The sequence below is a fragment of the Tardiphaga sp. GW821-FHT12E02 genome (assembly GCF_058807155.1).
Genome location: NZ_JBXAQK010000001.1, coordinates 4,279,948 through 4,335,575 on the forward strand (window position 1 = coordinate 4,279,948; position 55,628 = coordinate 4,335,575).

Below are 55,628 nucleotides of genomic sequence, written 5' to 3' on the forward strand. Positions count from 1 at the left end.
CAATCTCCAACAAGAGATAAGCTCGCTCCAGCGACTCCCGCACACCTCGGAGGAGATCTTGGAATGCTCTGGCTAGTATCCAGCTTTCGTGACGAAGGCGCCGCTCTGTTGCGTCAATGCTGATGCCAGCAATGTTGTGCCTGATCGACGTGGAGGTGGTTATCGGTGACGGTGGCTTCGACAGATCCGCTGAGGCTAACGCACCGAAATACAGATCGACTACTTCCTGACACTGAATTGCCGCAGCATGCGCAGGCACAGCAACGGACTCTCTACGGAGTTCAAGCGCCACGCGCGGAGTTTCTTCGGTTGTCGTCATAGATAGCGACTTCTCTCGCAGATTCACGTGAATCCGGCCCACTACTTGAAAGAGTGTACTGCTAACATTCGTCGCGGGGCTGTGTATTCAGCCTGACTATCAGTTTCCGAAGGCCCTGATTCTGAAAGTCGAATCAGATCAACAACTTAGGAAAAATGTTGCGCCCTATACGCGCCCTAGAAGTCATCCACAGGGACTGAACGTTAACTTGACCGGCAAGGTGCCGACGTCTAAGCGTTTGAATTATCGGAGATTTATGGGGCGCTGCGGCTGGAGCGGGTAGAGGGAATCGAACCCTCGTATTCAGCTTGGAAGGCTGCTGCTCTACCATTGAGCTATACCCGCATGCCGCGTCAGGTAACACACAGCGCCGGGGGCCTCAACCTCTCAGGGGAAGACAATCCCCAGACGTCGATCGCTGTCATTGCCCGGCTTGACCGGGCAATCCATTAAAAGCTGGCATCGTGCATGACACCGCTTCGCCAGTGTCTGCTGGATCCCCGCTCCGCGCACGCTTTCGGCGTGCCAGGCGGGGATGACAGAAAGCACGCCTAGCGAAAATGTTCCTATTTTGTTCTTGACGAAATCCACCTGAGGATTATTGTCCCTGTCGTCCGGCCCCGATGAGAGGGGCGAGCGCGATCGTCACGGTCGCGGGGCTGGATGCGGTGGGCGCCAAGGTTGGGGCGTCACGCGGTGCCTGGACGACGTTCGCCTGCGGGCGGGACGGAGCCTTGCCAGACCTGCCACTGGCCCGGCGACGGCTCACCTTCGGATGGACCGAGGCTGGGTCACGCGTGACGGACGACCCTCTCGGCGGCGTCTGGCGGATCGCTCTGTCATCCGCCACGCGGAGGCACAGCACCCCGAACACCGCGTGCGGAACGCTGAGCGGCGCTCGGCTTCCGGAAAGTCCTGATGCTTCCCCTTGCGGAGTACCGCATCGGCATCAGGCACCAACGGGCGCCTTGAGCGCCCGGCGTTCCGCACGCCCTCTTCCGGGAGGGTCGCGTGGGAATGCACACAACTCGGGCGCGCAGGCGTCGCGAGAACGCGATCGCGTGGATGAAGGAATGGACGGGGCTGTTTGACAGGTTGATCGGGAAGTGATGCGCCGACGTCGCGCTCCCTCCCCCAGGCTGCGAAGCGGCGCAGTGGGGAGGGCCGGGGTGGGGTCTATCCCCACGCAAGGACGGAGTGTGGGGAAGCACCCCACCCGTCTCGACGGCTACGCCGTCGATCCACCCTCCCCGCTGCGCGGCTACGCCGCTTGGGGAGGGAGAAGGACTACCACGTGGCCAGCACCGAGCCCTTGAACTTCTCGTCGATGAAGGCCTTCACCTCGGGCGACTGATAGCTCTCCACCAGCGTCTTCACCCAGGGCTTGTCCTTGTCGGCCGCGCGCACCGCGATGATGTTCGCGTAAGGCCCCTTCGGATCCTCGCGCAGGATCGCATCCTTCACCGGATCGAGGCCGGCCTGCGAGGCGTAGTTGGTGTTGATGCCGGCGACATCCACGTCCGGCAGCGTGCGCGGCAATTGCGCGGCATCGACTTCGACGACTTTCAGCTTCTTCGGATTGTCGGTGATGTCGAGCAAGGTCGGTTTGAAGCCGACGTCGTCCTTCAGCTTGATGATGCCCTTGTCGCGCAAAAGGATCAGCACGCGACCGCCATTGGTCGGATCGTTCGGAATCGCCAGCGACGCACCGGACTTCACCTCGTCCCAGGTCTTCACTTTCTTCGAATAGATGCCCATCGGGAAATTGATGGTGTTGCCCACCGAGACCAGCTTGAACTTGCGATCGGCCACCTGGTTGTCGAGATAGGGCTGATGCTGGAACGAATTGGCCTGCAGGTCGCCGGCGTCCAGCGCCGCATTCGGCACCACGTAATCGGAGAATTCGACGATCTGGATGTCGAGGCCCTTCTTGGCAGCGACGGCCTTGGCGGCTTCCAGCACCTGCGCATGCGGACCCGGCGTGACGCCGACCTTGATGGTTTCAGCAGATGCAGCAGAGGTGAAGGCAGCGACGGCGATGGCAGAGAGAAGAAGACGACGGATAGACATACTATTTTCCATTGTGAAGAAACGAGACAGGCGCGCGCCGCAGTGCGCGCAAGATCAGGAGTGACGGCTGCGCTTGTCGAGCCGGCGCGAGATGAAATCGCCGAGGCTCTGCACGCCCTGCACGAGGCAGATCAGCACCGCGACCACGGTCGCCATCACTTCCGGCATGAAGCGCTGATAGCCGTAGCGGATGCCGAGATCGCCGAGCCCGCCGCCGCCGACGGCGCCAACCATGGCGGAATAGCCGATCAGGCTGACGGTGGCGAGCGTGAGCGCCAGCGTCACCGCCGGCATCGCTTCGGGCAGCAGCACCTTCCACACGATCTGCAGCGGGCTCGCGCCAAAGGCACGCGCGGCTTCAACGAGGCCCTGATCCACTTCGCGGATCGCGCCTTCGATGACGCGGGCGATGAACGGCGTGGCGGCAATCGTCAACGGCACCACGGCCGCGCTGGTGCCGATGGAGGTACCGGCAATCAGCCGCGTCAGCGGCACGATGGCGACGACCAGAATGATAAAGGGCGTCGAGCGCGTCGCATTGACCACAAGACCGAGCAGCCGATTGACGTTCGGTGCGGGAAACAGCTCACCGGCCCGGCTGGTCGCCAGGAAGATGCCGAGCGGCAATCCGGCCAGCGTGCCAAAAATGCCGGCCAGTGCGACCATCACCAGCGTGTCGAGCGTCGAGGACGCGATCATGTTGATGAGTTCAGGCGACATAGCCGAGATGCTCCACGGTGTTGCGGGTGGCGGTCAGATCGGCGATCAGCTTCGCCTGCAGCCCGGGCTCGGCCGCGACGGAGGCGATCAGCGTGCCGAACGGATGATCGGCGACATATTCGATCTGGCCATGCATGATGTTGAAGTCGACGCCGTAAGCGCGCGTCAGGCGCGACAGCACGGGCTCGTCGGCATCGGCGCCGGTGAAGGCGATGCGGATCACCGCCTGGCGCCCCGGCGCATAATCGGCGAGCAGACGCGACTGCAGCCATTCCGGCACATTGCCGCCGGTGACTTCGCCGACAAACCGCTTGGTCGTCGCATGGGTCGGGTTCGCAAAAATCTCGTAGGTGGTGCCCTGCTCGATGATGCGGCCGCCTTCCATCACGGCGACACGCTGGGCGAGCTTCTTCACCACCGACATTTCATGGGTGATGAAAAGAATGGTGAGATTGAGCTCGGCATTGATCTGCTTCAGCAGCGTGATGATCGAAGCCGTGGTCTCGGGATCGAGCGCCGAGGTCGCCTCGTCGGAGAGCAGCACCTTCGGCTTGGTCGCGAGCGCCCGCGCGATGCCGACGCGCTGCTTCTGGCCACCGGAGAGTTCGGCCGGATAGCGATCGCGCTTGTCGGCGAGGCCGACCATCTCGAGCAGCGGCTCGACAATGCCCTTGATATCCTTGCGCGGCGTGCCGGCGATCTCGAGCGGCAGCGCGATATTGTCCAAGGCGGTGCGCGAGGAGAGCAGATTGAAATGCTGGAAGATCATGCCAATGGAGCGGCGTGCCTGGCGCAGTGCGCGCTCATCGAGCGATCCAATGTCGAGTCCGTCAACGGTGACCTTGCCCTTGGTCGGCAGTTCGAGTCCGTTGATGAGGCGAATGAGCGTGGACTTGCCGGCGCCGCTCTTGCCGATCACGCCGACAATGGCGCCTTCGGGAACGACGAGATCGATATGATCGACCGCCTTCACCTCGGCGGAGTCCTTCCGGGGCGGGAAAATCTTGCTGACGCCATCGAAGGAAATGATGGCAGGCCCTTTCGGCTCAAGATCTGGCTGATCGAGAACTGGCACGGGCACTCCAGTCGGCTTGGACACGGGAGCGTTCATTGAATGACGTTTCTGTGCAGGTGTGAAGATCGGGGCCGGCCTCGGGAGGCACTGGCGCCGTGGCGGCAACCTACTGATTTTCGGGCTGAATTCAACCGCACTGCACAAAAGGTGAATTTTTCACCCGGAAACCGGCAGTTTGGAGAATAACATTCCCCAACCGACGCACTTTCCAGTGCGGCGGTCATGGGACCGACAACCGGGGCATCAGGACCCAGGATTCCAGGTCCAGACAATGTCCTTCACCTGCACCGGCTTCGGGATCAGGCCGAGCTTGAAGAACCGGTCCGCGGTCTCCTGCTGGGTGGCGATGATCCTGTCGTTGATCGGCACCACCGTGTAGTTCGACCGCTCGACGGCGCGGGTGGTGGCGGCCTTGTCGACGCCGGTCGCCTCCTGCAGCCGGGTCGCGACTTCGGCGCGATTGGCCTCGGCCCATTTGCCTTCATCGGCAAAGGTCTTGTTGAACAGCGCGACGATGTCGCCATGCTTGCTGGTAAAATCCTTGTTGGCGAGGAAGAACGAAATCGAATCCTGCACATCCTTCGAGAACGCCACGACGCGCGCCTGCTTGCCCTCGGCGAGTGCGAGATACGGATCCCAGATCGACCACGCATCGATATTGCCGCTGGCGAAGGCTGCCGTCGCATCGGCCGGATTGAGATAGACCGGCGTGATGTCAGCGTAAGTCAACCCGGCTTTCTCAAGCGCTGCGACGATCGTGTTATGCGCGCTCGAGCCCTTGCCGAAGCCGACCTTCTTGCCCTTGAGATCCTTGAGCGTCTTGATCGGCGAGTTCTCGGGAACGACGATGCCCTGATTGTAGCCGCGCGACGGAATCGCGGCGATGTAAACGAGATTGGCACGCGCGGCCTGCGCGAAGATCGGCGGCGCATCGCCGGCATAGCCGAAGTCGACATTGCCGGTGTTGATGGCTTCGAGGATCGGCGGACCGAACTGGAATTCGACCCAGCGGACATCGATGCCTCTGGCCTTGAAGACCTTCTCCAGCGTCTGGCGTTGCTTCGCGGCGGGGAAGATGCCGGCCTTCTGGAAGCCGATGCGGATTTCCTTCGGCTGCTCCGCCGCCGGCGCCTTGCTGGTGATCTGCGACAGCAGCAGCGTCGCTGCGATGGTGGCCAGGACAGCGCGTCTCGACTTCGACATGGACATTCCTGCTCCGTGTTGCGTCTGGCGCCCACTGCGCCGACGTGATGCGGAAACGCTACGCGCGATCGCAGAGATTGTGCTTTCAAAGGTCAGCGACGCTCGGCAAGATTTGCGATCCGGGCCGCCGTGTCGGGAGCAGCTTTCATCTCCGGATGCAGAAAATTATTCCGTCGCAAATGGCGACCGGACGGGACCGGGAGAAGGTTTGGCTCCGCATTTTGCCTCCGGCAGAATGCTTCTATCGCTGCGCCCGCAACTACAGTCGGCCATTTCATTGACTGGAACCGGCCACTCTCGCACCTTTGCGCATCTCAATTTGATACTTGCAAAGCGGCATCATCATGCTCCCCATTCTGCTCTCGCATGTTCTCAATCGCACCATCCGGCGCCGCACCCGCGCATTGCAGATGGCGGCACTGGTAACGATGTTGTCGACCTCCTTCGCCTGCGCGCAGACGACGGACACGGTGCGCATCGGTTATCAAAAATCATCGACGCTGATTGCGGTGCTGAAGACCAATGGCGAATTGGAAAAGGCCCTCGCGCCGCTCGGCGTCAAAATCTCGTGGCATGAATTCACCAGCGGTCTGCCGCTGCTGGAAGCCATCAACACCGGCAATGTGGATTTCGGCGCCGATGTCGCCGACACCGTGCCGCTGTTCGCGCAGGCCGCCGGCGCCAGGCTCGCTTATGTCGCCGAGGAAGCCGCCTCGCCTGCCGCGCAGGCCATCGTGGTCCCCGCGGAATCTCCGCTGAAGAGCCTCGCCGATCTCAAGGGCAAGAAGGTCGCCGTGACCAAGGGTGCCGGCAGCCACTTCCTGCTGCTCGCCGCCCTCGGCAAGGCCGGCCTCAACTTCAAGGATATCCAGCCAGCCTATCTGCCGCCTGCTGACGGTCGCATCGCCTTTGTCGGCGGCAATGTGGATGCCTGGGTGGCGTGGGATCCCTTCCTCACCAGTGCGCAGCGTCAGAACAATGCGCGGGTGCTGGCTGACGGCGGCAACGGCCTCGCCAGCTACAAGCGCTACTATCTGTCGTCGGCAGCCTATGCGGACAAGCGCAGCGACGTGCTGAACGCGATCTACAAGAAGCTGGATGAAACCGGCAAATGGGTGAAGGCCGAGCCGAAGGACGCCGCAAAGCTGCTGTCCAGTCTGTGGGGCATCGACGCCGCGACCGTCGAGGAGGCCAACAGCCATCGCTCCTACAAGGTCGGCGCCGTCACCAAAGCCGGCCTGTCCGAACAGCAGATCATTGCCGACGCGTTCTTCAACGAGAAGCTCATCCCCGTGAAGGTGGATGCCGCCGACGTGAAGATCTGGTCGCCGAAGTAATTCAACCTCACTGAAAGCTCAGATCATGAAGTCCCTTCTCTCGGCGCTCGCCGCCGCCGCCATCACGCTTGCCCCATTCACCGGCGCGCTCGCGCAGTCGCCGGCCAGGACCGAACTCAAGGTCGGCTTCGTGCCCGGCCCTTACATCGACGGCTTCAAGAAGGGCGTGGAGCCCGAGCTGAAGAAGAAGGGCTACACGGTCAAATATTACGAGTTCTCCACCGGCCTCGAAGCCAACACGGCCGTGTTCAAGAACGACATTGACGCCAATGTGATGCAGCACACGGTGTTCCTCGACTCCTATAACGAGCGCCAGAAGACCGACCTCACCGGCATCATCACCGTGCCAACGCCGCCGATGGGCCTGTATTCGACCAGGCACAAAAAGGCGGACGACGTGAAAGCCGGCGCCACCGTCGTGGTGCCGAACGATCCGGTGAACCTGCAGCGTGCGCTCTGGATCCTGCGCGATCTCGGCTGGATCGAGATCAAGGACAGCAAGCCGGTGGATGTCACCGAGCTCGACGTGATCAAGAACCCGAAGGGCATCAAGATCGTGCCGCTGGAAAACGCACAGGCGCCCCGCGCCCTGGGCGACGCCGACTTCGCCGCCGTGCAGGGCAATTTCGCCATCTATAGCGGGCTGAAGCTGACCGAAGCCTTTGCCCTGGAAAAGATGACCAAGCCCTACACCAATGTCGTCGCCGTCCGCCGCGGCAATGCCGAAGCGCCATGGGCGAAGGACATTGTCGAGGCCTACAAGTCGGACACGTTCAAGTCCGCGATCCGCAACGACAAGTTCTACGCCGGCTTCACGCTACCTGAATACTTCAACTAAGACGCGACCGTAGGGCGGATTAGGCGAAGCCGTAATCCGCCGGCCGAATTCATCGCTGAAGCTCCGCGGCGGATTACGCTACGCTAATCCGCCCTACGTTTGAGCCCGATTTGACTCCGCGAACGGCTCGGATACGCTTCTTCTCAGGGTGCCTTGAGGCGCCCTGAGGTCGAGGGGCATGAGAGGTCGGATCGTCGGGGCATTGCTGATCTTGTGCGCGTTCGCCAGCCCGGCGACCGCCTAGATCCCTACAAGCTTCGAGATCGCCGCCCGCTCCCGCGGCACTCCGGATATTCCTGGCCTCAACATGGTCTGGCTCGTGCCATGGACCGATCTCCGCCACGCCCGCGAATGGCGCAACATCGTCGTGCATCAATCGGAAGGCGCGCCCGGCTCGGCCTGGCGCAATGCCGTGGCGCAGATGCAGCGGCAAAATCGCAAGGGTGTGCAGATCTGGGTCGAGACCGATGGCACGGTCTATTGGTCCACCGCCGAATGGGCGGTGCCGAACCACCTGCGCGACGGCAACCGCAACGACAATAAATATATCGACAACTCATCGACCTATCAGCAAGTCGACAACGACTCGACGATCGGCATCGAATTTGTCGGCAACTATCCCAATGTGAGGAAACCGCCGACCGACGCGCAGATCGCCGCGTGGCGCGTGCTCGTCCGCGTGCTGCAGGCCCGCTACGATATTCCGAACGAGCGCGTCTATGCGCATAACTGGATCGACTACAAGGATCGGCGTTACTGCGAGGGCTGCGAACTGGCGAGGATTGCGCGGACGCAGGGGATCGAGACCGCGCAGCAGGTCGAGAAGGGGCAATAGCTTCAGCCCTCTCCGCCCCTCATCCTGAGGAGCGGTCGTCTTCGACCGCGTCTCGAAGGATGGCCGCGCACTCCAGAGCCAAGCCATTCATGGTTCGAGACGCGCGCCCCTCACCATGAGGGCGGAGTGCGGGGCGGTTAAGTCCCCACACGCAGCGCCGCGCCGCGCTTGCGCAGCAGCGCGATCACCGACAGCGCGGTGATGCGGCCGGTCTTCGGATTCTCCGACGGAATGTTTTCGATCTGCATCGAGAAACGCGCGGAATCCGAATCCACCTCGACGCGATGCACATTGCGGGTCAGCGCCGGATCGGCCCAGATCTGCAGCGTCGTCGCGTCGGGGCCGACGCCCGCCAGCGACAATGCGACGGCAACATTGAGATTGGCCGGAAAGCCCTTTGCCGCTTCACGCGCGCTGCCTTCAAAAATCTTCAATGGCTCGGTGATGCTCTCGATGTCGATCTTGTTCTCGACAATGTAGGGCGCCCCCGCGAGGCCCTTCACCGGCTTGCGTGTGACCATTGTCACCGAATGGATCTTGCCTTCAGCCGCCGCCGTCACGGCATCGAGACCGATCAGCGCGCCGGTCGGCACCACGATCTGGCCGCCATGCGCCTTGGCGAGTGCGACGAGGTCGTCGTTGAACAGCAGGGCCCCGGCGCTCAGCACGATAGCGGTCTTGCCCTTGGTCACGAACGGCTTGACGATGGCGGGCAGCAAGGACGCTGGCGCGCATTCGATCACGATATCGGCGACGGCTTCGAGCTCCGCGATCGGCAACACCGGCGGCGCCTTGCCGAGCTTCGACAGGAACGCCGCATGCTTCTCCGCGTTCTGCACGGAGATCGCGACCAGGCTCAGGCCTTCAATCCCGCGATCGAGCTCTTCGACCACCTTCTGACCGATCCCGCCCAGACCCACCACGGCGACGCGCGCCACCGATGCCGTTTGCATGCCCATTACTGCCATCCCGCTTCACGCCGACGTTATTGCCGCTCATGCTCTTTTTGTCGCAGCCGTCTGCGAATGTCCAATGCCGCCATGCTGGGGCCTCATGTCCCCTGTCATTGCGGCCGGCCCGACGCTATCTCTCGGGCAACCGCCACACAGGAGTTGCAGTGTCCCATCGTTTCACGCGCCGTCATCTGGTCGGAGGCGCAGGCGCGCTCGCCGCCGGCCTCGCCATCTCGCCGGCGGAGGCGCAGCAGTCGGCAAATGCACAGCAAGGCGGCAATCCGCGCGCGTTCCCGCCGAATTTCGTCTGGGGCACGGCCACCTCCGCCTATCAGATCGAAGGCGCCGTCGAGGCCGAAGGCCGCGGCCGCTCGATCTGGGACACCTATGCGCGCCTGCCGGGCAAGATCCGCGACAACAGCAATGGCGACCGCGCCAATGAGCATTTCGCGCGTTACAAGCAAGACGTCGCGCTGATGAAGGAGCTGGGTACCACGGCCTATCGCTTCTCCATCGCCTGGCCGCGCGTGTTTCCGGATGGCACCGGCACGGCCAATCCGAAAGGTCTCGATTTCTACAACCGGCTGATCGACGAACTGCTCGCCAACGGCATCACGCCCTATGCGACGCTCTATCACTGGGACCTGCCGCAGGCGCTGCAGGATCGTTTCGGTGGCTGGGCCTCGCGCGAGACTTCAAAAGCGTTCGGCGATTATGCGGGCCATGTCGCCAAACACATCACTGATCGCGTGAAGAACGTCTTCACCATCAATGAATGCGCGACCTTCGTGGATTTCGGCTATGGCATAGCGCCGATCGAAATGGCGCCGGGAATCAAATCGACGCAGAAGGAGCTGAACCAGATCCGCCATCACGTCGCGCTCGGTCACGGGCTCGCGGTGCAGGCGGTCCGTGCGCAAGGCCGCGCCGGCACGGAAGTAGGCGTGGCGGAGAACCTCGCCTCCTGCATTCCGGTGATCGAGACGCAAGAGCACATCCGCGCCTCGGAGATCGCCACGCGTGAGATGAATGGCGGCTATCTCACCGTGATCATGGAAGGCCGCTACACCGATGCCTTCCTCGCTTATGCCGGCGCGAACGCGCCCGTCTTCACCGACGAGGACCTGAAGATCATCGGCTCCCCCATCGATTTCCTCGGCCTCAACATCTACATGCCGCAGCACTATGTCGCTGCACCCGCGGACGCCGGGGGTTTTGCACTGATACCGACACCCGCATCCTTCCCGCGCATGGACTCCGACTGGCTGCGCGTCGGACCGGAAGCGATGTACTGGGCACCGCGCAATGTCGCCAAACTGTGGAACGTGAAGAAGATCTTCATCACCGAAAATGGTGCATCCGCGTCAGACAAGCCGGCGCCGGATGGTCGCATCTTCGATCTCGACCGCATCATGTATCTGCGCGCCTATCTCGGCCAGTTGCAGCGCGCGACGTCCGAGGGCGTACCGGTCCAGGGCTATTTTCACTGGAGCCTGATGGACAATTTCGAATGGATCGACGGTTTTGAGAAGCGGTTCGGGCTCTATCACGTCGACTTCAACACGCAGAAACGCACGGCGAAACTGAGCGCGGAGTTTTATCGCAAGCTCATCGCGGGGAATGCGCTGGTGTAAGGTCGATGCGACGCGCCGAGCTTGCGCCCCCGCCGCGAAGGCGCAACGACCTCTCCCCGGTGGGGAGAGGTGAACAGAGCGCTACAATAACTTCCCGTCCGCGCCGAAGAACGGATGCGGGCCGTCGAAGTCGCCGATCGGCACCTGATGCGTGACGAGATGGCCGCCCTCGCCGTCCGGAAACCAGACATGCAGATGAAACGCCGGCGGCTCGACGCGGAAGGACGGCGGGCGGACCTCGGCGAGATCGAGATCCACCGCATGGTTCGGCGCCGGGCAGATCGTGGCCACAGTGCCGGCAAAAGTCGTCAACGTCGCGCGATGGACATGACCGGCCGCGACAATGCGGATGCGCGGATGTTTGCGAACGATCACGGCAAGCTCGCCGGCATTGTGCAGGTCCTGCACATCCATGTGTTCGATACCGGTGCGGAATGGCGGGTGATGCAGGAACAGCAGCGCTGGGCGGTCATTGGACGAGCCCAGCGTCGCGTCGAGCCAGGCGAGCGTCACCGGCTCCAGCGTGCCATAGGGTTTGCCCGGCACATGGGAGTCGAGCAGGATCACATCGAGCGGGCCGATGGTACGGGCCTGATCGAGCGGACCAGCTGCATGCGCATAGGCCCAGTCGGGAAACGCGGCGCGCATCATGTCGCGGCCGTCGTGATTGCCGGGCACGCCGATGAACGGGATTTTGAGCGGCGCCAGCAGGCGCCACAGATGCTCGTATTCGCCGGGCGTCGGCGTATCGACAAGATCGCCCGAGATGACGACAAGATCCGGCCGCGGCTCAAGCGCGTTCAACTCGGCCACACAGCGCTCCAGCGCCTTGGCCGTATCGACCTTGTTGTAAGCCAGTTCGCCCGGCGCCTTGATGTGCAGGTCGGTGATCTGCGCAATGATGGTCGGTTTCGACATCAGTCTTCTTTCGGCAAGACACGAACGGCACTGGGCGCGATGGAGAGACCCACGCGCTCCCCTGCCTGCACATTGATCCTGTTCGACGCGTCCACCGTCAATGGCCGGTTCGCCGCACCGGTCACGATGACGCGCTGGCGGTCGCCGATGAAGCTGACGCTTTCTACAGTGCCGCGGAGGAAGGCGTCGCCTTCGGGCACGATGCCGATGGTCTCGGGCCGGATCATCGCCACCGCGGCGGCATTGTCGGCCATGTCGTTCAGGGCCAGCCAGCCGCCCGGCAGCGTCAGGCGCCCGCCCGCCATCGGCCCCTCGACGATATTGGCGGCCCCGACGAATTCGGCAACGAAGCGATTCTGCGGCTCGAAATAGACCTCGCGCGGCGTGCCGATCTGGGCGATGGCGCCCTTGCGCATGACGACGATGCGGTCGCCGAGCTCCATGGCCTCGGCCTGATCATGGGTGACATAGATCGCGGTGATGCCGAGCTCACGCAGCAACCGGTTGAGCTCGCTGCGCAGCCGGTCGCGCAGCGAGGCATCGAGCGCGGTCAGCGGCTCGTCAAGCAGCAGCACGCGGGGGCGCACGGCAACAGCGCGCGCAAGGGCAACACGCTGGCGCTGGCCACCGGAGAGCTGGTCGATGCGGCGGTTTTCCAGCCCGCCGATATTGGTGAGCGCCACCATCTCGGCCACGCGCGCGGCGCGCTCGGCCTTGCCGACGCCGCGGATCTTGAGGCCGTAGCCGATATTCTCGCCCACGGTCATGTTGGGAAACAGCGCATAGGACTGGAACACCATGCCCACATGGCGCTGCTCGATGGGCGTCGTCGTCACGTCCTGCTTGTCGAACAGGATGCGGCCGCCCGCATCCGGCGTCTCGAGGCCGGCGATGATGCGCAGCATCGTGGTCTTGCCGCAGCCGGAAGGGCCGAGCAGCACCAGCGTCTCGCCGGCGACGATATCGAGCGAGGCCGGTGCCAGCGCCTGGGTGCCGTCGGGAAAGGTCTTGCCGCAATTGACGACATGCACGGCCGCGCCGTGCGAGGGGGTGACACTCATCTGGTTTGACTCTTGTCGGCAAATATCTGCATCGCCACCAGCAGCGGCACGATCATGATGAAGAAGATCAGCGTATAGGCGGAAGCGACTTCGAGCCGCATCGAGGCATAGCTGTCGGCAAGGCCGACCGGCAGCGTCTTGGTCAGCGGCGTATGCAGCATCCAGGTCAGGTTGAATTCACCGAGCGACAGCGTGATCACCATCAGCGATCCCGCCAGAATACCCGGCATCGCATTGGGCACGATGACATTGCGGAAGCGCGTCCATGGCGAGGCGCCGAGCGAGGCGGCGCCCTCGTCCAAGGTCTTGATGTCCACCGAGGCGAACACCGCCATCACCGAGCGCACCATGAAGGGCATGGTGAAGATCACATGGCCGGTGAGGATGAACAGCCACGACTGCCGGAAGCCACCGAAGCCGCCATAGGTCAAGAGCAGCGCCAGCGCGATGGCCAGACCGGGGATCGCCAGCGGCAGCGTGATGATTTCCTCGATCACGCGCGACAACCGCCCGCCCCGCACATGCAGCGCATAGGCCGCAGGCACGCCGACAACGAGTGTCACTGCAAGCGTTGCGAAAGCGATCAGAAACGACAGACCGATCTCGCTCCTGTAGAGGCCCCAGACCTGCACGACCCATTGCAGCGTGACGCCGGACTGGATGCCGCGGAAGTAATTGACGGTGACGCCGGCCGAGATCGACAGCACCACGGGCACGACCAGGAATGCTGCGACCAGTAGCGTGAAGCCGAGTTGTCCGGCAAAGATCAGGCGATCGCGCATCCGCTCACCCCGCCGCGGCGACGGTGCCGCCGCTCAGTGAGCGCGCCAGCGCAAGGATCGCCCAGGCGATGACGCCGAGGCCGATGGAAAGCGCCGCCGAGATGGCGAAATTCGCCGCCAGCGTGAACTCCGTATAGATCAGCATCGGCAGCACATCGATATTGGTGGCCAGCGTGAAGGCTGTGCCGAAGGCGCCCATCGCCGTTGCAAAGGCGATTGCACCTGATGCGACGAAAGCCGGTACCAAAGCCGGCAGCACCACATCACGCTGCACGCCCCACGGGCTGGCGCCAAGCGAGCGCGCGGCCTCTTCCAGCCCCATATCGAGCTTCTGCACGGCGGCCATGATGGTGAGGATCACGCGCGGGATCGAGAAATAGAGATAGCCGAGAAACAGGCCGAAGATCGAATAGGCGAACACCACCTTCTCGCCCGACAGCGCCAGCGTGATCGCGCCGACAAGACCCTGGCGGCCAGCGAGCAGGATGATGAGGAAGCCGACGACGACTCCCGGAAACGCGAGTGGAAATGTCAGCATCGCAATCAGCACAGTGCGGCCGGGAAAGCGATGCCGCTGGAGGAACAGGCCGGCAATGGTGGCTATGACCAGCGTTGCGACCGTCGTCGCAGCGGCGAGCATCACGGTGTTGATCAGCGTGGCGCGATAGCGTGGCTCGGTAAGAATGGCGAGATAGGCGCTGACGCCGCGCGGTCCATCGGCGCCGACGGCGACGAGTTGCGCCATCGGCAGGACGAAGAAGGCAGCCGTGACCACTATAAGGGGTAGCAGGCAGACTGAGATGAAGTTGCGGTGTGACATCGAGAGAAAGCCTGCGGCCATCCTTCGAGATGCCCGCTACGCGGGCTCCTCAGGATGAGGGCGGAGTATAGCACTGCAGAAGACCCTCATGGTGAGGAGCGGCCTTCTTAGGCCGCGTCTCGAACCATGCAGGCCGAGCCCTATCCTCATCCATGTGGTGCCGCCGTACAACGGCACGATACTGCATCAACGAACTTCAGCGAGATAGCGGTCGCTAAAACCCTTTTGGGCCAATTCCATCTTGCCCCAATCCACGCTCTTGGCGCGGGCATATTCGCTGTCCGGCAAGAACTTCGCCTTCACGGCTTCCGGCAGCTCGATCTTGCGGGCCGGACGCAGATACGCATTGGTCCAGATCGCCTGCCCCTTGTCGGACAGCAGGTAGTCCATGACCTTCTTGGCCTTGTCCTTATGCGGCGCGTTCTTCACGAGACCGACCACGTAAGGGAACACCACGGTGCCTTCGCAGGGAATGACGAATTCGAAATTGCCCTTCTCGCTATATTTCGCGCGATAGGCGTTGAAGTCGTAGTCGAACAGGATAGGCATTTCGCCGGAGACCACGCGGGCGTAGGAGGTCTGCTTCGGCACCATGGCGTCGTTCTTCTTCAGCTCCTTGAAGAAGGCGATGCCCGGATCGAAATTGGTGTCCGAGCCACCGAGCGCCAGATTGGCAGCAACGGCGCCGACATAGCCGACGGCGGCCGAGGTGGGATCGAGATAACCGACCATGCCCTTGTAGTCGGGCTTGGTGAGATCCTTCCAGCACTTCGGCACCGGCTTGCCGCCGAGCGCGTCCTTGTTGACGAAGAAGCCGAGCGTGCCGGAGTGGATCGTGGTCCAGTAGCCTTCTGCATCCTTCAGGCCGGCATCGACCTGATCGAAGCCCGCGGGCTTGTAGGGCTCGAGCGCATCCTGCGCCTTCGCCTTCATGCCGAAGGTGACGCCGAAATAGCCGATATCGCCGACCGGATTGGCCTTTTCGGCGAGGATCTGCGCCAGCGCCTGGCCGGAATTTTTGTTATCGTGCGGCATCTCGATGGCGAGATCGGTCTTCACGGCCTTGATCATCGAAGCCCAGTCGGCCCATTCCGGCGGGCAGTTGTAGCAGATCACATCGGCGGCGCGGGCCGGCTGCGAGACGGCGACGAGTGCCAGCGCGGACATGGCGAACAGCAAGCGGGTGGGTTTCACGGCGATCGGCTCCATCCTGGCGCGGGCCAACAGCCGGCGCAGCGAGGTCTGAGGGGGAATGCGTGCCGCCCCACTATAGGCCGTCCATGAAACTTTTGCGACAAAGCTAACCCGCAGCGCGTTTGTGCACCGCCCAATGAACGCCCGGGAACTAGCGACGCCCTTCCCTATCGACATACCCGATGGCTGATGGTCAGATCGCGTATCGCAACAAAGAGACTCACTGTGAGCGAGACTGAACGCGACCGTGGACTGCTGAGCCTGATTGATCGGTTGGTCAAGCGGCCGGGCGGCAATGCAGCCACGAAGCCATTCGAGCCGGTCAAGTTCGATGCCGGCACGGCAAAGAGCGCCTCGGGCGACAAGACCGGTGCGGTCGATGACGGCGCACGCGAGGGTCTCGATCCCATCGTTCCCGAAGACAAGCCGCCTGTGTCGCTCGAACCGCAACTCGCCGTGGAGAGCACGCGGGAAGTCAGCCGCGACGAACTGGCCGAGCTGATCATCAAAGCGTTACAGGCCGGCGAAAAATATCCGACCAACGGTTTCGAGATCGTCGTCTACGGCTCGCGCCCATGGAATGCGATGCTGCGCATCCTGCCGGCGGCGGGCGCCGTCAAGGCGGACATCTGGCGCGACCGCTTGCAGACTGTCGTGCTGCTGTTTCGCGACCGCTACGAGATCAAGGAGACCGCGGACGCCTGATGCGTCCGCGCTTCGGCGAGGGCTATTTGCCGCCGCCGATATTGCCGCCTTGGATATGGCCGAGCGAGTTGTTGCCGAAGGCGGAGTTGCCGTTATTGCCCTGCATGGATGCGCCATAGCCGGGATAATACGGCGTCCGGCCGCCGCGCATCATGCCGTAGGAGCCATAGGCCGGCCCGCGCTGGTAGCGGTGGCCACCGCCGTAATACTGGCTGTGATGATGCGAATGATAGCCACGCTTCATCTTTTTCGCCGAAGCAGCGGTCGTTGCGAAACTGGCGGCCAGCAACACCGCCGATGTAATTGCCAATATCTTCTTCATGGGTCGCACCTTTCTGTCTGGGAGTGAAACGCGGTGCATGGCGTCCCGTTCCGAAACACAGCCCGGTGCGACAGCTGAAGCAGCAGTTTTCGCGTTCAGGCGGCGGCTTCGCGCTCGATCACCCGCAGACGGACGAAGGCAGCCCATGCTGCACGGAAATCCGGTCCCTTGGCATCGATGGCCAGCAAGGCACGCTCGGCGTCGCGGATCTCCTGCAGCGATGGCCGCGGCACATTTCCTGATTCGGATTGCGCCCAGCGCTCCTCGACCGCCTTTGCCAGTGCCAGAGCTCCCGCATTGCTGCGCTTCGGCGCCGGCTTCGACAATTCATCCCCTGGAGGAAATACGGGCCATGCCGCCGGCGGCTTGCTGGCCTGCCATTCGGCCTCGTCGCCGATCACCGGCTTGGTGGAGGCCACCTTGAACGAGCCGCCCTGCTGGCCGCCCGCTGACGCCGTCTGCTGCCCGGAGAAATGCTGCAACTGCTGCTGCATGGTGCCGCCGACACCGCCGGTGCTCGCATTGGACGAGCCCCCCGCGATGCTCGACAGCACCGCTGTGCTTGTCCCCGCGCCCGGCAATGCCTTCTGCATCGCCTGCATGGCGGAGGCGCCAGGCGAACCGGAGAGCCGCAACTGCGCGATGCGCTCTTCCTCGGCGGTGACCGGACAATTGCGATAGGCATCATGGCGCTGCGCGATGGTGCCATCATCGTCGATGCGCGCGAAATCGATCGCGACGGTGTAGACGAACGCTTTGTGGCCCGCATAGGCGCCGGTCTTGTCCTTCGCCCGAACGGCACCGCAGACATATTTCTTGCCGTCGGACTCCACCGAACGCAGCCCTTCGAACTCCGCCGACGACGGATTGATCAGCAGCCGCGACACCGCCGTGCGGGCCTTGGACTGATTGGTGGTGAGCACCGCATCGATCACTTTTTCGGGCTTGATGAAGGAGGGCTGATAATAAAAGACCGATGCGGCGGCAAAAAAGATGGTGCCGATGCCGCCCGCGATGGTCGCTGCTGCCAGATTCATGTGCGCCCGCCCTTTTCGCCTGAGCGCGACGGTTCGGCCCGGCTTTCGTCCCGGCTCCCGCCGAGATCCCCGGAAAGGTCATAGCGGATGCGCCTCTAGAGTTGGTTACCGCGATGGCGACAATTGCGGGTTGGTGTTCCCGTCCATACCGGCCGGCGCGTCATGCCCCGTGCAATTTCAAGCACATGCGGCATGTCACCACGCCTTTTCAACGGGCTGGCGTAACGTTTTTGTCACCATAGAAACCGAATGGCACGACGGTAGTCTGGTGCTAAGAAGTGTGGCGTAACACGCGCCATCTCTCGCCAACGCATCGGGTCATGTTGCTGGACCAACACTCACTTTTCATCGCCATCGGCGTGTCCTGCACGGCGCTCGCATTCACTTTGCTCGCGACCTGGATCGTTGCGCGGTCGGAAACCTATCTGCTGACATGGTCCACAGGTCTGACCCTGACCGTGCTGGCGCTGCTGTTCTATCTCGGCATCGAGCGCTACGATGCCAATTATCAACTCGTGACCTTCACGCTGCTGATCCTCGGCTTCGGCCTGATCTATCGCGGCACCATCCAGTTCTGCGCCCATCGTTCGAGCTGGACCGTCACGATCGCGGCGACGGCGCTCGGGCTGGTGCCGACCGTCCTCGCCTTTGCGACCGGCTATACCGGCATCGGCACCGCTCTCGCCAATTTCGCCATCGCATTGCTGACCACGCTGGCCGCGCATCAATACTGGGAAAGCCGCTCCGAAGCGCCGCTGCTGATGGTCACTAACGCGCTGCTTTACCTGGTGACGGCAGCCTCCTTCGCGGCTTGCGGCTATGTGCTGCTCGCTAATGGCCAGTATGTGCTGACCGAACGTCCCTCGAACTGGGCCGAGGAATTCAACTCGCTGATGGTGATCGTCGGCCTCACCGGCATTGGCGCGCTGTCGCTCACCATCAACCAGATCCGCACCACCAACCGGCACAAGTCGGAGGCCCTGACCGATCCGCTGACCGGCCTGCTCAACCGGCGCGCGCTGTTCGACGACACCGCGCGGGCGGTGCCGCAGAACACCGCGATCCTGCTGATGGATCTCGATCACTTCAAGACGATCAATGACAGGTTCGGCCATGCCGCTGGCGACCGCGTGCTGCGCGTCTTCGCCGAAGTGATCTTCTCCAATATCCGTGCGCAGGACGTCGCCGCCCGTCTCGGCGGCGAAGAGTTCTGCATCATGCTGTCGTCGTCGAGCCCGAAAGCCGCCTCCGCCGTTGCAGAGCGCGTCCGCTCGACGCTGGAAGGCCTGACCTTTCAGACGCCGGAGGGCATCATCAGGGCCACCGTGAGCATCGGCGTTGCGATCCGTTCAGCCGAACCGGAAACACTGCAAGCCATGCTGAACCGTGCGGACGCCGCGCTCTACCGCGCCAAGGCCGACGGCCGCAACCGCGTGCACATCTCGGATTTTCACTTGGCGGCGTGACCGCTTTATTTGACCGGGCAAGCCGCGCCGCTTTTCGCCCACGCCTCGACCAGAGCTCCCGCGACAGCCTGCGTCCCCGGTGCCGGTTCGCGTCCGTAGCCGGGCGCCCAGGCCCAGCCGACCAGCGTATCCTTGCCGATATGGTCGATCAGATCCTCGACCTTGCGGCCGCCGTTGCGGGCGGGATCCTTGATCTGCGCACAGATCTCCGCGACCGTTTTGCCTTCCCACGCCATCTCGATCGGCGCGAGATGCCATTCGTGGTGACCAGGAATGCGGCCCGGCTCGAAATTGGCATTGCCGTGACATGAGTTGCAGCGCATCGCTGCGGTGCCATGGCCATCCGGACCACGCATCACCGGCGGCTGATGCAGGCGCTTCACGTCCCCTTGGCGGGGCACGTCACCAGCGGGATGGCAGTTCGTGCAGCGCGGATGCGTCAGCACTTTGCCGAGTTCGCTGAAGATCGCAGCAGAGCGCGCTTGGGTGTCAGCGATGCCGTTAAAACTCTCGGGCGTGGCGAGGCCTCTCGCTCCGCCCTGCCCGGCGGCATAGGCCGTGAGCATGCTCATGCCGAGTGTGCCAACTACGACCAGGGCTTTGACGCGCATCTCCGACGTCATCCGCGCGACTCCTGCGTGAGGTAGCGCTGAGGCTCACCGAGGATCACGTCGCGGACCGCCTCGTGATATTTGACATAGCCGGTGCAGCGGCAGAGATGCCCGTCCAGCGCTTCGGCAATCAGCTCTTCGAGGCCGACGCGCGGCACCGGTGTTTTCTCCAGACGTTCGAGAAACACCTGCCCTTCATTGAGGAAGCCGGCAGTGCAATAGCCGCATTGAAACGCAAAATGCGTGATCAAGGCTTTTTGCAGCGGCGACAATTCGCCGTTCTTGGCATGGCCCTCGACGGTGCGAATGGTCTTGCCGTGAAAGCTTGCAGCGGGGAGCACGCAGGTCGGGCTGGTGCGACTGCTGCCATCGGGCTCGTCGATGATGACCGCACAGCTGAGGCACTGCGCGGCACCGCAGCCGAATTTGGTGCCGGTCATCCCGAGATATTCGCGCAAAAAGTCGTTCATCGAGAGATCGTCACGCACCTCCGTGGGCGCATGGACCTGTCCGTTGATGGTGATGCCCAGTGTCGTCACGCGAGCGCTCCCTTGAGCATGGCCTGTGTCACAGGCAGCGCCGAGAAGCGCTTGCCGGTGGCGTCATGAATGGCGTTGAGCAGAGCCGGCACGATGGGGATCATCACCACTTCGGCCATCCCCTTCGGCAATTCGTCCGGTGTCTGCGGCGGCATCATCTCGATCTCCATGTCGCGCAACGGCAGGTCCGATCCGCGCGCCACCAGATAGTCGCCGAGATTCCATTTGCCGTTGCCGGGGCCGCCTTCGAACGGCGGCAGCGTCTCCAGCAGCGCGTAGCCGACACCCATGGCAAAACCGCCCTGCGCCTGGCCGAGCACGACCTCCGGCACCAGCGCCTGCCCGCATTCGAACACGCTATAGGCTTTGGCGATGCGCAGCGCGCCGGTCGCTTTCTCGATCTCCACCCGCACGGTCGTGCCGCACATCGATGTATAGGCGGTACCCATGCGATTGTTATCGGTGGGTGGAAAGAACACGCTGGATCGGACGATGCGCGTGAACTTGCCGCTGCCACGACGGACCGCGAGCCCGTCGATCTCCGCGCGATACTGCTCGCCATCGATGGGAAAACGCGCGCGCGACCATGACCAGCGCGAGAAACCATGCGCAACCGCGCCGGTGATGAGATTGCGCGCATGCGCCGTGGCTGCGAGCGTTGTTAGCGGCAGTGACGGCAGGCCGGCCAATGTCAGCAGGCCGTCTTTCCACACCGCTTTATTCAAGTCCTTGGCACGCGGATCGCGGCGATCGATCTTCCACAGCGCCAGCGCTGCGGGCCATAGGCCGAAGCGGAAGATCACGCGCGCTGCCTCGGCCGATGCATGGGTGCCGACATGGGCGCCGATCGACGCCGACGTCGCCGAGCTGATCGCAGGTACCCAGCGCGTATCCTTCTCAGCCTTGTCCTGGGTCTTCTGGTCCATCGTGTAGCAGTCGCCGGAGGTCACCAGCTCCAGCGCATCGAACACGCCGACCTGGGACACCGCGACTTCATCGGCGATGCCGCCGAGATGTCGCGCCACACGATTGGCGAGCGCCGTGCCGATACCGTTGCCCATCTCGACGTGATCGCAATAGATCGCGATCCGGCCATCCGGGCTGAGCTCGACGCGACCGTTCGAACAATCGCCGCCAGTGCCGTAATCCTTGGTCACGCAGGCAACCCCGGTGCCAACCAGCATGCCGCTCGCAGCGCGCGCCTTCTCCGCCTCGCGTTGTTGCCAGATCGGATGCTGTTCGAGCTTGTCGAGCACCTCGGTGGTGCGCACGGAGACGATATAGGGATTGCCGGTCATCGTGCGGCCGTCTTGCTTCAACGCATTGCGCCGCCGAAAATCGATGGGATCGAGCGGCAGCGCTGCCGCGGCCTCGTCGATCATCACTTCCAGCGCCGTCATCGTCTGCAGCGATCCATAACCGCGCATCGAGCCCGCCGTCACGCCACGCGTGTGCTGCGCCACCGTGGTGACGTCCACTTTCGGCACGTCATAGATTCCGATCGCCGCCGTCGCCGCGCAGGTGGCGACATTGGGCGAGAAATTCGCGAGCCCGCCGCCATCCAGAATGTGATCGGCCGCGAAAGCGGTGATCTTGCCGCTGGCACGATCCACCGACATGCGTGAGCGCATTTTGATAGCATGGCGTTTAATACCGCCCTGAAACTGCTGATAGCGATCATGCGCCAGCCGCACCGGACGGTCCGGAAAGAACATCGCCGCCAATGCGACATACAGCACGAAGGGCGTATGATCGCGGCCACCGAAACCGCCGCCGACATAAGCAAACTGCGCGTTGATCCTGGCCGGCTTGTACGGCGCCTTCGCCTCGCCGAACAGAAACGCGATCGAATCCGCGGCTTCATAGGGCGACTGCACACCGAGCACCAGTTCCAGCGCCTTGTCCTTGGCGCCGTACCAGCCGAGCCCGCATTCCGGCTCCAGAAACATCGGATCGACCGACTGCGTATCGAAGGTGCGATCCAGCACCAGTGCCGAATTTTCGCTGGCGGTGATCTCGGCGCGAATCTTGTCGCCGTGAATGGCGGCCTTCGCATAGACCGCCTCGTTCGTGTGGGCGAGCGACGACCACACCGGCAGGCTGGACGCCTGGACGCGGCCGGGCGTGACCCAGCCCGCGAGAACAGGCGAATACACGTCAGCAACATCAGGCGTGGCGCCCGCCACGCGGGTGAAGCGATAGGCCGCGTAATTCGGCATCTCGATCGGACCGGTTTCCTCGCCGAACCTGACGAAAGTGCCGTCGCGCAAGGCGATGCGTGCGCGGTCATAGGCGTCGAACTGCTCGAAGATCAGCAGTGCCACGGGCTGGCCGAGATAAAGCGGCGTCTTGCCGACGGGGCAGAACAGATCGCCCTCGTAAAAAGCAGGCACCCGCGTATTGATCTTCGCAAGATCGTCCGCGGTCACGATCACCGTGGGCTTCAGCGCGCCGCTGAGCCGCGCGAGATCCATGCCGAGATAAACATGAGTGGCATCAGGCGCGCGCACGAGAATGGCGTGCGAGGTCCTGGCCGGCCAGCCGGGCAGATCATTCGCCCGGAAATCCGACGCATAGAGTTTCGCGCCGGTGACCTTGGCCACGCCATCGACACGGCCGGCGCCACCGATGGCGGGATTGAACTTGCCCCGCCCCGGCAGTGTCTCGCGCGCAGGGAACGCCACCTGCTCCGCCGCCGCAAGGCGCGACAGGCTGAGCGTGATGCCGCCCGCCGACACCCACTTCATGAATTCGCGCCGCGAGGTCGTCATATCGTCACCCGTCAGACAGTGGCTTGCCGCAAGGCGACGTTATTTGAGATCGGCGATCGTCGCGGGTCCGGGGCCGGGCGTGACCAGCGTCGGCCACTGATGCGAACCGAATGGCACCACCGGCGGCAGGAACGGCGTCATGCCGCGCTTGCCGCTTTCCGCGATGATGGCGGCGCGGGCATCGCCCCCCATCAGCTCGTAATCCATCAAGTGATAATTGCCGAAGAACAGCGAACCCACCGAGCGATCCGCAATGATGCGCGTCAGCGATTCCAGCATGTCGGCTTGCGTCGTCGTGAACGACACGGTCTCGATCAGCAGCAGCCGGTCATTGATCGCCTCCGGCGGGAAGAACTGCGCGAGCACGCTGAACAGCACATTGTTCTGGCGTGCCACATAGATCGTGTTGCTCGCCGCATAGGTCTTGTCCCAATCGGCGCCGAGCATCGTCTTCCAGTCGCCAAGCACCGTCATCCAGTGATTGACCTGGGTCTGCGCGGCCCAGGCGACATTCTTGGCGAGATATGGCGCCTGCTTCTTGCCGAATGCTTCCATCGTCTCGAACGCGATCGCGCCCTTGGCAATGCACTCGTCCATGAAAGCGATATTGTTCTGCAGGACGGTGCGGTTGTTGTCGCGCCACTCGGCCGGCATCGGCGTGAGGTCGAGGCCATCCAGCGCCGACTGCATGCGGCTGCGATAGGCCTTCATCGCCCCCATCCACGACTTGTTGTCCGGATTGTTCACATAAGGGCCGACCACCTGCACCAGCGCCATGGTGCTGTGCCCGACCGACTTCAGCAGCTGATAGACCAGCGGCACCGACGGCGCATCGAGCGGCGGTTTGCCCGGCTGATACAAAGTGAACTTGCCGCCAGCACCCGAGAACAGGCCGAGGATCACCGGATGTTTGGCGAGAATGTTGGTGCGAAAGACTTTCGCGGCATCGCCGTAGAGCTCGAACATGCCGGTATTGAGCGCGAGCATGTCCTTGGTCGCGGTGTCGGCGGGCGATGAGGCGGTCAGCCCGGAGATCGGCGCCATGTAAGACGGCAATGTCTGGGTCCGGGCGGATCCGGCCCCGCCCAGCACAAGTGCCACAACAGTCAGAGCGATGTGGTAATTCATGCTGGCGGCTCCCCGATGACTGTTAGCGATTGCTGTTGCTATCAGTAGCGACGCAGCAGTTAACAATCTGCATTCGAGGGGAGACGCATTCTGCACCTCAGGTGGTGTTCATGTCTGCACATTTGCAGGCAATTCGTCGCAGGACGAATGACGCCATCGGATCGACGAAGCTGCATCGCCACGCGCAAGCGACATCGCCCCGAATGACGCTACACGTCATCATTGCTGCCGAATGAGGAGAGCCCGCGATAGGTTTGAAGCGATTGTCGAGTCTTCCCCTGATGCAATCAGCCCGCGAAGATGACGCGTCGATTCACCATGGTCACGGCGAGTGATCGCAGAATGCAGTTGCATCCGCGGTTGAGCAAATGATGATCGGCCGACGCCACGAATGATCTGAAGATCGGGAATGGTGGGGGAGGCAGGACTCGAACCTGCGAAGCCATAAGGCGGCTGATTTACAGTCTCATTCTGCATGTTGAAAACATTGGCGTCCGTAATGAATTGGCAGCAGTCTCAGTCTTTCACCCCCTCCTCTTGAACGGAAGCACCTCAGCCGATCCGGGCCGCTGCGGGCGCCGGGTGGCGGGTCTGGGAGGCTCATCGGGATAGAACCGCTTCCACCTGCAGTCTTCAAAGCCATAGATCACGTTCCACCACCGCTCAGTCAGGGTTGCGGCTTCCCAAGGGACAGGGTCTGCTTCAGAACCGTCGACATGCTCGGATCGCTCAACCGGCACGGAAACAGCCGGGCTCTCCCACATGATGCCACCGGGAAAGCGCATGCGGGTATATTCGCAAGCGCCCGGATCAGTGCACTCGTCGATGATGATGATGAGTTCTAGGATAGTTTCGACCGAATAGATCCCGACCAGATCGTGGGTATCGATAATCCGAACGAGGTAGGCTGGCATCAGTCTCACCGGCCCCGGCAAGATGTCCCGATTTGTTTATATCGTATTGTGATGTAGAGTAAAAGCGCCTTGAGTCACCGCAGATTACCTAGCTCGCACGTTTGATTTATTCGACGCGCGCCTCCGTTCGGACGGCACGATCGACTGGATGGATGAATAGTGCCTCGCTCGATGAATAGGATGGCGATGGTCGCACGGAAGAAGACAGCGCGCCAAAAACATATCGAGGCGATCCTCGCCAGCGACCGCACTCTCTGGCGCCTGTTTGAACCGTGGTTCACGGGACTGGTGAACCTTATCGTCGCGGCCTGGGCAGTAATATTTATTATCGCTTTAGCGAACGGCGCCGGTGAGGGAATCATGCTCAGCGCGATAGCTGCGGTGCCCTTGGCCGGCGCGTGGCTATTCGTCCGTTACGTGCTTCCTCGCTGACGAATGATGAGTGCGCAGAGGCTAGGCTGTGACAAATTGCAGCGTTCCAAGCAATGAGCATTTGTCGACAATAAAGCCTCGCTGACTTGGCTTCCCCCACTCAAGCCTTGGAGCGCGCGGGGTCGCCAATTTCTCAGACGGCGACGCTTTTCATGCTCTTTCATTTCCACAGCTCGTTCTGAACTTTATCCCGTCGAGCACGTTGGTCTACACCACCGCATACTTCTGGCTTCGAACGGTGTTGCGGGCCAAAACGCTCTCGCCTTAAACAAGGCGGTAGAGCATGTGTGTACATTGCGTTTCTCACGATCAGCAGATCAAGCAGTTTCAACGGGCATTAGCGCAGCCGTTGGATACTCTGACGAGACAACGCATTACGGCGGCCTTGCAAGATATCAAAGCTTCCAAGCCAGCATGCATGGATGATGAATCCACCGAACCCAAAATTGTCGATTTTCAGTTGCGTAGGATCAGTGCAGCACTAGACGCCCTTTCCCGCCCTGAGTTGGAAGCCCTGGTACGAGAGATTGAGAGCGAAGTCACTAATGACCACGTAATCGGTACGTCGAGCGGCACGAATGCGACGGACGAATGACAAAAACTCCCATCGTTAGGCCGTGGAGCGAAGACGACTTAGTTTGATTGCGCGAACTGATTAAGCAAGGCGCTACACTGCTACGAGCGAGCGCGGCCCTGCGTCGAAATGGTCCGTCCGTTCGTAAGAAAGCTCATGCGCTTGGATTATCGTTTAAAGGTGTGCGAGCGGTGCGCGCGAGCTTGCGCAAGTCTGGCGCTATCGCACCCGGCCGCAAACGCTGAAATTCACGAATGATCTCCGCTGACCTTCCCTCCTCCCGACACTATGGCGGATTGCGCATTGCGAAAGCGCATGCATCTCGGTCCGATCTGTATTACGGGTTGCCTCGCGCATCGCGCTTGCAATGCATCCTAAAATGAAAACAATAGATTTCCACTGGCTATACGTTCGCCTTCAAAGGGATCATGCGCCATGGCAACCGACGGGCAAGCGACAGATTTTGTCCAGTCCTTGCGGCAGATCAATTCGTTAGTCGAAGAGTATCGCGCCACGTTCGATCGGAATCGCCGAATACCCGAGGAACTCTTTCAAGCCATCGCCGATCGGGGCTTGTTCAGGCTGTGGCTTCCGAAAACTCTGGGTGGCCCCGAGCTATTGCCGATAGAGTTTATGCATGTCGTGGAAGCGGCAGCAGCGATTGACGGAGCTCTCGGCTGGCTGGTTGGAAACGGCGGCGCCATGAGCCGCGCCGGCGGCTATCTTCCAATTGCCGTTGGAGAAACGCTGTTTAGCGATCCTCGCGCCTTCATTGTGAGCGCAACAGGAGCCGTTGGCTCGGCTACAGTAGTGCCGGGAGGGCTTCGCGTCTCTGGACGCTGGCCATTTGGCAGCGGTGCACCACATGGCACACACTTTATGGGGCTAGCCACAATCGGCGGTGACACTTCTCCGGACCAACCACGAATTTGCTGCTACTTTACGCGCGAGCAGGTGTCTGTACACGACACCTGGCACGCAACGGGCCTAAGAGGCACTGGCAGTCATGACTGGGAAGTCCAGGATGCTTTCGTCCCTAGGGACCACTCGCATCCATTCACCAACTTTAGTCCGACCTCACCAGGGGTCATTTATTCTCTTCCCCCGGTTTCGGCGTTTGCTTGGAGCGTCGCCGTTGTCCCGCTTGGCATCGCTCGTGGCGCGATAGACAGTTTCGTAGCACTAGCTTCGGGCAAGGGTCGATTAGGGTCCATCGGATTGATGCGAGACCGAGAAATCGTGCAAGCGATGGTCGGCCGAGCCGAGACAATGCATGGAGCTGCTCGAGCTTTCCTCATGACAACGATGTCCGAATTAATAGATTCACTGGACCTAGGCGAAAACCAGCTCAACAAGAGCCGCCTTAGAATGCGTATGGCTGCAGCCCACGCCGCCGAGACTTCGCTGCGCATTCTTGAAATGCTGACTGCTGAGGCGGGCGCCGCAGCTATCTTCGAAAGCAGTCTGCTCGAACGCGCCTACCGAGACGTTCAAGCTGCCACTAAACATATCGCCATGAGTCCAAGTATGTATGTAACGGGAGGCCGGGTCATACTCGGCCTAGCTGCAGGGTCAACTCGCTTCTAATGCGATCGTGACCAACGCACGCGGAACGTCCGGCTTCGCTCACGAATAACAAGTGCGCAGAGGCCAGGCTGTGACAAATTGCAGCGTTCCAAGCCACGCGCATTTGTCGACAATGAAGCTTCGCTGACTCGGCTTCCCCACTCAAGCCTTGGCGCGCGCGGGGTCGCCAATTTCTCAGACGGCGACCCCGCCTTGGCATTTACCAAGGCGGAGACTCGGAGTTCTCCCTTCTGCGCCTCGTTAGTCTAAGCAGCTCTCACGTTCGAAAGAAAAAGGTCAACTTGCACTTTTAGCTTGTCGCTATCGCGTGACAGCGATCGAGCCGCAGAAAAGACCTGTGTGGAAGCTGAGCCAGTCTCAGTCGCACCGCGTTGCACGTCAGTGATGTTCGCAGATACTTCCATCGTCCCTTGCGCAGCCTGCTGAACATTGCGCGAGATTTCTTGCGTTGCTGCTCCCTGCTCCTCGACCGCCGAGGCAATAGTCGAAGCAATTTCAGACATGCGACCGATGGTGTTACCGATTTCTTTGATTGCACCTACCGAATCTTGAGTGGCGGCCTGAATGCCAGATATCTGGATGGAAATTTCCCCGGTTGCCTTTGCTGTCTGTTCTGCCAAGGCTTTTACTTCTGATGCGACAACGGCGAATCCCCGGCCTGCATCGCCAGCGCGCGCCGCTTCGATAGTTGCATTCAGAGCTAACAAATTCGTCTGGCCCGCAATCGTGTTGATTAACTCCACAACGTCACCGATACGGGATGCTGCAGACGCGAGTTCGCTAACACGTTCGTTTGTGCGTCGTGCCTGGTCCACTGCGTTGGCAGCGATCGTTGCTGACTCTTGCACTTGGCGGCTGATTTCATGAATGGACGACGCCATCTCCTCCGTCGCTGATGCAACCGATTGCACGTTTGTTGAAGCCTCCTCAGATGCGGCAGCAACTGCCGTTGTCAACTCTTGAGAACGCTCAGCAGTTGAGGTGAGCGTACCTGCGGAAGCTTCCAACTCTGTAGACGCAGACGAAACCGTTTGGACAATTTCCGTAATCATTGCTTCAAAGCTGCGGGTGATCTCGTCTACACGTCGACCGCGCTCAATCTTCGCTTCCGCCTCGACGCTGGCAGCTTCATCGGCAGCGCGCTTATCGATCAGGGCCTGTTTGAAAACTTGAAGGGCATCGCCCATTTGACCGATCTCGGTCTTTAAACCTTGAAAAGGAACAACGGCTGAAAGATCTCCCGATCCAAGAAGCTGCATCGGGCGCACAATTGACGCTATTCCGAAAGCGACATCTTTCACCAAATAGACGCCAATTGCAGCTCCGACAATGACCGCAGCTATTAGAACACCGACAATGATCCAAAATGCAGCCGTGTAGCTCTTTGCAGCCTCAAGTGTCGCCGACGCTGCCCCGTCATCATTGAGCTTAATGTCTCTAGCGAGAAGCTCGTCAGCTCTTACACCGACTTCGGAAGCTTGTGTGCTGTGAAACTCGTGCGCGTCGTTTGCCGACTTGCCTGCAGCGGCCCGCGAGAGCGCCATTACTTTGCCAGCGAGTTTCTTGTAGGATTCCCACGTAACAGCCCATTCGTTATAGATGGCGCGCTCTTCGGGCGAAGTAATTACCTTCTCGTATTGAACACGGATGGCATTATTGTTCGCGACAATCTGGTCCAGCCGCTTCTCGACTAACGCTTTTGCGTCGGCGGTCTCAGCCAGCATATGTTCGCGGAGATTATTGCGATAGTTTACGACACCTGCACGCAATTCGCCTAGCAGTCGGATGCTCGGGAGCCAATTCTGGGCAATATCGACGGTGTTGCCATTAATGGCTTGCATCTTTTGGATTGCCAGAAAGCCCATGCTTGCCATCGCAAACAAGAGAAACGTCAAAACTGCAGCAATTTTTGTTCGGATCGAAATGCTGGTTAGCACGATGCGTCCCTTCATGACGCCTGAGCTCAATCTGCTCGGCAAGACCGCTACGAAATGTCGCGTATTAGTATTTAAATATGCAATGAGCGGCTTAACTTGATGTAAACACTTTGAAATGACGGCCACCCGCACAAAGCAACCTTAAGTGATTGCAGCCCGAACGATTACAACCCTCCATTACCTCAAAAGCTATTTCCGGCATCAGTTAACGATGGCTGCAAGCCTTAGAACGACTACTCGCGTTCTTCTCCACTGTTCAAGATGGTCTCCGAGAGATACGCGGGCAGATTGCGGCTGTCACGATAGAGGGCGACGACGTCGTCGTCACAGACGCCGGTCACGCCGCGCTACGCTAAGCGTGGCGGTTGCGTCTTCGACACGCCCGAAGACTGTCGCCGTTTCCATAGCCCGCCCTTAGCAGCCTTCTGAGACTCGCGTATCGCGTCTGCACAGCACGGAATGCGTCGTCTTTGTCGCCGCCTTGTGCCAAAATACGGTATGCTGAGATGGTGGCCGGCTATCAAACAAGGCTTAATGATTACCCTGGGATTGGGCCTAATCGCTTATATGACCTGGTTCGGGTTGACACAGTTATTCCGCGTGCTTTCTACGGGTGAGGTACTGGCGCGCTACGGCGATAGAGCAAGCCGCGCCCCTTCATACTCCAAGCTCATCGGCTATGCCGATGCTCCTTTTGATTTTGTGAGCAACGTCGCGCTCGCCGTTGTGATGGCGGGCGGCGGGGTCTTCATCTGGACGAGGCTTATGGTCAAGATCCACCAGTGGTGGAACAAAGACTAGTGCCTTGCCACACATGCGACCCGCTCCGCGCTGCTGCATTCAGTTATGACCAATTCCGGTTCTTCTTTAGTGGGCTCCGGCGCGTCTGACCAAAAAACGCGGATGTCGGTAGATTAGCCGCAAAGCAGCAGCGAAGAAAGGCTTCCTCCAGCGTGTCCGACAAAGGGTCGTCGCGGGCGAGATCAGTTCGCGAAACTTGTAGCGTCGAGTAGCACCGCACTGAACAAAAATGCCGAGGCGATCCTGCGCCAAAGCACATTGCGAGAAAAGCTTGCAGACGCGATCGAGGCGTTCTCTGTCGACACCCGCGTGACGAATGATCGGGTGAACGCCTACCATTCCGACAGCAAAAATAAGCTGAAAGATATCGATCAAGTGGTCGGCTCTATGGCTGAAGCTGTGCGCGTCAACACCGGGATCCTCACCGAGGTTCGCAACCGCACCTGCAGATAATCCGTACTTTGCAGCGGAGGCGTTCATGAGAGCTTTCGCGAAGCTGCGCAGCATTCTGCGATCGATTGGCCGAAACGATTACAAAGAGGCTGCGACCGAAACTCTATTGCGCGATCCCGCGCGCCGACGGCGTCGTGACGTGTGGGAGAACATCGTTGCGGCATGCACGCCATGCAACTCGAAGAAGGATCGGCGCCGCATCAAGCCGCTGCGCGAGCCGCGCGTGCCGAGCACATTCGAGCTCTTCGCGGCACAGCGGCTTTTCCCGCCGAACTTCATGCAAGAGACTTGGATGGACTTCCTTTACTGGGACGTCGAGCTCGAGTCATAGCGCCGACCGCTCCGGCGGCCGGCGGCCACCACCACGTAGCTCAGCTGGATCCAACACCACCCTCCGAAGGTCGCGGATGCAGGTTCGACTTCTGTCGTGGTGGCCCGCAATCATGGAAAGTCCCGTCGGAATGGTCTGACAGCGGTCTTGAAAACCGTGGCTCGCGAAAGCGATGGGGGTTCAATTCCTCGGCTCTCTGCCATTTCGACTCGTGAAGCTCCCGAGCGCGCTAACCGCTGAGCATTTCGCCGCCGAATTCGTCTTCAAGACCGATTGCTGGGACGTCCACGACGCCCTCGAAAAGGCGCCGACTTCGTGCTGCTCGACGGCCGCGGCCCGGCGCTGTTCGCCCGCGGGCATCTGCCCGGCGCGATCAACCTGCTGCACGGCAAGATCGTGCGCCCGAAGATGAGCGAGTTGCCGGCCGGGACGATCTTCGTGACCTATTGCGCCGGCCCGCATTGCAACGGCGCCACCCGCGGTTCGCTGCGGCTCGCGGAGCTGGTCCTGCCGGTCAAGACCGTGGCCGGCGGGATCACCGGATGGGCAGATGAAGGTTTTGAGTTCGCAACATGGAAGTCGCTCATTGCCCCGCCCCGAATGCGTTGTCGAAGAACACGACCAGTTCGCCCGCCAACTGCGCCAAAAATGCGCCGCGGTCGAAACCCGCTGGATCCGCCGCCGCATCGCCATCGAGAGTCGAGATCGAACCGGCCGGCCGATCCATGAAAGCGAAATGCCAGGCATCGGCTACTGCGCTGAATCGCACGCCTGGCACGTTTTTCGCGATCCATTCGGCGTGAAATCGCGGCACCAGCCACCGATCCTTGGCTGCGGCGTAAATCCATGTCGGAATGTCGATCGTGGCCAGCGAGGATGCGGTGAAAACGACGCCCAAAGGCGCCATCGCAGCAATGGCGCGAATCCGCCTATCAGCAGTGGGAGGTATCAGCGACGTGGCCGGCAGAGGCTGATCGGCCCGGTTCATACTGCAGAAGAGCGGATCGTCCGCGCGCTCCGCGGCGCAATGCGCCCCGATGCGCGACAGGTCGGACTGGCCGCCGGCCAGTGCGACCACTGTAAAACCACCAGCGGAGTGCCCGAGGGCACCGATCCGCGGTCCCTTCGCGTCGGTTGCGATCCGGTCTTTCCAGGCGGCGTCGCCGAGCAGGGCATCGATCACTGCTGATGCCTGCCGCGGGCGCTCGGTGAAGAATGCGCCGGGCCCGCGCTGCCATACCGAGTGGTCCTGATAGTTGTCGCCGGGATGGCGAAGTGCGGCGACCAGATAACCGCTGCGGGCCAAGGCCTCCGCCAGACTGCTATGCCCGAGTTCGGACCCACCGGTCCCGTGGCTGAGAATGATCAGACCTTTGACACGCGTATCCGCCGGCGCGCCGATCGCCGCATTCACCGTGAACGGGCCCATGGACGTCTTGGTGGCCTGCACCTGCGTGGGATAAAACAGGGCGACCTTGATCGGCTCGGCATTCGATGCCGAAGCCGGCACGACATAGGGCCGCCACCCTGCTTCCGCGGCCGCAACGGGGCGCGATATCAGCAGGCATGACGTGACGATCATTCCGGTCAGACCGAGGCAAGAAGAAATCTGTAATCGCATGGGGACATCTCGCAAAATGGATATCGAGGCTGCTACAATGGCCCGAGGCAAAGGTGCTATCTCCGTTTCGCCAACGGCACGGGTTATTCGCCAATGACCATTTTCGGCCAACTCCAGCCCAATGCCGCCGCGGCGTGGCCGCGACGCCTGGTCATGTTTCTGCCTTTGGCGGTGGCCGCCGTGCTGGCGATCGTCGGCGCGTTCGGCTCCTACATCGTGATGGGGCTACCGCTTCGCCTGCTGCATTTCCTGGCGACTTCAGCTGCGATCGGCGTCACGGCAGTCAGCCTATCGGTCATGCTGCGTCGCTATGTGTTCGGCGGCGTGTTGCCGATCTGGACATCGTTTGCCGTCGCGGTGGTGCTGGCCCCTGCAGGCGGGCTGATGGTGCATCAATCGCTTGCCATGCTCGCGCCGCAAACCCTCAACCATGTGTCGTTTCTGGAACTGACGGGGCAAGTTCTGCTCGTCAATCTGGCGACGGCGGCCTTGCGATGGCTGCTGCTTCGCGAACTTCGGAGCGCAGAAAAACCCGCCGAGGAACTTGCACTCCAACGGGCGGATGATGCGGCAAGGGAATTCCGGGCCAAACTGCCGGTCGCGCAGCGTCAGGCCAAAATCCTGGCACTCAGCGCCGAAGACCACTATGTGCGTGTCCACACCGACCGTGGCCAGGCATTGATACTGATGAACCTGTCATGCGCGGTTGACGCGCTCGGTCCGGAGACCGGGCTGCGCATTCATCGCTCGCATTGGGTTGCGAGTGCCGTGGCACTTGAAACGGGCAGGATCGGACGCGGCGGCGTCCGGCTGGACGATGCGACGCAGTTTCCGATCAGCCGCGCCGGCCGCAAACTGCTCAAGGAATTTTACGCGCGATCGGCATGAGCTGTGGCTCGGGCCTGGCCCGCCTGCGGGGCCAAAGCCCTTCGGCGTGGAGAAGGCCCGCGGATCCATCTTTCTTCGTTATGAAAGGTGGGTAGCCGGGTCAAGCCCGGCCATGACAGCGCTTCAAGTGTCGCGACGGAGCCTCGATCAGCGCGTCGGGACCGGCTTCTCGCCGCGATAGTCGTAGAAGCCGCGCTGGGCTTTGCGGCCGAAGGTAGCAGGGTCTTGATGCTCAGCGCCGCCCAAAGCGGAGGTTCCCGATTGTTGTTATCGACACAATCTTCAGTGGAGAAGAAACGAAGAGCTCTCGCTGTCGATTCAACTGACTTTAGGGAGATAGATGGGCCCGTCGCTCTTGAGCAAGCTGCGATGCGCACAGCAGCCGACAGTCTGCGACAACTTTCAGCTTTGTTTCGAAAAATTGCATCGCAGATTTGCGCACGTGTTTGTACACATGTGTGGCAAAGCAGTGACACATTCGAGGCGAGAATGTTTCTAAAGTCGTCCGGTGATTCAAACGGAGACTATAATGAAAAAGTACCTTCTCGCTTCGGCCGCTGTCGCGGTTTTGAGCGCTTCTTCGGCTTTCGCTGCTGACATGGCCGCTCGCCCCTACACCAAAGCTCCGATGGCCGCTCCTGCCGCTGTTTATGACTGGACCGGCTTCTACATCGGCGGTCACGTCGGCGGCGCCTTCCGCGGCAATTCCGACAATCTGGTTGGCGGCGGCAATGACGGTCGCTTCATGGGCGGCGGTCAAATCGGCTGGGATACCCAGTTCGGCGGCAATTGGGTTTTCGGTCTGGAAGCCAATTATAGCTTCCTCGATACCAGCAGCAGCTTTGCCAACCGTGGTCTAGGTTCGGTGACCGGCCGTCTTGGTTCGGCATGGGGCCCGACCCTGCTTTACGTGAAGGGTGGTTACGCCTGGGCTGACTCGCGCTTCACCAATGGTTTCACCGGCGACGCAGGTCGCAATGGCTACACCGTGGGCGGCGGTATCGAATACCTGTTTAACCGCAACTGGTCGGGCAAGATCGAATATCAGTACTATGATTTCGGCACGACCACCTTCCTGACGCCCACCTTCGCAGTTGGTGGCTTCCGGAACGACGAGCACACCGTCAAAGCCGGTCTGAACTATCGCTTCAACTGGGGCAACTTCGGCGCCGGCGCGTTCTAAGCTCGACCAGCTTATTTCCACAACAACTTAAGCCCGGCTTCGCGCCGGGCTTTTTCTTAAAATGATGCGAGATGGACGACCACACTCACGAACTCATGACGCTGATCATCTTTCTTGTCCTGGCCGCTGCAATGATTTCTGCGGCCAAACACGAAAGGCCTCCTCCGCGCTGGTAAACGAAGTCGAGCGAGCCCTCGGGCCTCAATATTGCAATTTCGAGGCAGGTGCGCAAAATTTGCGACGACAGATACCTTTTTTCGCCATGCCAAAAACCTGCACACCACCCTGCTCTAAGTGCCAAGCCCCAACCGCCTGGATTCGCTCGATGCCGGAGAAGCCGGACTTCGTTGTGCACGCATACGAGTGCCCACGATGTGGCTATATCCAAACGGTTGTTGAGCGGGATCCGCTGAAGCAGGCCGAAGGCCGGGTCAACGGCGACCTCCGTCCACCCACCCGCTGAAATGCCGCGCCGACCCCTCATCCGACAGTGGACTGAAGACGAGATTGTAAAATTAAAGCGTCTACTGGATAGCAACGCGACGCTATCTCGCGCGGCGGCGGCTCTGAATAGAAACAGCAGTTCGGTGCAAAAGAAGGCTCGTGAGCTCGGTCTTAAGTTTCCGGGCGTGCGAGCCGTCCGAGCAAACCTGCGGGAGTCGGGCGCCCTGGAGCTTGGACCGAAGCGCTCCTAAGCAATATGCGCGCCCTGGGAACCGACGTCTCGCGCCGGAATTATGCTTCGAAACAACGCCTTAGCGAGCGGAGGATAGATGGCACGCAATTCCAATAAACTATGGACTGACGAAGACGATGCAAAGCTGCGCGCCCTCGCCGCTCGACGCGTGTCGCTGATGAAAGCCACAGCCGCGATGCGCCGATCGCAATTCGCGGTGAAAAGACGCTCAATGGAGTTGGGCTTGACCTTCCTCAGCCCTATGCAGGAGCGAGATCGACTTCGCGAGGCCGGCGCACTAAGCGCTTAGACTGCATCGACCTTGAGCAGCTTACCGGAACATACCTAAGGCAAAGCGATTGAAACGCCACGTCGGGCCGGTTGCCCCCAGCGCCGTTCCCGGCCAGGCTCGACGATCCGCTCCCCAGCCCCAGGTCGTCGAGCCGCACAGGATCTCATGGTCGAAACAGCCAATGACAAGCGCAGCGCTCTCGCCAACCTTTTGACCTGCCCGACGTGCCGGACGGATCTGACCTTGGTGTCAGTTCGGCCAGACGAGCATAAACACCTTGCCCTTTATCGCTGCCGCACCTGCCATGAAGTTGAAACGGTGCTCTTAAGCTCGCCGCCGCGGGCCTAGGTTCGCACCTAGGCTGATCGCTTAGGGTCGCTCTATCAGCTCTACAACGGCACGGCCGCGAAGCTCGTAGTCGGTAGAGACGCCACACGGCGCGCAGCGAAATGACCTGATTTCTACCCCATGCCGGCCTGGCTGCATGCCGACGAACTCACGGCGCGCACCGCACTTGGGACATGCTACAAGGCTGTTCGTAGGCATCCATCACCCATGAATCTGGCAATAGAAACATCTCTCAACCTGTAAGGTAGTCGCATCACCCAAATGGGTGAAGGTGACGGGCAGCACCGTGAAGCCTGCTCGCGGCAGCGGCGTGGCGACCGATCTGGAAGACGGCAAAGCCGGCTTCAAGACGGCCTGGGCGGAGCTGCGTGCCCGGCTGACCGACGAGGAAATCGAGCTATTCCGTCGGCAAGAGACCGCCACGGAAGAGCGGATCAAAGGCTTCCGCGCTTAGGGCGCAGGAGCGCGGGAGTTAGATCGTAGACGGCCTAGCATTCTTCCAGCCGATCACGTCTTGCGCCGCCAGCATGTGGCCCATGGGACCGAAATGCACTGCGCCCGTCGAACTCGGAAGGGCCGCCTTGACTGGGGTGCCGACCGCGTAAGTGGTGCCGTTACCCGCTTCCACGGTGACCGTGAAAGGCCCGGCTCCAGTCACTGACAGTACCTTTGCAAAGAGGCGATTGGCGTTCGTCGGGTTGGCGACGATCTCTTCACCTACCGTAGGCGCTGCATCCATCAAAAGGGTGGTTGCACTTCCGCCGTTGTACTGGCTTGTGAGCACCGCCGAGAAGCTGCGCACGGCCCATTTATCGCGATTGGTGGTGAGATCGTATGACAGCCTCGGCCAGTAGGAGAAGCTATCGTCGATGTAGCCATTGGCGCGCAGATAGGTTGACGGGTTGGCGACACCGTCAATGCCGATATCAGCATTGAACAGCCAGCGGCAAGCGTTTGGGTGCGTCGAAAAGTCTGCGAACCATTGATTGGCCTCGCTGCTGAAATTCTGGCTAGCAAGCGACCCAAAGCCGTTGGTGGTGTCTTGCGCACGCGGCGGCAGCTCCACCTGAGTGATGGGCTTGTTAGGCCACGTCGCACGGAGCAGTGAGTAGTAGGTCGTCGCCTTCGGTCGAAAGATAGTCAGATAGTCACTCAATGCAACGTCGTTCTGTCCGAGGCCTGTAATGATGTGGGTAAACGGAACGTTGGGGCATTTCTGCGTGATGCTTCGCATTCGCCGTGGCCAGCCACTCGCAAGCTGCATCACGCCCATGCTGTCGCCGGAGTTGCTAATGTTCATAAAGGGATGGCGCAAACTGGCCGTGTTATCGTCAAGACCCCGCGCGATGTAGCCGTAGGTGCCGCGCGAATTGGCCAAGAGCGCGCTGTCGTCGGAGCCCCATCCGATGCTATCCATGATCACGCAATAAACCTTGCGCTTCTCCACGACACCATCCCAGCCCTCGGCTACCGCATATGTCGGACCAAAATGCGATCCGTTGGCGATGCCGCTGTTGTTTGTGACTGTCGCGCCGTTGGTGAGCTTCGCCAACATCGCAGTAGCGCCGGCCGCATTGGTGCCTTCTTGTGCTTCGCCATTCTGTGTCATCAAGCGGAGGCCGCCGAGGAAGCGCTGCCCCGCATTGACATGCATCACGATGCGCATCTCAAGCACCGAATTCGGCGGGATATCTCCCGTGTCGAGTCCCGGCGAAAGCCACCCGCAATCGTCAACCGCAGGATCAATTGTTGCGCCGGGGGCGTAATAATAGTAGCCGCCAACTTTCAGGCTGTAACCGTCGATCACATACGCATTCGAGGCGGCGCTCTCGACGCCGCTCAGATCGCGGAATGCGGGAAAGAAGAAGCGATACTTCCGTGTGACATAGTCGGGAGTACCGAAAAACAGGCTGACAAGCTGATATTCTCGGCCCGCCGGTGCGAGCGGGTTATCCCACAGCCCGATGAAGCGCGTTGCCGCAGCCATGACCGGCGGGCCGGCGGGCTGCGGCGCTCCTGCAAGAGAAGGGCGGAGGAGCGCCCGCTTGGTGCCAACTAATGCGCCCATGATTAGCTCTTCTGAATCGCGATGAGACTGAATTCGGCACCAGACGCGACGCCGCCAAACGGGTTGAAACCGGTTAGCGCGCTGACGACTGTGTTGATGCCAGTGATGACGGCCGTCAGGATCCCGCTCACTGTTGCGAGCGTCGGAAGCTGCTGACCGCGATATCCCTTGATGACACAACCGACGTAGTCGGCCCCATCCATGGTCCAGCTTTTGACCTTGAATGTGATTGGGGAGTTGTCAGCCCCCTCGACCATAAGGATCGACACCGCTGGCTTGTTCGAAAATCGGCGGGTGAAAGTGATGACCGCCTCACCTTTACTATCGAGTGCCCCTTCGGCGGTTGAGCTTAGCCGCGGATGCTGGTGGTCAGCTCGAGGCACGCTGGACGCACTGCCAGCGCTTCCGCCTGTTGCTTCCGACATCGGCATCGACGAAGCCAATGAAGGAATTTGCGCTTCACCTGATTGATCTGAGCCGTGATATCTGGCGCATCGAAAGGGCCAAGGTTTCCGGGCATAACTGCACCTCCTAGCTAGCGCTAGTCGCGGAGTGCTTCGAGCGAGAGAGTGAAGACGCTCCCCGAGGCTGGCGTAACAGCCGTTCGGGCCTCCAGCAGTGCGAAAATGTTTTGCGTTCCAGGCGACGGCGAGGAAACAAAATCACAGCTGGCGAAACCCTTCACGAATGGATCGCTCATCTGTTGCGTGAGCGCGACGTCCTGGTACCCGATGTAATCGCTTTCGCTAAAGGCGTAGGTCTCCGCATTGTTCAGCACGCCGTTGTCACCAACGGTGACCGTTGGCTGATTCCGGAATAAGTGCACGCGTACCGTTGCCGCCTTCCACGCGGCCGAGTTAACTTTCAGGCGAAGCCGGCGCCCAACAAACGTACGGTCAACGACCCGCGCCACAGGCAGAGCGATCGGCGCGACCGATCCAGCGATCACGTTATTGGCGATTAGGTCGCCGACGGCGTATGCCGCAGTGTCCGACGGACGCGTGACGCTCCCACCCGCTACGATCGATGCCGGTCCGGCCATGGGCGAAGGAGCTTGATCGCTACCGGTAGCCACCACCTCGGCAAAGGTTCCGTCCCCCATGTCGCGAAGCTTCTTGGCAATACCGTTCGAGATCCCAAGCGTTTGGGCAGACATATCTATCTCCATGAAAAATGAATCAACGAACCGTCACTTGCGCGACGCCACCCATACCAATCGCGCGCGCTGCGGCGTGACTAAGGTCGATGCACCGTCCGCGAACAAAGGGCCCGCGGTCTTTGATGCGCACCGTCACCGCCCGGCCGTTGGCCCTATTCGTCACCGTGACGTGGCTGCCGAAGCGCCTGGTGCGGTGCTCTGCCGTCATGGAATGGGTGTTGAATCGCTCGCCGGAGGCCGTCCGGCGGCCGTGGTAGCCGTCGCCGACGCCATATTGGCTGGCCGTGCAGCTTTCGACCCCAGTCATGGTGATGTGGATCAAGCGCACGCCGGCGAAGATATCCTGAGCGGAAGCAGGCACGGCGATTAGCGCGCACAGCAAAGTGCACGCCGCGGCAAAGCGGAGCATAGACATTCCTTAAGGTTGTGATGCAGAGTTTCAGGGCTGAGGATTGATCCCCATCCGCCCTTGGCCAGCCCGGCGCGTCTTGATTCGGTGATGCGTCGGGCTATTTCATTTGACGAGGAAGGCGATATCCCGCGTGCCGCCGGAGATGGGCCAGAGCTTCTGCAGTGGGTTGCACGTGTACGTCGATGAGGTGCGATATTTGGCGGGGCCGACCTCGACGCCCTGCGGCACCCTCACCGGCTGGACAAAACGATCTTCGCCCAATGGCAGGCCCGCATTTACGTTGAGGTCTTCGAGCTCGTAGCGGGTGTTAAAGCGGTCGATGATGAAGCGATCAACAGTCACGGCGCAGGATCGATGTCGGCGGACGACATAATCGATCCGCAGCTCACCGCCTGGCGCGACCACCGGCGTGACCGGCTCAGCCGATATGATCACCGTCGGCATCTCACGATCAGTCGCAAAGTATCCCAACGTGCCGCCCAGAGCCCACAGGACCGCAACGAACAGATAAACGGCGAGCCGGTACCGTAGCGGCACGGCCTCCTTCAGCGAAGCTTGAGCCATGCGGAAACCTCTTTGCCAACTGTTGCCATGGTGATGAAAGCCGCAATCAACCCGCCCAGTCCCCATTTCATCAGCGTCCCTACGATCTTGATGGCGACAACGATCTTGATGCCCGACTTCAGCGTTTCGACCTCGTCTTCACGGAGATCCGCCAGCAGGTCGAACGTCTCAGGATGAGCCTGCGTCAGAAACCGCGTCAGCTCGGCGTGGCTCGGATCGCCGAGACGGCGCAGAAACTCGAGCCCCATCGGCGTCATGTCGCCGATGATGTCGGATAGCTGCAGGAGGTTGAGCCCCCGCTGCTCCGTGAGCATGGTCAGCGCAGCAAGCTGGGCCTCGGTCATGTTGACTGGCGTATGGCCCGGCATTGCTACCCCTCGTCATTTCTTCCGTCCCGTGACGGCCTTTATCGTGGATGCGACAATGCCGTCCGGCGCCTTGCCGGTGATGGCGGTTTGTTTCAGGGCGGTGTTATCCGCAGCGACGTAGCCAAGCAGACCAAACAGGCCGAGAGTGAAGAAGCTGGTGGAGTTGAAGAGAGTCGCAAGCTGGTCCGGCGGCACGCCTTTGCCGAACATGGTGTAGGCGATGGCGGCCACCTGTTCGACGCCATAGAGCAACACGAGGTATCCTAGCATATGCCGCCAGTGCCACCACGAGACGTTGCCGGCTTCAACGCGGATCGTCTTGTTGACCTCGGTGATATTGGTGCGGTCGGTCAGGCCTTTCTGCTCTGCCAGCTTTTCGAGATACGCGTACTTGGCAGCGACCTCTGACTGGACGCCTTCCAGTGCAGCCTTTGCCGTATCAGGGTCAGCAGCAATTGCGTTACTCACCTCGTCCGCAGAAGCTGTGGGCGCCAGTCCGAGCGCGGACTTGATCATCTTGATGGCGAAGGGTGCCGCAGCCGGAACGCCCAATGCTGTCGCCAACACGGGCAACCCGAAGTCAATCGCCGTGTCAGCGACCCAGGACCACTTCCCGAGATCGATAGCCATCTCAGGCCGCCTTTCGCTTCTTGGTGGTTTTCTTAGCGGCCTTCTTCGCCGCCGGTTTCTTCGCTGTCGCGCGGGGCTTCCGGGCGCTCGGCTTGGTGGCCTGCACGTCCGGCGCACGCCAAAGGTCACCCGGCGCCGGGAGTGTGTCAGCGGTCGCCGTAGCCTTGGCAATTGCCTCGTCGTGATAGCTGGGCGGAGCGGCCTGGTGCTTCCGCCACCAGCGCACACCGAAATAGACCGCGAGTCCGAGCGCGACGATACCGCCCGCCAGCAGGCCCCACTGCCAAAGACCCCAGCCCTGCTGGACACCGGCCGTCACCGTACCGGTCACCGCCGCACCGCCCGCAGCGGCGAATGTCTGCTCCGTTTTTTTCTGGCCGGACGTCGGTGTCTCGGCGGCGAACTTCTTGGCCTCAGCGAGCGCCTTGTTCCAGCGGTTCACCAGCCCCGCTCGCAGGTTCGGCCGCGGCCCGGCAACTTCGTCCTCATACCGCTCACGCGCAGCGTGCAGCTTGTCGAGCAGCGGGCCCGGATTCGCGGCCGCCATTGCATCGCGGGTGGCGCGGCCGACGTCGCCGTCCACTTTCACACCCAGTGCCATCTGCAGAATCTTCGCCGCGCCGGTCGGGCCGCGGTTGAACACGCAGTCGCGCAGGAAGAACTCCACGCCGGCATTGGTGGTCCAGCCTGCGGCAACGTCGGTGTATTTCACCATGTATTCGATGGCCGAGGCCTCGGCATCGTCGAACTTGCCGGCTTGGATCAGCGACCGCAGGTGCGACGCCTGGGCCGGGTGATAGCGATCGTTAATGCCGGCAACCTCATAGCTCCCGCCGCCATCGTTGGCCGGAAGCTTGTAAAACGCCAGATGGCCATCCTTATCCCGCCGGGCCTCGAAATCGAGGATGATCTTGCCCATCCGAGACCGCCGATCGCCGGCCGGCACAGGCTTCGCACTGACCGGTCCTGCGATGGAGACGTCTGCCGGCGGCGCTTTGTCGAAGGCGGATTCGATGGCCCAGGGCTGAACGCTATCCGCCTTCGCGTCATCCGCCACAACCGAGACATGACAGTGCTTGTTGTGCGCGTTGGCGCCGCTGTACAGCCGCCATGCCCATGCCGCCTCGCCGTGGACCGCCTGGCTGCTGGCGATCTTCCGGTTGCTGATGATGTAGGAAATGCGCGGGTCGCGGGACAGCCGCAGCGCCTCAGCCAGCTTCTCGCTATCTACGCCTCCCTTCGGGTCGTGCGTGATGTCGAGCGCGCGCACCACGCCCTTGGCGTCGGGATTGTGGTCCGACTTCCGGGCCACATGCGCGTCATCGCCCTTGGTCCCATCGCTGGCCTTGCTGCGGCCGGGCGCCGCCGCATTGACCTGCTGACGCAGCTTTTCGAGGCTCTTGGACAATCGCCATGCCGCCATTGATGTCTCCATAGAAAATAGCGCGATGCCCGGACGGGTTCGCGGTTTGGACTCTTACGGGTGGTGGTGTTGAGGCGTACGGTTTGGCCGTGGGGGACGGTCGATGTGCAATCTTGAAAAGCTTATGATCGGCCTGGGCATCGCGGCGACGGCGTTGGCGGCGACGTCTGCAGGCCTGATGGTCCTCTCAGCCCTGGCGTGATGGCCCGATTTCAGACAGAATCTCGGTTGAAAAGCCTGCGATGAGAATGCTCGCCGCGATCCTGTTGCTCGCCACTCTTGCCATCGGCACATCGGTTTATTTCGATGGTGCTTGGACACAAGAACAGCAAACTGCCGACAGCCAGAATCTTGGCACGCTCAGGGCGCAGTCGGGCTCGTCGACCGACTTCTAGAAGCTCCCGCGCTCATCATCAGCCTCTGGCGCGGTTTAAACAGCGAAAGCCTGATCTACGTCGAGGGCAGTCGTGATAGTGCCTGCATCGATGGCCGCGATGACATCCGCGTAAATCTGAAAGCACATCGCAACATGCGCGGCCACGGCGTTGCTAACGGCAACGATCTGCGCCGCATCGAGAACCATAATGGCGCCGTCGGCCCCAACCCAGGGCGTGGTAAAATCGACATCCGCTTCGGCGGCGACACGCGCCCCTAAGATCATTTGCTTCGAGCGATCATCGGTGGCGATGGCGAGGCCTGCGAACACGATGCCAACCACCTCCCGGCGCCAGCGGCGATCCGCTGCGTAAGCGCTAAGGTCGGCGAAGAGGCCATAGGGCGTGAGTACGTCTTGCAGCGCCGCGACAGTCTGCTGGCCTCCAGCATCGCGCGGCCAGGGCGAAGCAGTATTGAACGACGACCAAGCCAGATATGCCGCATCAGTATCGTCGACGACCCGCTCCACAGCGCTGCCATAAACACGGCCATCGTCCGCCAGCCAGAACCAATTGCGCGGGGTGTAATTAAGCATAGGTGCCGCCGGTGTTCGTGTTGCCGGCACTGTCCCCGGGATAATAGTTTGTACCGCGCCCACCGGTACTAATCAGGCCATTGAGTTCCGCCTTGAAGCGCGAGCCAGTCACCGGACCAACGCCGTTCTGACTCCCGAACACGAGGAAAGTGTTTCCGCCGAACTGCGAGTAAACGAATGCTCCAGGGAAGCTTACCGGGGCATCGATGTACAGCTGAGGCAGATCCGCGCTGTCGACATCGATAATGCCGCCATACAGCGCATATGCGAAGGATCCGGATGAGCGAGCCCCACTCGGCGAACCGACAAGACGCTGCTTACCACCAAGACTGACGGCCGCGGCACGTGACGAGATGAGATGCGCGCCGATCGTGTTGCCCCAACTGATGTCCCCGATCTTGACGGTGCTAGATCCGTTAGCCACCACAATTCCCGACCCATAGGAGGACGCGGGAGCCGAACCACCCACCTGCACTTGAAAGCCAAAGATGTCGTGAACGCCACCGTTGACCCTGATGGCATCCAGCCCATCACTGGCGTCAATAACACAGCTCGCGGGCGTAGACCTGTTACCGGTCCACACAATCTTGCCTGTTCCAGCAGGAGCCGGCAGCACAACGCCGCCAGAATAAACAGCATTGGCGACGTTCACATTTACCGTGTAGCCATTGAGGTTGATTTTTGCGAGTTCAACCGCCGCTTTTTTGATCGTTGCCCACGGTCCATGTCCGCTGGAGAGTGATGCGGCCAGACCATCATAGCTGTCCGACCCATTTACGCCATCGACGTAGAAAGTGCGATTGCTGGCGAGCACAGGCGGTCGCACCCCCATCACCTGAAAGACCGTACCGTCGAACAGAAACTCGACGACGTCACCGATTTTCCACAGGTCGATCGGGATCACAGTCGATTGGCCATAGGTAATCGACTTGGCACCGAGCGCACTAAGATTGAGCGTTGTCGGTCCGGCTGGCGCACTGGCTACCTTGATGCGCACCACCATGCCTGCCTTGTATTCGGCCGGCGCGGGCGACAACGACGCTACCAGCGCAGCTGAAGATCCGCCGTCGATTCCATAATGCGTTTGTCCGCGCTGGATCTGATGCAAAATCGCCTTGAGCGCCATTGCATCATCTGCGTTGTTTTCTGCAACGATAGGATCGCCGAGCAGCGTGTTGCCGTTACTGCGGATAAGCGCGCGGAAAGCACCAGCAACGGCGTTGAGAAACGCTGCTTTGATCTTCGTCCCATCATTCGAGACGGCGCTCGTGCAATCCTTGAACCAGGAATCAGACGCGCCGAAAGAACGATCATCACTCGGACGCGCCGTGGTTGCATTCGGCGCATTGGCCGGGCCGAGGATATCGAGCAGTGCCATGATCAGGCTTCCTGTGTGTGGTAAACGATGGTGATATGCGCGTGTACGACCCGATCAAGGATGCACTGCAGCGCGGTGATGTCGGGGTCACAGGCCAGCGACCCGCCGGCTTGAATATGTCCGGCGTAAGGGCCGGTTTCGGTCGAAACCGTATAAGCGGGGCTTTCCTGCAAGTAGACTGTGATTACGAGGATAGCGCCACCAATCTGGCCACCAGGCTGCGCGCATCCTGTCTGTGCGCAGCCGGCGGCCGCGCCACACTCCTCTCGCAAAACTTGGCAGTCGATTGTCCAACCCGCACGCGCGGCGACTTCCGCGTAATATTCGCAGCGAGTCCCTCCAATCGCCGCGACCTTACTGCAAAGATCCGGAAACGGATCGCAGGCATCGGGCAGCCCGTATTCGATCATCCATTGGTCGCGGGTTTCGCTTTGCGTCTGGCACCAGAATTCGAGGCGCAACGCGCAGACCCGCTCGATGAAGAATGCGAGCAGCTCGCTTACAGAGCGCCAGTACTGGAACAGGATGCTGCCCGGCTCCGGCACCTGCCGATGGCTACGCCAGGCGCGCCCTCGCGGCAGGAGCGCCATCGTCTGCTGGGTAATCTCGTCGAGGCTGGGGCATCGCATCGGTGAGCTCAGACGAAAGCGATGACGCCGGGCACGGCGATGCGACCAGTGGGGATAGTGATGTCCGCGGATGGAGAAATCAGACGATGCCGCTCCTCACCCGTGGCATTGGCAATGGCCTGCCACAGCCAGGAGCGTGAAAAGGACTCCGGCACCGCAAGAAAGGGCATGCCGCCATGCGCCGTGTCTATGCCCGACACCCGGCCGAGCCTGAAAAACGCGTCAACCAGTTCGGCACGGATCGCATTCTGCACATCCGGTGTGCTGGGCACGACGCCAGCAATCGAGACATCGATTGGCAGGGCCGCCGGCGCCGCCACGGTGACGATGGCGCCGGCGGGGCAAACGGTTTCGATATAGTCCTGCACACGCGCGATCGCCGCGGCATCGGGGATGCCATTCGGAAAGGCGCCGTCCATCAGCACGTAGACCCGGACGGTTCCGCCGCCATTCCACAGCCGCTCGACAAAGACGCGCGTGACACCGGGCACCTGCAGCGCCCACATCACATAGTCTGCAGCGGCGCCACCGTGGGGCGGATTGCGCTTCCGGAAGAGGATACGCGATCGATAGCTCTCGATATCCTCGACATCGGCGCCGAAAACGATGCCGCCTGTCGCGACCTGAACAGTGGCCGTTGCGGCGCCGCCGCCGCTGGCACCGGAAACGATCTCCAGACCCGTGCCAGCGATCGCGTTGCCATTGGCGCCGTCCACCAGCGCCACCACGGGCACCTGCAGCGTGCCTGCATTGACGATCTCGCCGCCGGCACTGACGAGATAGCGCACGCCGTCGGTCCGCCGCAGTACTGCATTGGTCGCGAGGACGAGTGCGGCCGTCGTTGTTACGACAGCAAACCCCGATGCTGGTGAAGAGGGCTTGCGCGGAATGCCGTATTCCTCGCCGTGCAACAGAAGGCTTTCGATATCCGGCGAGGTATGCGCAAACATCATGCGCCGGACATAGTCGAGGAAGCCGAACGCCTCGAATACCGCGCCCGCCATCACCTTGGCCGAGGCATAGATGTTATTTGGCCATAGCCAAGCATCGCTGCCTTTCAGATTGCGGCGGAAGGCCAGGCGCGAGCGCTCGGCCAACTCGTTGAGGGTCGGCATTTGAAACATAACAGTGTCCTAGAAACAGCTCAGACGAACGGTAGGAAGCAACGCCGGGATGACATCGAGAGAACGCGCATAGCGATGCTATCGGGCTACACGATCGGATACGCCGGGAATGCCAGCGGCAGCGGCGCGACCAGAGCTTGCCGCCAGATGTCGTCGAAGCGGAAATTGTAGGCTTGACGGCCGTCCCGCCCATAAATCTGGATGGCAAGATCGACGCGCCCGGCCGCGAATTGCGCGACGGCCTGCGCATCGATCCTTGCCGCGGCACCCTGTCGGATCAGCGGCTGCAGCGCTTCAAGCGCCAGCATCTCCACCCACTTGCGAATCTCCTCAGTCAGCGGCGCTCGCTCGAACACCCAGAGCAGCGAGCCCATCTCGGCTTCGAACAGTTCCGCGCGGACATCGACGGCGTCACCGAACCAGCCACGCATGTCATCACCATCGACGTATTTGCGGAGCGGATGGTCGTCAGGCATGCGGCGATCTGTGAACAGTGCAAGGATCACCGACGTGTGCAGCGCCGCCTTGGCGCGCAACCCGCCGCGGTTCTGCGGCTCATCTGCCCCGGCCATGGCCCAGTCGGCCATGCCCTCCTGCGGATGCCAGACTGTATCCCACAGCAGGTCGGGCTGAACGTCGTCGCCTTCATTGATGCGAACACGCAGCATGGTCATCAGATAGCCTTCACGCGCACGGCAGCGCTGTCGTCGATTAACTTGACGCGCTTTCCACCTTCACCGCCGAGATTGATGTCGGGGCACTCAATCACGCATTTCGGCCCCTTGAACGTGCCGACACCCGACTGCAGGGTCCAGGACACATCATCGAAAGTGATTGCAAGTCTGTCGCCCGCATTGAGCAGCAGGGAGATATTGACCTCGCCATCGCTCTCCGGCGGCTTGCTGCCGTCGTCGCCGGAGACATCCTGCCCCTTGCCAATCCTGATATTCACCTTCTTGGCATGGGCGACTTCGTAATTGCTCTCAAACAGACGAACGATATCTCCGGAATGATTGTAGAGCGCCACCGCGCCCTCCGGCAGATCGCGCGGGCGAAACTTCTTGTGCCCGCCATCGACATAAAGCATGCGGTCTGAGCGCCCGCCCATGCCGACCATATAGCCGTCGCTGTCAGCCGGCGGATTCGACGTAAATCCATGAGGCATCGGTCGCCAGACCTTGGTCGGCTTCTCCTTTTTCAGACCGGACAGATCGACACGCTGTTGCGTCTCCTTGTCATCGACCTTGACCACTCGAAAGCGCCGCAGGTTGGAGCGCATCGCGTCGTCGTGTTCATACCCGAACATCTATTCCGCCTCGCTCGAATCCTGCGACCACTCATCGCCGGACTGGTTTCCTTTGCCGCCCTGCCCGCCATAACTGCGCGGATCAACCAGCGACAGCGTGGTGATGCTGCCGCCCTCGTCCTGCTGATAGGTCGCGCGCTCGATCAGCATGTCCTGGGCGATGTCGAGCGTCGGCGACTCCGTCCAGACCAGCCAGCCAGGCGTCCACAAGGTGCCGGCCTGGTCGCGGAACGATTGCACCACGATGCTCGCCTTCAACGCATCGCCCGCCTTTCGGTCGCGCAGGTTCTTCGCGCGCTTCTTGGTGCGAGCCTTCGTCGTGTCGTTATCCTGCACGACGATCAGTGGCCGATGTCGCTTGATGCCGCTCTCGCGCGCGATCGCCTCGATCTCGATCGCCTCGGCGCCGTGACCAAACGGCCGCTGGCCGCGCATCGTGATCTCGGAATGCTGGTTGGCATCATTGTGGTCAGCACCGCCCTTCAGGATCGTCGCTCCCTCAATCAGCCCGCCGGCATGGCGCTTGCCGCCATCGGCCTTGGTGATGTTGATGTTGCCTTCAGGCGTGCCGGCCAGCGTCATGCCCTGCTCGCGCGCCAGCTTCTCGACGCATCGAAAGCAGCTCTCGCCCTGCGTCAGTTTGTATTGATCGACCTTGTCGAGCTGCTGGTCGCTCTCGAAGTGCGGTCGATACTTGCTGGCGATGGCCTGGCCGATCTCCAACGGATCCTTGTTCTCGAAGTCGCCGGTGTCGTGCTCGGCCGAGCCATCCACCAGGTCCTGCGACAGCGAGCGGCCGGACACTGTAAGTTGCGCTTTTTTCGGCTCCAGCAACGGCTGCTTGCGATTGACAGCGCCTGTCAACATCAGGTCGCCATTCGAACTGATACTGACCTCGCGACCTTTCGCGAAGATCGCATTGGTGGCCGACTTGCCGGCTTCAAACGCAGCAATGAAACTAAAGCTGCGCGCAGCCTCATTGAAAGCAGCCTCGATCGTGATCGACTCAAAGGCCGTCCACGGCGTGCCGCCGACATCTATCGTCACGACTTCGACGCCGCCGCCCGCGGGCAGCGGAAAGCCGAGATAATCCTCAATGAAGCTCATGTCGCCAGGGCCTCGAACGTCGGCGGCATGAAGGACGGATGCACCACCCTGTTGCGCGCCACAAGCTCGGTAGCCCGCGCGCCGGGATCGGCGGAATACAGCCGATAGGCCCAATACAGCGCGGGCATCGACAGATTGGCCTCCACATGGATCACCGGCGCGAGATCCACGACTTTTCGCGACAGATAGGCGATGGTTGCATCGCGCAGCGCGGCGATTGCCTGCACGAGGTCAATCTGCGCCGGCGGGAGATCACCGACCTCGGACTCGAAATGTTCCGCCACATTTGCCCGCAGCGTGATGCCGGTTGGCCGATCGGCCAGCGGCACGCGCGCTACCGCCTCGCAATAGGCGGTGAGTGCTGCGAGGCGCAACAGGCGCGACACCGAGTCAGCATTGACCGCCTCGGCGCGACGCGCTGGTGTTGCATAGATAGTGCCTAGGGCAATACTCGCAAAACTCGGCTCGGTAACGACGGCATCGAAAGCGCGCAGCGCCGTGGCAGGCGGCAGCGCGTCGCCAAGGGCCCGCGCAATGGCCAGGAACTGCAGCGGCACAGCGGCCGGGCCCGCACTCGCAAGGACGACGGGGTCGACGACCGCGCCCGCGGTTGCCTGCCCTGCCCGGGCAAGCACCTGCTGCGCAGCCGCTACAGCACGGACGGCATTAGCCTCTGCAACGGGTTCGATCGCCAGCGCTGGCGCCGCGTCGAAGAGCACCGCGATCGCCCTGCGCTGGATCGCACTCGCAGTCACATCGACCGGCTCGGTGCCTCGGATAGCCTCCAGCGTTGCGATCCCGTCCTGTACGCCCCCGATCACGCCATCGATGACATAATCGGGCACCCCGACCAACGAGAGGCCAGAAAGGAATGTGGCGGCGATCGACGCCGCGACTGTATCGGCGGCAACGAAGACGAGATTGGCGGACATTGCCACCGACACCAGCGGGCTGGAAGCGCCCTCGCGCGTGCATTTCAGCGAGAACGCGATGTACCCGGCACGATCCTTGAAGCTGTCGCGCGAGAAAGACACGCAGCGGACCAACACCGGCCCTTGCACCGGCATCACCAGGATGCCGGCACCCCGGCTGGCGCAGGCCGCCACCAGTGCCAACGCTTCCGCGTCAGCGGAGTCAGAGGCCAGATAGGCCGTCACGTCGAACTCGCGCAGATCCTCGCCGAGATCCTCAAGGAACGGATCGTCGCGCATTGGAAACTGGTGCTTGACGATGCGCCGGCCGCCGGATTCCTGATCGCGCTCGGTCCAGAACGGCGCACCCTTGTAGGAGGCAAGCCAAAGATCCTTCAGCCAATCACGGGCCATCGGCGTTCACCAAGACCCGCTGGCGCCGACCGACGGCGCGCCGGCATCCGGCGACGAGCGGCCGGTCGAGCCCGGGCCATTGCCGCCGGCATTTCGCAGCGCGCCGCGCACGTCGATCTGCATCTGCTTCATGGTGTCCACAATGCTCAAGAGGTGACTGGAGGCTTCGACGGTAAACTTGCCTTCGACCGAGCCCTTGACATCGCCGGTTACATTGGCGGTTACCGACCGGTCGCCGCCGACGCCGGTGCCGTAAGACATCGTATCGGTGAGCGTCGGCATACCCGTCGGATATCCCCACGCCTTGCGATAGGTATCCGCCATCGAGCCGCCGCGCTGCCGACGCATACGCTCGCCGCTGGTGAGGCCGGCATAACCTTCGCTGTCCACCGCCGCGCGCAGGGCCAACATACCGCCGCCAGCTGCAGCCGCGCCGCCGATCCATGGCAGCGCTGCTGCGCCGGCGCCCCACAGCGCGCCGCCTGCTGATCCTGCACCACCAGCCGCAGCGGCACCAGCCTTGCCGGCCACGCCAGGCGCGCCGAGCGCTCCCGCAGCGGCCGTGAGCGCCGCAGCGGATGCATCGAGAGCGATCGCCGAGGCCGATAGGCCGAAACCGCCCATCAGCTTGGACATCAAGGCCCCCGCGCCGACGATGCCGGCACCGGCGCCAGCAACCGCACCGGCGCCGAGCACCGGCGATGGCAGGTTCGACACCCAGTCGATGGCATTGCCGACCTTGTCGAAGCCCGGCCGCGCGATCGGCTCGAACGAATTACCGATCGACAGCGTCAGGTTTTCGACCGAGCCCTTTAGCCGCTCCAGCGAGCCGCCAAGGCCGCCCATGATCTCGTCGGCCTTGCGCTTGGCGAAATCGGGGTCCTCACCGACCTTGTCCAACTCCTGCTTGCTGGTGACGAAGTCGCCCCACTTCGACGCAAGGATCGCGCCCTTGCCGCCATGCTTGTCGGTGAACATCGCGTTCAGCAGCGCGACGCTCATCTTCGGATTAGTCATGATGGCGCCGAGCAGGCCCTCGGTGTCGACGCTTTCGGTCGAGAGCTTGTGGAAGTCGCCGACCATCTTCGCAATCTTGGCGCTGTCCTGCGCCTTGGTCTTGCCGCCCTTTGTCCTGTCGAAACTTTCGGCGACAATGGCCGACACTTGCTCGGTGAAGGTTTCCTTGTTCGCGACCACGTCACTGTCTTCTAGGATATCTGACAGCCGCGAGCGCTGATCATCATTCAGGCCCTTTCCAAAACGGCGCTTGGATAGCCCTTCGAAATTGCCGACGCTGAGCCCGCCCGGCATCTTGGTGAACTGGTTGTAGTCAATGCCGGCAGCCGTGAGCGCATCGAGTCCCTTCGATGTCGGCGCCACGAGTTTTGACGACACCGATCGTACAAAGACGCCCAGCTCATCGCCGCGCAGGCCACCGCGGCGGCCGACGGCACCGAGGGCACCGAGCGTGGTATCGGACAGGCCGGCAGCTGTGGCAGTCGGCGCTGCATATTTAAAAAACTGCTGTGCATCTTCGTCGTTCATGCCGCCCAGCTTGGCGGTCTTGACCATCAGGTTGGTCGCGCGCGTCGCCTGCGCGATCGCCTTTTCCTTCGAAGAGATGTCCTTGTTCGTCGTCTGCAAAAACGTCCGGATGCCCTCGGCCGAACGCTGCATGTCGGCCTCCATCACCAGCGCGTAGTTTTTCAAACTTTCGATGATGCCGGCACCAACCTCGGCGCGCAGCTTGCCGTCAAAATTTGCCGGCAGGCCCTGCATCGCAGTCGTCTGCGCCTTGACGATGTCGAGGTTGGAAAACTGCGTGTCCTGGCCGATCTTCTTGGCCTGCGGGATCAGCAGCGAATCCTGCAAATCCTTCGGGATATCGACGAATTCGCGCTGCTTACGCACGCCGATATCGAAATCAGCCGCGGCAGTGATGGAATTGGTGCCCATCGACTTGGCCTTGGCACCGGCGGCCAGTACCGCACCGCCTACGGCGACAGTGCGGCCGAGACGCTCGGCACGGACCTGACGTCGCGCATCGCGCGCGGCCTGTTTGTCGAGCGTTGCATTGGTCGACTCGATTGCAGCTTTCAACCGTCCCTGCTGGGCGATTGCATCTTTGATCGGCACGCCAGCCTGGGCGAGCGCAGCACGATTCGAGAGCACTGCAGCCTTTTGCGTTTCATAAGCACGTGTCGCCTGCTCCACGGCGCGCGCCAGCCTTCGCTGCTCCGCCTCGGCCGCCGCCCGGTTCGGCGACGAGATGGTCGCCATCGCGCTTTTCTGCGCCTCGACCGCCGCCTGGGCTGTTCGCAACTGCCTTAGCGCGCCATCATACTTGCCGCGTGACGCCGCGAATTTGTCGATCGCGGCCATCTGCGCATTCGCACGCTCAAGCGCCTTCGAGATGTTGTCGACGGCCTTCGCCGCCTTTCCCGACTTGGCGATGCCGTCAATCTTCTTCGCAATGTTGTCGAAGACGGCGCCGGTCTTGTCCTCGGCAGAGATAACCGCTTTCGCTTCGATGATCTTTGCCAAGGCTCAAGGTCTCCGCGCCGCTTTGAGACGCTTTTGCTGCTGTATAGACCACGCGACCATCCGCGCGTGCCAGTACATCATTTGCGGGATAGTCAGCCTGCCGATGTCGGCGAAGCTGTTTGATCCGTATCCGGAGAAGGCGAGCTCGTCGGCGACGTCTCTGAGACTTCGGCCTCCGGCTCGCGTTCCCGGAAAAAACTCATGAACCTGTTCTTGATCTCGCGGGCTTCAAGTGCGCGCACCTGGCCTAACAGCGCAGGATCTTTGGGCTCGACGAGGCAGTGCTCGATGTAGCGCTTGATGGTCGGATAATCCTCGACGGCAAACCGGTTGCCTTCCGGCGTGTCGGCGACCACATAGGGTTCTCCAAGCTCCATATAGTCATCAAAGCCTGGATGACGGAATACGAGTCGAGACACCGATCCGCCAGGAACACGGATCGGCCGCTCCAGATCGACGACGATTTGATCGTCCATCGCTTAACCCCCGATAGTTTCGTAGCTCTCGGCCGCAAGGCCGAGGCCGGAGACTTCACCATTGCTGGTGTTGATCTGCGGCGCGCCAGTGAAAAAGCCACCTGACAAGAGATGTGTGAGGCCGGTCTGCACGCCGCCGACATCCGTCTCGATGAAAGTGATGCCAAGATTGGTCTCCAGCATCAGGTTCTCGTCCCATTTCAGCGGCCTGCCGTTGACATCGACAAGACGGTCGAAGGTCAATTCTGCCGTGCGCGCCTTAGCTTCAACGGTGCGATAGAGCGTGCCGTCGCGATTGACCCCCGCCGTGACAGAGATGTTCGACGGATCAAGCGTGATTTCGCCGCGGGCGGAATAGGCGCGACCGCCGATGACCGTGGAAACACGGCCGCCAGAAGTGTGCATGGGGATTGTCCTTTTTTATGATCAGGAAGGAAGAATGGGAGGCATGGCCGGGTTCTCGTCGGCCACCGATCAGGCGGCATCGCGCTGCAGGAAGGTGGTGGCGTTGGCGGCGAAGACGCGGAACTGGTTGACAACATCCACCGGCAGGTAGGCGTTGACGCGGTTGGGATCGCTGGACCGCTCAACGACGAGACTCTGTGCGAACAGTTCGGAATTATCGACGAGCCCGCCCACTTCCAGTTCTTTGTAGATGTGCACGCATTCGGCCTTCAGCACCTTCGCGGTGACGATGCCGGGATTGGCAGTCGGATTGTCGTTCGCAAGCGCGCAGCGGCCATATTTCTGAGTAATGCGCTGACGCATGTAGCGCACGAAATAGACCATCTGCAGCCGAGTTTCGACATCCAGCCAGGTGATGTCAGGCTGATTGTAGGAGTTGACCTGATAGGTGGTCACCGACCGCTCGATTAAGACGGTGCCGTCCACCATCACGGTGAACGACGCAATGCCGTCTTGGTAGAGCTGATTGCGCTGCAGGATGGTCGGCCAGTTACCGCGCGAGGCCGGCGGGCGGATGCCGACGAGATCGAGCGTCTGGACGGGCCGGCTGATACGATAGGCCTGATCGACCTCGCCGCCGATGTTCTTGTCGCTGGCGATCCGCGCGCCCCACGCTGCGGCCCAGCGCCATGGTGGCGACACGCTGTCGGCGGTGACGCCGACGATGGTCACATTGGGATCGTTGCGCACGGCGCCAGCCGCCGCCTGGTTCGATACGGTGTCGAACAGTGCGGTGAAGTAGTGGCCATACAGCTGCAGCATCGGCGACCAGCGGCCGGACGTCGGGCCGAGGAAATCCTTGATGACATCCAGCGTCGTGGTGTCGGCATAAGGAGCGCAGATGAAGTCGAACTCGATATCGCCAAGCGACGCCAGCGCGGTGCCGAGCGATGGCACGCCGGTGCCGGCCGTTGCAGCCGCGATAGTGAGATGCTGCTGCAAAGGTCCTTCGTCGCCGACGAGATTAGTGATCACCGACAGCTTGGCGCCGAGCGCACCGGCATTGCGCGCAGTGAGGGTCACGACATTGCTAGTGACGCTCGCTTCCACCGGGAAGCTGAGCGACTGGCCGAACTTGCTGTAACCCTGGTTGATCTGGGCGGACAGCGCCGCGGCAACGGCCGCATTGGTATCGGTCGGGCCCACGGCGACAGACACTTTCTCGCCCGCGATATAGACGGACACAGCGCCCGTCGAGCCGAGAATGCCGACAGCGACGGTTATGGTGTGGGTCTGTTTGTTGCCGGCGCCGTCGGCGACCGGCAGCAGCCAGATCTCACCGAATGGATGGTTCGCCCGTGCCCA

Annotated in this window: 56 protein-coding genes, 2 tRNA genes and 1 pseudogene (2 of these 59 only partly in view); 17 read left to right on the forward strand and 42 right to left on the reverse strand. The window is 61.5% G+C overall.

What is annotated here, in order from left to right:
* The 6 genes from AC1RQ5_RS20250 to AC1RQ5_RS20275 form a co-directional block, all read right to left on the reverse strand.
* Nucleotides 1-319, reverse strand: partial view of a hypothetical protein gene (locus AC1RQ5_RS20250; RefSeq protein WP_493201282.1) — the 5' end (the start) only. The gene continues 500 nt to the left of window position 1, outside the view; 319 of the gene's 819 nt are visible here — the first part of the coding sequence; its start codon is at nt 317-319; the stop codon falls past the left edge of the window.
* A gap of 271 nt (nt 320-590) precedes the next feature.
* Nucleotides 591-664, reverse strand: a tRNA-Gly gene (locus AC1RQ5_RS20255).
* Nucleotides 665-1,606: 942 nt separating this feature from the next.
* Nucleotides 1,607-2,401, reverse strand: a complete 795-nt coding sequence (locus tag AC1RQ5_RS20260) for a MetQ/NlpA family ABC transporter substrate-binding protein (RefSeq protein WP_493201284.1) — start codon at nt 2,399-2,401, stop codon at nt 1,607-1,609.
* A 42-nt stretch (nt 2,402-2,443) separates the two neighbouring features.
* Nucleotides 2,444-3,109: a methionine ABC transporter permease gene (locus AC1RQ5_RS20265; protein ID WP_398484500.1), complete on the reverse strand. Its 666-nt coding sequence runs from the start codon at nt 3,107-3,109 to the stop codon at nt 2,444-2,446.
* A complete protein-coding gene (locus tag AC1RQ5_RS20270) occupies nt 3,099-4,220 on the reverse strand; it encodes a methionine ABC transporter ATP-binding protein (protein WP_493201287.1) in 1,122 nt (373 codons plus the stop codon). The genes AC1RQ5_RS20265 and AC1RQ5_RS20270 overlap by 11 nt, the downstream gene beginning before the upstream one ends.
* A gap of 207 nt (nt 4,221-4,427) precedes the next feature.
* On the reverse strand, nt 4,428-5,387 hold the full coding sequence (locus tag AC1RQ5_RS20275) for an aliphatic sulfonate ABC transporter substrate-binding protein (RefSeq protein ID WP_493201289.1): 960 nt from the start codon (nt 5,385-5,387) through the stop codon (nt 4,428-4,430).
* 410 nt (nt 5,388-5,797) lie between these two features.
* Here AC1RQ5_RS20275 and AC1RQ5_RS20280 point away from each other — a divergent pair, with 410 nt between their 5' ends.
* The 3 genes from AC1RQ5_RS20280 (at nt 5,798) to AC1RQ5_RS20290 (ending at nt 8,397) form a co-directional block, all read left to right on the forward strand.
* The gene (locus AC1RQ5_RS20280; protein ID WP_493203495.1) at nt 5,798-6,724 is read left to right on the forward strand and encodes an aliphatic sulfonate ABC transporter substrate-binding protein; all 927 of its coding nucleotides are present in this window, start codon (nt 5,798-5,800) and stop codon (nt 6,722-6,724) included.
* 25 nt (nt 6,725-6,749) lie between these two features.
* Nucleotides 6,750-7,562 carry a MetQ/NlpA family ABC transporter substrate-binding protein gene (locus AC1RQ5_RS20285; RefSeq protein WP_493201291.1) on the forward strand — a complete coding sequence of 271 codons (813 nt, stop codon included), beginning with the start codon at nt 6,750-6,752 and terminating at the stop codon, nt 7,560-7,562.
* A gap of 244 nt (nt 7,563-7,806) precedes the next feature.
* Nucleotides 7,807-8,397, forward strand: a complete 591-nt coding sequence (locus tag AC1RQ5_RS20290) for a peptidoglycan recognition protein family protein (RefSeq protein ID WP_493203497.1) — start codon at nt 7,807-7,809, stop codon at nt 8,395-8,397.
* Nucleotides 8,398-8,534: 137 nt separating this feature from the next.
* On the opposite strand, the gene AC1RQ5_RS20295 is transcribed toward AC1RQ5_RS20290, so the two are convergent.
* The gene (locus tag AC1RQ5_RS20295) at nt 8,535-9,356 is read right to left on the reverse strand and encodes an aspartate dehydrogenase (RefSeq protein WP_398484489.1); all 822 of its coding nucleotides are present in this window, start codon (nt 9,354-9,356) and stop codon (nt 8,535-8,537) included.
* Nucleotides 9,357-9,514: 158 nt separating this feature from the next.
* On the opposite strand from AC1RQ5_RS20295, the gene AC1RQ5_RS20300 reads away from it, so the two are divergent.
* Nucleotides 9,515-10,984, forward strand: a complete 1,470-nt coding sequence (locus tag AC1RQ5_RS20300; protein ID WP_493201294.1) for a GH1 family beta-glucosidase — start codon at nt 9,515-9,517, stop codon at nt 10,982-10,984.
* A gap of 81 nt (nt 10,985-11,065) precedes the next feature.
* Here the strand turns inward: AC1RQ5_RS20300 and AC1RQ5_RS20305 are convergent, their stop codons facing one another.
* The 5 genes from AC1RQ5_RS20305 to AC1RQ5_RS20325 form a co-directional block, all read right to left on the reverse strand.
* Nucleotides 11,066-11,905, reverse strand: a complete 840-nt coding sequence (locus AC1RQ5_RS20305; RefSeq protein WP_493203499.1) for a phosphodiesterase — start codon at nt 11,903-11,905, stop codon at nt 11,066-11,068.
* A complete protein-coding gene (locus tag AC1RQ5_RS20310; RefSeq protein WP_493201296.1) occupies nt 11,902-12,963 on the reverse strand; it encodes an ABC transporter ATP-binding protein in 1,062 nt (353 codons plus the stop codon). Before AC1RQ5_RS20310 ends, AC1RQ5_RS20305 begins: the two co-directional genes overlap by 4 nt.
* A complete protein-coding gene (locus AC1RQ5_RS20315) occupies nt 12,960-13,745 on the reverse strand; it encodes an ABC transporter permease (protein WP_398483973.1) in 786 nt (261 codons plus the stop codon). Before AC1RQ5_RS20315 ends, AC1RQ5_RS20310 begins: the two co-directional genes overlap by 4 nt.
* A 4-nt stretch (nt 13,746-13,749) precedes the next feature.
* Entirely contained in the window at nt 13,750-14,565 is an 816-nt protein-coding gene (locus AC1RQ5_RS20320; protein ID WP_493201298.1) for an ABC transporter permease, read from the reverse strand.
* 186 nt (nt 14,566-14,751) lie between these two features.
* The gene (locus AC1RQ5_RS20325) at nt 14,752-15,759 is read right to left on the reverse strand and encodes an ABC transporter substrate-binding protein (protein ID WP_493201300.1); all 1,008 of its coding nucleotides are present in this window, start codon (nt 15,757-15,759) and stop codon (nt 14,752-14,754) included.
* 225 nt (nt 15,760-15,984) lie between these two features.
* Between AC1RQ5_RS20325 and AC1RQ5_RS20330 the strand changes: the two genes are divergently transcribed.
* Entirely contained in the window at nt 15,985-16,464 is a 480-nt protein-coding gene (locus tag AC1RQ5_RS20330; RefSeq protein WP_493201302.1) for a hypothetical protein, read from the forward strand.
* Nucleotides 16,465-16,486: 22 nt separating this feature from the next.
* On the opposite strand, the gene AC1RQ5_RS20335 is transcribed toward AC1RQ5_RS20330, so the two are convergent.
* Together AC1RQ5_RS20335 and AC1RQ5_RS20340 are read right to left on the reverse strand one after the other, a co-directional pair.
* Nucleotides 16,487-16,786, reverse strand: a complete 300-nt coding sequence (locus AC1RQ5_RS20335) for a hypothetical protein (protein ID WP_398483964.1) — start codon at nt 16,784-16,786, stop codon at nt 16,487-16,489.
* Between the two features lie 95 nt (nt 16,787-16,881).
* On the reverse strand, nt 16,882-17,823 hold the full coding sequence (locus AC1RQ5_RS20340; protein ID WP_493201305.1) for a hypothetical protein: 942 nt from the start codon (nt 17,821-17,823) through the stop codon (nt 16,882-16,884).
* 320 nt (nt 17,824-18,143) lie between these two features.
* Here AC1RQ5_RS20340 and AC1RQ5_RS20345 point away from each other — a divergent pair, with 320 nt between their 5' ends.
* Nucleotides 18,144-19,289, forward strand: a complete 1,146-nt coding sequence (locus AC1RQ5_RS20345) for a GGDEF domain-containing protein (RefSeq protein WP_493201307.1) — start codon at nt 18,144-18,146, stop codon at nt 19,287-19,289.
* Between the two features lie 5 nt (nt 19,290-19,294).
* Here the strand turns inward: AC1RQ5_RS20345 and AC1RQ5_RS20350 are convergent, their stop codons facing one another.
* The 5 genes from AC1RQ5_RS20350 to AC1RQ5_RS20370 form a co-directional block, all read right to left on the reverse strand.
* Entirely contained in the window at nt 19,295-19,912 is a 618-nt protein-coding gene (locus AC1RQ5_RS20350; protein ID WP_493201309.1) for an Isoquinoline 1-oxidoreductase subunit, read from the reverse strand.
* Nucleotides 19,909-20,439 carry a (2Fe-2S)-binding protein gene (locus AC1RQ5_RS20355; RefSeq protein WP_493201311.1) on the reverse strand — a complete coding sequence of 177 codons (531 nt, stop codon included), beginning with the start codon at nt 20,437-20,439 and terminating at the stop codon, nt 19,909-19,911. The genes AC1RQ5_RS20350 and AC1RQ5_RS20355 overlap by 4 nt, the downstream gene beginning before the upstream one ends.
* Nucleotides 20,436-23,210, reverse strand: coding sequence for a xanthine dehydrogenase family protein molybdopterin-binding subunit (locus tag AC1RQ5_RS20360; protein WP_493201313.1), 2,775 nt, complete (start codon nt 23,208-23,210; stop codon nt 20,436-20,438). Before AC1RQ5_RS20360 ends, AC1RQ5_RS20355 begins: the two co-directional genes overlap by 4 nt.
* A gap of 39 nt (nt 23,211-23,249) precedes the next feature.
* Nucleotides 23,250-24,338 carry a hypothetical protein gene (locus AC1RQ5_RS20365; RefSeq protein ID WP_493201315.1) on the reverse strand — a complete coding sequence of 363 codons (1,089 nt, stop codon included), beginning with the start codon at nt 24,336-24,338 and terminating at the stop codon, nt 23,250-23,252.
* Nucleotides 24,339-24,862: 524 nt separating this feature from the next.
* Nucleotides 24,863-25,252: a hypothetical protein gene (locus tag AC1RQ5_RS20370; RefSeq protein WP_493201317.1), complete on the reverse strand. Its 390-nt coding sequence runs from the start codon at nt 25,250-25,252 to the stop codon at nt 24,863-24,865.
* Nucleotides 25,253-25,432: 180 nt separating this feature from the next.
* Between AC1RQ5_RS20370 and AC1RQ5_RS20375 the strand changes: the two genes are divergently transcribed.
* Together AC1RQ5_RS20375 and AC1RQ5_RS20380 are read left to right on the forward strand one after the other, a co-directional pair.
* Nucleotides 25,433-25,684, forward strand: a complete 252-nt coding sequence (locus AC1RQ5_RS20375) for a hypothetical protein (protein ID WP_493201318.1) — start codon at nt 25,433-25,435, stop codon at nt 25,682-25,684.
* Nucleotides 25,685-26,693: 1,009 nt separating this feature from the next.
* Complete coding sequence (locus AC1RQ5_RS20380) at nt 26,694-27,845, forward strand: acyl-CoA dehydrogenase family protein (RefSeq protein ID WP_493201320.1); 1,152 nt, start codon at nt 26,694-26,696, stop codon at nt 27,843-27,845.
* 245 nt (nt 27,846-28,090) lie between these two features.
* Here the strand turns inward: AC1RQ5_RS20380 and AC1RQ5_RS20385 are convergent, their stop codons facing one another.
* Complete coding sequence (locus tag AC1RQ5_RS20385; RefSeq protein ID WP_493203501.1) at nt 28,091-29,782, reverse strand: methyl-accepting chemotaxis protein; 1,692 nt, start codon at nt 29,780-29,782, stop codon at nt 28,091-28,093.
* Nucleotides 29,783-30,316: 534 nt separating this feature from the next.
* On the opposite strand from AC1RQ5_RS20385, the gene AC1RQ5_RS20390 reads away from it, so the two are divergent.
* Nucleotides 30,317-30,583 (forward strand): hypothetical protein, encoded by a 267-nt coding sequence (locus AC1RQ5_RS20390; protein WP_493201321.1) that lies wholly within the window; start codon nt 30,317-30,319, stop codon nt 30,581-30,583.
* Between the two features lie 66 nt (nt 30,584-30,649).
* On the opposite strand, the gene AC1RQ5_RS20395 is transcribed toward AC1RQ5_RS20390, so the two are convergent.
* Complete coding sequence (locus tag AC1RQ5_RS20395; protein WP_493201322.1) at nt 30,650-31,090, reverse strand: hypothetical protein; 441 nt, start codon at nt 31,088-31,090, stop codon at nt 30,650-30,652.
* Between the two features lie 52 nt (nt 31,091-31,142).
* On the opposite strand from AC1RQ5_RS20395, the gene AC1RQ5_RS20400 reads away from it, so the two are divergent.
* From AC1RQ5_RS20400 to AC1RQ5_RS20410, 3 genes and pseudogenes are all read left to right on the forward strand, one after another.
* On the forward strand, nt 31,143-31,367 hold the full coding sequence (locus AC1RQ5_RS20400) for a hypothetical protein (protein WP_493201324.1): 225 nt from the start codon (nt 31,143-31,145) through the stop codon (nt 31,365-31,367).
* Between the two features lie 114 nt (nt 31,368-31,481).
* Nucleotides 31,482-31,569, forward strand: a tRNA-Ser gene (locus AC1RQ5_RS20405).
* Nucleotides 31,540-31,937 (forward strand): annotated as a pseudogene (locus AC1RQ5_RS20410) (rhodanese-like domain-containing protein); the annotation flags it as partial. The gene AC1RQ5_RS20405 and the pseudogene AC1RQ5_RS20410, both read left to right, overlap by 30 nt.
* A 13-nt stretch (nt 31,938-31,950) precedes the next feature.
* Here the strand turns inward: AC1RQ5_RS20410 and AC1RQ5_RS20415 are convergent.
* The gene (locus AC1RQ5_RS20415; RefSeq protein WP_493201326.1) at nt 31,951-33,099 is read right to left on the reverse strand and encodes an alpha/beta hydrolase family protein; all 1,149 of its coding nucleotides are present in this window, start codon (nt 33,097-33,099) and stop codon (nt 31,951-31,953) included.
* On the opposite strand from AC1RQ5_RS20415, the gene AC1RQ5_RS20420 reads away from it, so the two are divergent.
* The 4 genes from AC1RQ5_RS20420 (at nt 33,082) to AC1RQ5_RS20435 (ending at nt 36,829) form a co-directional block, all read left to right on the forward strand.
* Entirely contained in the window at nt 33,082-33,876 is a 795-nt protein-coding gene (locus tag AC1RQ5_RS20420) for a LytTR family DNA-binding domain-containing protein (protein ID WP_493201328.1), read from the forward strand. The genes AC1RQ5_RS20415 and AC1RQ5_RS20420 overlap by 18 nt on opposite strands.
* Nucleotides 33,877-34,405: 529 nt before the next feature.
* Entirely contained in the window at nt 34,406-35,059 is a 654-nt protein-coding gene (locus AC1RQ5_RS20425; protein ID WP_493198534.1) for an outer membrane protein, read from the forward strand.
* Between the two features lie 773 nt (nt 35,060-35,832).
* Complete coding sequence (locus AC1RQ5_RS20430; protein ID WP_493201330.1) at nt 35,833-36,045, forward strand: hypothetical protein; 213 nt, start codon at nt 35,833-35,835, stop codon at nt 36,043-36,045.
* A gap of 601 nt (nt 36,046-36,646) precedes the next feature.
* Nucleotides 36,647-36,829 (forward strand): hypothetical protein, encoded by a 183-nt coding sequence (locus AC1RQ5_RS20435; RefSeq protein ID WP_493201332.1) that lies wholly within the window; start codon nt 36,647-36,649, stop codon nt 36,827-36,829.
* Nucleotides 36,830-36,847: 18 nt separating this feature from the next.
* Here AC1RQ5_RS20435 and AC1RQ5_RS20440 read toward each other — a convergent pair whose 3' ends face one another.
* From AC1RQ5_RS20440 to AC1RQ5_RS20475, 8 genes are all read right to left on the reverse strand, one after another.
* Nucleotides 36,848-38,443, reverse strand: a complete 1,596-nt coding sequence (locus AC1RQ5_RS20440) for a hypothetical protein (protein WP_493201334.1) — start codon at nt 38,441-38,443, stop codon at nt 36,848-36,850.
* 2 nt (nt 38,444-38,445) lie between these two features.
* Nucleotides 38,446-38,874 (reverse strand): hypothetical protein, encoded by a 429-nt coding sequence (locus AC1RQ5_RS20445; RefSeq protein WP_493201335.1) that lies wholly within the window; start codon nt 38,872-38,874, stop codon nt 38,446-38,448.
* Nucleotides 38,875-38,984: 110 nt separating this feature from the next.
* On the reverse strand, nt 38,985-39,599 hold the full coding sequence (locus AC1RQ5_RS20450) for a hypothetical protein (protein ID WP_493201337.1): 615 nt from the start codon (nt 39,597-39,599) through the stop codon (nt 38,985-38,987).
* 22 nt (nt 39,600-39,621) lie between these two features.
* Nucleotides 39,622-40,011, reverse strand: a complete 390-nt coding sequence (locus AC1RQ5_RS20455) for a septal ring lytic transglycosylase RlpA family protein (protein WP_493201339.1) — start codon at nt 40,009-40,011, stop codon at nt 39,622-39,624.
* Nucleotides 40,012-40,116: 105 nt separating this feature from the next.
* On the reverse strand, nt 40,117-40,578 hold the full coding sequence (locus tag AC1RQ5_RS20460) for a hypothetical protein (protein WP_493201340.1): 462 nt from the start codon (nt 40,576-40,578) through the stop codon (nt 40,117-40,119).
* Nucleotides 40,560-40,922, reverse strand: a complete 363-nt coding sequence (locus AC1RQ5_RS20465; RefSeq protein WP_493201342.1) for a hypothetical protein — start codon at nt 40,920-40,922, stop codon at nt 40,560-40,562. The genes AC1RQ5_RS20460 and AC1RQ5_RS20465 overlap by 19 nt, the downstream gene beginning before the upstream one ends.
* A gap of 36 nt (nt 40,923-40,958) precedes the next feature.
* Nucleotides 40,959-41,576, reverse strand: coding sequence for a hypothetical protein (locus AC1RQ5_RS20470; RefSeq protein ID WP_493201344.1), 618 nt, complete (start codon nt 41,574-41,576; stop codon nt 40,959-40,961).
* Between the two features lies 1 nt (nt 41,577).
* A complete protein-coding gene (locus AC1RQ5_RS20475; protein WP_493201346.1) occupies nt 41,578-42,999 on the reverse strand; it encodes a putative peptidoglycan-binding domain-containing protein in 1,422 nt (473 codons plus the stop codon).
* Between the two features lie 242 nt (nt 43,000-43,241).
* Between AC1RQ5_RS20475 and AC1RQ5_RS20480 the strand changes: the two genes are divergently transcribed.
* The gene (locus AC1RQ5_RS20480; protein ID WP_493201348.1) at nt 43,242-43,394 is read left to right on the forward strand and encodes a hypothetical protein; all 153 of its coding nucleotides are present in this window, start codon (nt 43,242-43,244) and stop codon (nt 43,392-43,394) included.
* 35 nt (nt 43,395-43,429) lie between these two features.
* Here the strand turns inward: AC1RQ5_RS20480 and AC1RQ5_RS20485 are convergent, their stop codons facing one another.
* The 12 genes from AC1RQ5_RS20485 to AC1RQ5_RS20540 all read right to left on the reverse strand — a co-directional run.
* Nucleotides 43,430-43,969, reverse strand: coding sequence for a DUF4376 domain-containing protein (locus AC1RQ5_RS20485; protein WP_493201350.1), 540 nt, complete (start codon nt 43,967-43,969; stop codon nt 43,430-43,432).
* Nucleotides 43,962-45,347, reverse strand: a complete 1,386-nt coding sequence (locus AC1RQ5_RS20490) for a hypothetical protein (RefSeq protein ID WP_493201351.1) — start codon at nt 45,345-45,347, stop codon at nt 43,962-43,964. Before AC1RQ5_RS20490 ends, AC1RQ5_RS20485 begins: the two co-directional genes overlap by 8 nt.
* 2 nt (nt 45,348-45,349) lie before the next feature.
* A complete protein-coding gene (locus AC1RQ5_RS20495) occupies nt 45,350-45,937 on the reverse strand; it encodes a hypothetical protein (RefSeq protein WP_493201353.1) in 588 nt (195 codons plus the stop codon).
* A 47-nt stretch (nt 45,938-45,984) separates the two neighbouring features.
* On the reverse strand, nt 45,985-47,100 hold the full coding sequence (locus AC1RQ5_RS20500; RefSeq protein ID WP_493201355.1) for a baseplate J/gp47 family protein: 1,116 nt from the start codon (nt 47,098-47,100) through the stop codon (nt 45,985-45,987).
* Nucleotides 47,101-47,186: 86 nt separating this feature from the next.
* A complete protein-coding gene (locus tag AC1RQ5_RS20505) occupies nt 47,187-47,774 on the reverse strand; it encodes a phage GP46 family protein (protein ID WP_493201356.1) in 588 nt (195 codons plus the stop codon).
* Nucleotides 47,774-48,406, reverse strand: coding sequence for a phage baseplate assembly protein domain-containing protein (locus AC1RQ5_RS20510; RefSeq protein ID WP_493201357.1), 633 nt, complete (start codon nt 48,404-48,406; stop codon nt 47,774-47,776). Before AC1RQ5_RS20510 ends, AC1RQ5_RS20505 begins: the two co-directional genes overlap by 1 nt.
* Entirely contained in the window at nt 48,407-49,513 is a 1,107-nt protein-coding gene (locus AC1RQ5_RS20515) for a phage baseplate assembly protein (RefSeq protein WP_493201359.1), read from the reverse strand.
* Nucleotides 49,510-50,838, reverse strand: a complete 1,329-nt coding sequence (locus AC1RQ5_RS20520) for a DNA circularization N-terminal domain-containing protein (protein WP_493201360.1) — start codon at nt 50,836-50,838, stop codon at nt 49,510-49,512. The genes AC1RQ5_RS20515 and AC1RQ5_RS20520 overlap by 4 nt, the downstream gene beginning before the upstream one ends.
* A gap of 6 nt (nt 50,839-50,844) precedes the next feature.
* Nucleotides 50,845-53,382 carry a phage tail tape measure protein gene (locus tag AC1RQ5_RS20525; RefSeq protein ID WP_493201362.1) on the reverse strand — a complete coding sequence of 846 codons (2,538 nt, stop codon included), beginning with the start codon at nt 53,380-53,382 and terminating at the stop codon, nt 50,845-50,847.
* A 92-nt stretch (nt 53,383-53,474) separates the two neighbouring features.
* On the reverse strand, nt 53,475-53,858 hold the full coding sequence (locus AC1RQ5_RS20530; protein ID WP_493201364.1) for a hypothetical protein: 384 nt from the start codon (nt 53,856-53,858) through the stop codon (nt 53,475-53,477).
* Nucleotides 53,859-53,861: 3 nt separating this feature from the next.
* Nucleotides 53,862-54,263: a phage tail tube protein gene (locus AC1RQ5_RS20535; RefSeq protein WP_493201366.1), complete on the reverse strand. Its 402-nt coding sequence runs from the start codon at nt 54,261-54,263 to the stop codon at nt 53,862-53,864.
* 69 nt (nt 54,264-54,332) lie between these two features.
* Nucleotides 54,333-55,628: the 3' portion of a phage tail sheath subtilisin-like domain-containing protein gene (locus AC1RQ5_RS20540; protein WP_493201367.1), read on the reverse strand. The gene runs 219 nt beyond the window's last position; 1,296 of the gene's 1,515 nt are visible here — the last part of the coding sequence; its start codon lies off the right edge, out of view; the stop codon is at nt 54,333-54,335.

Excerpts from the sequence above, each read along its gene's own strand:
- AC1RQ5_RS20260 (WP_493201284.1), bottom strand. The coding sequence starts at position 2,401 with ATGGAAAATAGTATGTCTATCCGTCGTCTTCTTCTCTCTGCCATCGCC.
- AC1RQ5_RS20265 (WP_398484500.1), bottom strand. The coding sequence starts at position 3,109 with ATGTCGCCTGAACTCATCAACATGATCGCGTCCTCGACGCTCGACACG.
- AC1RQ5_RS20270 (WP_493201287.1), bottom strand. The coding sequence starts at position 4,220 with ATGAACGCTCCCGTGTCCAAGCCGACTGGAGTGCCCGTGCCAGTTCTC.
- AC1RQ5_RS20275 (WP_493201289.1), bottom strand. The coding sequence starts at position 5,387 with ATGTCGAAGTCGAGACGCGCTGTCCTGGCCACCATCGCAGCGACGCTG.
- AC1RQ5_RS20280 (WP_493203495.1), top strand. The coding sequence starts at position 5,798 with ATGGCGGCACTGGTAACGATGTTGTCGACCTCCTTCGCCTGCGCGCAG.
- AC1RQ5_RS20285 (WP_493201291.1), top strand. The coding sequence starts at position 6,750 with ATGAAGTCCCTTCTCTCGGCGCTCGCCGCCGCCGCCATCACGCTTGCC.
- AC1RQ5_RS20295 (WP_398484489.1), bottom strand. The coding sequence starts at position 9,356 with ATGGGCATGCAAACGGCATCGGTGGCGCGCGTCGCCGTGGTGGGTCTG.
- AC1RQ5_RS20310 (WP_493201296.1), bottom strand. The coding sequence starts at position 12,963 with ATGAGTGTCACCCCCTCGCACGGCGCGGCCGTGCATGTCGTCAATTGC.
- AC1RQ5_RS20315 (WP_398483973.1), bottom strand. The coding sequence starts at position 13,745 with ATGCGCGATCGCCTGATCTTTGCCGGACAACTCGGCTTCACGCTACTG.
- AC1RQ5_RS20320 (WP_493201298.1), bottom strand. The coding sequence starts at position 14,565 with ATGTCACACCGCAACTTCATCTCAGTCTGCCTGCTACCCCTTATAGTG.
- AC1RQ5_RS20335 (WP_398483964.1), bottom strand. The coding sequence starts at position 16,786 with ATGAAGAAGATATTGGCAATTACATCGGCGGTGTTGCTGGCCGCCAGT.
- AC1RQ5_RS20340 (WP_493201305.1), bottom strand. The coding sequence starts at position 17,823 with ATGAATCTGGCAGCAGCGACCATCGCGGGCGGCATCGGCACCATCTTT.
- AC1RQ5_RS20345 (WP_493201307.1), top strand. The coding sequence starts at position 18,144 with ATGTTGCTGGACCAACACTCACTTTTCATCGCCATCGGCGTGTCCTGC.
- AC1RQ5_RS20350 (WP_493201309.1), bottom strand. The coding sequence starts at position 19,912 with ATGACGTCGGAGATGCGCGTCAAAGCCCTGGTCGTAGTTGGCACACTC.
- AC1RQ5_RS20360 (WP_493201313.1), bottom strand. The coding sequence starts at position 23,210 with ATGACGACCTCGCGGCGCGAATTCATGAAGTGGGTGTCGGCGGGCGGC.
- AC1RQ5_RS20365 (WP_493201315.1), bottom strand. The coding sequence starts at position 24,338 with ATGAATTACCACATCGCTCTGACTGTTGTGGCACTTGTGCTGGGCGGG.
- AC1RQ5_RS20370 (WP_493201317.1), bottom strand. The coding sequence starts at position 25,252 with ATGCCAGCCTACCTCGTTCGGATTATCGATACCCACGATCTGGTCGGG.
- AC1RQ5_RS20375 (WP_493201318.1), top strand. The coding sequence starts at position 25,433 with ATGGCGATGGTCGCACGGAAGAAGACAGCGCGCCAAAAACATATCGAG.
- AC1RQ5_RS20380 (WP_493201320.1), top strand. The coding sequence starts at position 26,694 with ATGGCAACCGACGGGCAAGCGACAGATTTTGTCCAGTCCTTGCGGCAG.
- AC1RQ5_RS20390 (WP_493201321.1), top strand. The coding sequence starts at position 30,317 with ATGATTACCCTGGGATTGGGCCTAATCGCTTATATGACCTGGTTCGGG.
- AC1RQ5_RS20395 (WP_493201322.1), bottom strand. The coding sequence starts at position 31,090 with ATGCTGCGCAGCTTCGCGAAAGCTCTCATGAACGCCTCCGCTGCAAAG.
- AC1RQ5_RS20420 (WP_493201328.1), top strand. The coding sequence starts at position 33,082 with ATGACCATTTTCGGCCAACTCCAGCCCAATGCCGCCGCGGCGTGGCCG.
- AC1RQ5_RS20425 (WP_493198534.1), top strand. The coding sequence starts at position 34,406 with ATGAAAAAGTACCTTCTCGCTTCGGCCGCTGTCGCGGTTTTGAGCGCT.
- AC1RQ5_RS20430 (WP_493201330.1), top strand. The coding sequence starts at position 35,833 with ATGGCACGCAATTCCAATAAACTATGGACTGACGAAGACGATGCAAAG.
- AC1RQ5_RS20440 (WP_493201334.1), bottom strand. The coding sequence starts at position 38,443 with ATGGGCGCATTAGTTGGCACCAAGCGGGCGCTCCTCCGCCCTTCTCTT.
- AC1RQ5_RS20445 (WP_493201335.1), bottom strand. The coding sequence starts at position 38,874 with ATGCCGATGTCGGAAGCAACAGGCGGAAGCGCTGGCAGTGCGTCCAGC.
- AC1RQ5_RS20450 (WP_493201337.1), bottom strand. The coding sequence starts at position 39,599 with ATGTCTGCCCAAACGCTTGGGATCTCGAACGGTATTGCCAAGAAGCTT.
- AC1RQ5_RS20455 (WP_493201339.1), bottom strand. The coding sequence starts at position 40,011 with ATGCTCCGCTTTGCCGCGGCGTGCACTTTGCTGTGCGCGCTAATCGCC.
- AC1RQ5_RS20460 (WP_493201340.1), bottom strand. The coding sequence starts at position 40,578 with ATGGCTCAAGCTTCGCTGAAGGAGGCCGTGCCGCTACGGTACCGGCTC.
- AC1RQ5_RS20465 (WP_493201342.1), bottom strand. The coding sequence starts at position 40,922 with ATGACCGAGGCCCAGCTTGCTGCGCTGACCATGCTCACGGAGCAGCGG.
- AC1RQ5_RS20470 (WP_493201344.1), bottom strand. The coding sequence starts at position 41,576 with ATGGCTATCGATCTCGGGAAGTGGTCCTGGGTCGCTGACACGGCGATT.
- AC1RQ5_RS20475 (WP_493201346.1), bottom strand. The coding sequence starts at position 42,999 with ATGGCGGCATGGCGATTGTCCAAGAGCCTCGAAAAGCTGCGTCAGCAG.
- AC1RQ5_RS20480 (WP_493201348.1), top strand. The coding sequence starts at position 43,242 with ATGAGAATGCTCGCCGCGATCCTGTTGCTCGCCACTCTTGCCATCGGC.
- AC1RQ5_RS20485 (WP_493201350.1), bottom strand. The coding sequence starts at position 43,969 with ATGCTTAATTACACCCCGCGCAATTGGTTCTGGCTGGCGGACGATGGC.
- AC1RQ5_RS20490 (WP_493201351.1), bottom strand. The coding sequence starts at position 45,347 with ATGGCACTGCTCGATATCCTCGGCCCGGCCAATGCGCCGAATGCAACC.
- AC1RQ5_RS20495 (WP_493201353.1), bottom strand. The coding sequence starts at position 45,937 with ATGGCGCTCCTGCCGCGAGGGCGCGCCTGGCGTAGCCATCGGCAGGTG.
- AC1RQ5_RS20500 (WP_493201355.1), bottom strand. The coding sequence starts at position 47,100 with ATGTTTCAAATGCCGACCCTCAACGAGTTGGCCGAGCGCTCGCGCCTG.
- AC1RQ5_RS20505 (WP_493201356.1), bottom strand. The coding sequence starts at position 47,774 with ATGACCATGCTGCGTGTTCGCATCAATGAAGGCGACGACGTTCAGCCC.
- AC1RQ5_RS20510 (WP_493201357.1), bottom strand. The coding sequence starts at position 48,406 with ATGTTCGGGTATGAACACGACGACGCGATGCGCTCCAACCTGCGGCGC.
- AC1RQ5_RS20515 (WP_493201359.1), bottom strand. The coding sequence starts at position 49,513 with ATGAGCTTCATTGAGGATTATCTCGGCTTTCCGCTGCCCGCGGGCGGC.
- AC1RQ5_RS20520 (WP_493201360.1), bottom strand. The coding sequence starts at position 50,838 with ATGGCCCGTGATTGGCTGAAGGATCTTTGGCTTGCCTCCTACAAGGGT.
- AC1RQ5_RS20530 (WP_493201364.1), bottom strand. The coding sequence starts at position 53,858 with ATGGACGATCAAATCGTCGTCGATCTGGAGCGGCCGATCCGTGTTCCT.
- AC1RQ5_RS20535 (WP_493201366.1), bottom strand. The coding sequence starts at position 54,263 with ATGCACACTTCTGGCGGCCGTGTTTCCACGGTCATCGGCGGTCGCGCC.